Origin of the sequence: Pseudomonas turukhanskensis (assembly GCF_027922365.1) — a bacterium.
Lineage (GTDB): Bacteria > Pseudomonadota > Gammaproteobacteria > Pseudomonadales > Pseudomonadaceae > Aquipseudomonas > Aquipseudomonas turukhanskensis.
Genome location: NZ_BSFN01000005.1, coordinates 280,740 through 338,410, shown reverse-complemented (window position 1 = coordinate 338,410; position 57,671 = coordinate 280,740). Strand labels below are relative to the sequence as shown.

The following is a 57,671-nucleotide window of genomic DNA, read 5'->3' as shown; positions in this document are numbered from 1 at the left end:
CGGTTTGGCCAGGATGCGTTTGATGCCGGCGTTGCGCGCAATGATCTTGCTCGGCGCATTGCTGATGCCGGTGAGCATGATCAACAGCACGTCGTGGTTGAGGCTGGGGTCTTCCTTGATCTTGGCCGCCAGTTGCATGCCGGTCATGCCGGGCATGTCCTGATCCAGCAGCACCACATCGAAGTACTCGCGGATATTGGCCTTGGTACGCAAAAGCGCCAGCGCTTCCTTGCCCGACGGCACCGCACTGACGGTCAGGCCCCAGGCGCTGCACTGTTGCAGCAATACCTTGCGGCAGGTTTCGTTGTCGTCCACCACCAACAGGCGTGCGCCTTGCAGCGGGCCGTCAAGGTCGGCGGTGGGGTTTTCCAGGCGCTCGGCGTCCAATGGCAGGGTCAGCCACAGCGTGTTGCCGGTGTTGCCACCGCTTTGAATGCCGAAGGTGCCGCTCATCAACCGCACCAGTTGCCGCGCAATGATCAGCCCCAGGCGGGCGCCCACGCCGGTGGCGGCCAGGAAGTCTTTACTGTGCAATTCGGCATTGAGCAGAGCGTCGCGTTCGGCGCTGTCCAGCGAGCGGCCGCTGTCCTGTACGGCAATGCGCAGGCGGGGCGCGTCGCCACTGGTGTCTACCGCAACCACGAGGAGAATTTCGCCTTCGTCGGTTTGCTTGAAGGCGTTGTCCAGCAGGCTCAGCAGGGTTTGCCGCAAACGCGTCGGGTCGCCGCTCACCACCCGTGGAACCTGGGGCTGCATAAAGCTGATGAGTTCGACTTTCTGCTGCTCGGCCTTGGCGCGGAAGATATCCAGACAGTCGTCGATCAGCGCATTGAGGTCGAACTGCACGTCATCGAGTTCGATCTGCCCGGACTCCAGCTTGGAGATGTCGAGAATCTCGTTGATCAGCGTGAGCAGTTCGTTGCCCGAACTGTGAATGGTTTGCACGTAGTCGCGCTGCTTGGTGGAGAGCTGGGTGCCCAGCAGCAGTTCGGTCATGCCCAGTACGCCGTTCATGGGCGTGCGAATTTCGTGGCTGATCTTGGCCAGGAATTCGGCCTTGGCTTTGAGCTCGGCGGAACTGGCGGCCAGGTCGCGGCTGATGGCGAAGTGTTCCTGCTGCAGACGCAGTTGCCGCTCGGCCAGCGCCAGGCTTTGCAGAAAACCGCTGATGGCGGCAAAGCACAGCAGGTTGTAGGCCAGCCAGTCGGAGTCGTTGGACCAGTAGCCGAACATCGAGGGCAGGGCGCCGATAAACGCGAGGTTGAAAATCAGCTGCGCCAGGGTAAACATCCGCGCCGGTTTATAGCCATGCATCCAGTGGAACGCCGCCACCAGCAAGACGCTGAGGTTGCTGACGGCGGTCATCAGATACACCGCCCGGTTGAATTGCAGGTGGTTGGCCGCCAGCACGATTACAGCCAGCAAGGTGATGGCGCCGCATTCGGCCAGCAGCACCCGGCGCCACAGACCGCTGGGTTGTACGCGTTTGAAAAAGCTCAGGGTGAACGCCAGATTGCAGAGCATGGCGAGCAGAATCGACAGATTGCCGATTTGCGCCTGCAGCCCCGGCCAGCCCACCAGCCACGGCGAATTGATACCCAGCAGTGTGGTGCTGGTGCCAAGCAGGCTCAATTGCGCCAGTGCCAACCACAGGCTGCTGCGAATACGGGTGTAGGCAAAGCGTACCAGGTTGTAGAGCAGCAGCAGGCCAAAGGCGGCCAGCAGCATGCCGTAGAGCAGCGGGCGGCTGTCATCGGCGGCCATGGCGCCGGCGTCATCGATGGTGATGGCCGGGCGCAGTGCATGACTGCTGGACAAGCGCAGGTACAGGTCGAGCGCATCGTTGCCGACCGGCAGGGGCAGCAGCAGATCGCGGCTGGGCAGTGGCCGTTCGGCCAGCGGGGTCTGGCTGCCGGTGCGGGTGCTGGAAATCAGCTCGCCATTGCGCAGTACGTAGAGGTCGAGATGGCCCAGGTACGGGCCGAACACCCGCAGCAGCCGCTCGCGGTTCCTGCCCGGCAGACGCACGTGGAGCCACTGCGCCATATTGTGCCCGGGGGTGGCCAATTGCTGGATATCGACAGGGGTGAAGCGGGCAGCGCTGCCGCTGGCGCGCACGTCGTTCAGGCTCAGGCTGGCGTCAGGGTCCAGCAGAACAGACCATTGGCCTTGCTCCGCTGCCGAGGCTGGCAGTGGTGACAGTGCAGCCCATACCAGGCTGACAACAAGTCCTATGGCAATCCTGAGCCCGCGCACAATGAAATCCCTTCAGGTTTGAGTGGTCGGATTATAGCCAAGCTATCATCGGCGGTAATACGCAAAAGGCAGCCATTGAGGCTGCCTTTTGTGCGATTTTGCCGACCAATTGCGTAATTACGCCCTCAATCTTCGCCACGCTCGCGGGCAATGGCGCGGTAGCCGATGTCGTTACGGTAGAAGCAGCCGTCCCAATCGATCTGTTTGGCCAGCTCATACGCGTGGGTTTGCGCTGCCGAAACGGTCTCGCCCAGGGCGGTGGCGCACAGTACGCGACCACCGGCAGTGACCACCTTGCCATCGTTCAGCGCGGTGCCGGCGTGGAACACTTTGCCGTGCTCGGAGACGGCGGCGTCCAGGCCCTTGATGGCCGCACCCTTGGCGTAGTCACCCGGGTAGCCGCCAGCGGCCATAACCACGCCCAGGCTGGGGCGCGGGTCCCATTGGGCTTCGATCTTGTCCAGGGCTTCGGCCAGTGCGCCTTCAATCAACAGCACCAGGCTCGACTGCAAGCGCAGCATGATCGGCTGGGTTTCCGGGTCGCCAAAGCGGCAGTTGAACTCGATGACCTTCGGGTTACCGGCCTTGTCGATCATCAAGCCGGCGTAGAGGAAACCGGTGTACACGTTGCCTTCGGCCGCCATGCCGCGCACGGTCGGCCAGATCACCTGGTCCATGGCGCGCTGGTGGACTTCGCTGGTGACCACCGGCGCCGGGGAGTAAGCGCCCATGCCACCGGTGTTGGGGCCGGTGTCGGCATCGCCTACACGTTTATGGTCCTGGCTGGTGGCCATTGGCAGCACATTCTTGCCGTCGACCATCACGATAAAGCTGGCTTCTTCGCCGTCCAGAAACTCTTCGATTACCACGCGCGAGCCAGCGTCACCAAAGGCATTGCCAGCGAGCATGTCGCGCACGGCGTCTTCGGCTTCCTGCAGGGTCATGGCGACAATCACGCCTTTACCGGCGGCCAGGCCATCGGCCTTGATCACGATCGGTGCGCCTTTCTCGCGCAGGTAAGCCAGCGCCGGCTCCACTTCGGTGAAATTCTGGTAGTCGGCAGTCGGGATGTTGTGGCGGGCGAGGAAGTCTTTGGTGAACGCCTTCGAGCCTTCAAGTTGCGCGGCGCCGGCGGTGGGGCCGAAGCAACGCAGGTTACGGCTGCGGAACAGGTCGACCACACCTTTTACCAACGGCGCTTCCGGACCAACGATGGTCAGGCTGACATTCTTTTCAGCGAAATCGGCCAGTTGCTCCAGGGCCAATACGTCGATGGCCACGTTCTCGCACTTAGCTTCGGTCGCGGTGCCGGCGTTGCCGGGTGCAACGAATACTTTTTCAACGCGCGGGTCTTGCGCAACTTTCCACGCCAGGGCGTGTTCACGACCGCCACTGCCAATGATCAATACATTCATGGTGCAAGCCTCTGTGGGGCGCCGAAGCGCGGGGGCTAAAAAATCAGGCGACGCCTATCGAGGGTGCGATGACGTAGGTAGATGCAAGGCGGATTGGGCTTTTGCGAGCGGAGTTGCCGCCTGGCAATGAGCATCGCAAAAGTCCAATCCAACGCCGCAGATGCCTGCGTCAGCGCAGCCGTCTTAGTGTCTAAAGTGACGCATGCCGGTGAACACCATCGCGATGCCGGCTTCATCGGCCGCGGCAATCACCTCGTTATCACGCATCGAGCCGCCTGGCTGAATCACGGCGGTGATGCCGTTTTTCGCCGCGTTATCGATACCGTCACGGAACGGGAAGAACGCGTCCGATGCCATGACCGCGCCCTGCACTTGCAGGCCGGCGTGCTCGGCTTTGATGGCGGCGATACGGGCGGAGTTCACCCGGCTCATCTGGCCGGCGCCGACACCGATGGTTTGGCGATTCTTGGCGTAGATGATGGCGTTGGACTTCACGTACTTGGCCACTTTCCAGGCGAAGATCAGGTCGTGAATTTCCTGCTCGGTCGGTGCGCGTTTGGTCACCACTTTCAGGTCGTCGGCGGTGATCATGCCGATGTCGCGGCTCTGTACCAGCAGGCCGCCGTTAACGCGTTTGTAATCCCAGGCGGCGGCGCGCTCGGCGCTCCACTCACCGCAGGCCAGCAGGCGTACGTTGGCTTTGGCCGCGACCACTTCGCGGGCCTCGGCACTGACGCTGGGGGCAATGATCACTTCCACGAACTGACGGTCGACGATGGCTTTGGCGGTGGCCGCGTCCAGCTCACGGTTGAAGGCAATGATGCCGCCGAAGGCCGACTCGGTGTCGGTGGCGTAGGCCAGTTCGTAGGCCTGGCGAATGCCGCCTTCGCTGTCCAGGGCTACGGCGACGCCGCATGGGTTGGCGTGCTTGACGATTACGCAGGCCGGTTTGACGAAGCTCTTCACGCATTCCAGCGCGGCGTCGGTATCGGCCACGTTGTTGAACGACAGTTCCTTGCCTTGCAATTGGGTGGCAGTGGCCACGCTCACTTCGGCGGGCTTGGCTTCCACGTAGAACGCCGCGCTCTGGTGCGGGTTCTCGCCGTAGCGCATTTCCTGGGCCTTGATGAACTGGCTGTTGAAGGTGCGCGGGAATTCGCTGCGGCCTTCGGTGCTCAGGGTTTCAGCGGCCTGGTTAACGGTGCCCATATAGTTGGCGATCATGCCGTCGTAGGCAGCGGTGTGTTCGAAGGCCTTGAGCATCAGGTCGAAGCGCTGCGCGTAGGTCAGGCCGCCGGCCTTGAGGTTTTCCAGCACGTTGGTGTAGTCGCTGGCGTTCACCACGATGGCCACGTCTTTGTGGTTCTTGGCAGCCGAGCGAACCATGGTCGGGCCGCCGATATCGATGTTCTCGATGGCGGTCGGCAGGTCGCAGCCGGGTTTGGAGATCGTGGCTTCGAAGGGGTAAAGGTTGACCGCCACCAGGTCGATCGGCTTGATGCCGTGCTCGGCCATGATCGCGTCGTCGGTGCCGCGGCGACCGAGAATGCCACCGTGGATTTTCGGGTGCAGGGTTTTCACCCGGCCATCCATCATTTCCGCAAAGCCGGTGTAATCGGCGACTTCGACGGCGGCTACGCCATTGTCCTTGAGCAGTTTGAAGGTGCCGCCGGTGGACAGAATCTCCACGCCAATGGCGGACAGCTCACGGGCAAACTCGAGGATGCCGGTCTTGTCGGAAACGCTGATCAAGGCACGGCGAACGGGTAGGCGGGTGGTTTGGTCGGTCATCTCGGTTTCCATCTAAAGCGAAGAAATCAGCAAAAAAGGGCGGCTGTTTGATCAGTCCGCCCTTTTTCGTATGAATGCATGCTTACAGCAGGTCGTATTGCTTGAGCTTTTTACGCAGGGTTCCGCGGTTCAGGCCGAGCAGTTCGGAAGCCTTGGTCTGGTTGCCCTTGACGTAATTCATCACGGTTTCCAGCAGCGGTGCTTCGACTTCGGAAAGCACCAGGTTGTAGACATCACACACATCTTGCCCGTCGAGGTGGGCGAAGTAGTTGTGCAGCGCCTTCTCCACATTGCCGCGTAAGGTCTGGCCTTCATCGCTCGGCGTGTTGAGGTGCTGTTTCAAATTGACGTTATCGGTCACAGGTGCAATTCCACTCACTAAAGTCTCAGTCATCATCGTCATGCGGCCACCTCTTCTCCATCGTTGTGACGTTCGGCGAAGAACTGCCGAACGCTGGCGCATTGCACGTCCGTGTTTTCCAGACGATTGAATTGGGCGCGAAACTCCCTGGCGCCCGGCAGGGTGGCGAGGTACCAGCCAACGTGTTTGCGCGCTATTCGCGGGCCCATCACGTCGCCGTAGAAACTGTGCAGTTCGGCCAGATGCTCTAGCAGAATGCGTTCCACCTCATACAACGTCGGCGCCGGCAGGTGAGTGCCGGTGCGTAAAAAATGTTCGATCTCGCGAAAGATCCACGGCCGGCCCTGAGCAGCACGACCAATCAACAACCCATCGACCCCGGTGCTGTCCAGCACCTGCCGGGCCTTCTCTGGCGAGGTGATGTCGCCATTGGCGAACACCGGAATCGACACCGCCTGCTTGATCGCGGCGATGGTGTCGTACTCGGCTTCCCCGGTGTACAAATCGGCGCGGGTACGACCGTGAACGGCGAGGGCGGTAATGCCGGATTCTTCGGCAATGCGCGCAACGGTGATGCCGTTTTTATTGTCGCGGTCCCAACCGGTGCGAATTTTCAGGGTGACCGGTACATCTACCGCGGCAACCACAGCCTGCAAAATCGCACTGACCAGCGCTTCGTCCTTGAGCAGCGCAGAACCGGCTGCCTTGTTGCAGACCTTTTTGGCCGGGCAACCCATATTGATGTCGATTATCTGCGCGCCCAGATCCACGTTAGCTCGTGCAGCGTCGGCCAGCATCTGTGGATCACCACCGGCTATCTGAACCGAGCGAGGCTCGGGATCGTCGGCATGTATCAAACGCAAACTGGATTTGCGTGTGTTCCACAGACTCATGTCGCTGGTAACCATTTCCGATACCACCATGCCGGCTCCGAGACGCCGGCACAGCTGGCGAAACGGGCGATCAGTGACACCCGCCATGGGGGCGAGAATCAACGGATTGGGCAATGTATACGGGCCGATGCGTACCGCCGACATGGGGCTTCCCTGCTGAGAAAGGCGGATCTGAGAGTGCGAAAAAGGGTTGGCATGATACCCGCTCTCGATGACCGGATAAAGGTTGTTTTGGATAAATTATGAACAGTTTTAGCGAGCCGAAAAGCCGCGCAATGCAACTGCAAATGGCAAAAATGTCGTGTGAAAAATCACTCTGGGGAGTGAAAGCTCAGGCTGTAATTCACGGCTTTGTTGCCCGGATCGAGGATGTCCAGGGAGATGTGAATCGGCGTTTGCGGTGGCATTTCGGCCTGCCCTGCCAACTCGCCAGCCAGGTATTCGCTGGGCTTGAAGCGACGACTGGCAAGTAGTTGACCGTTGAGGTCGGCAAAGCGGATTTCCAGCAGCGGGAACGGCTGGGCGAAGGTGGCGCGGTTGTAGATGATGGCATCGACCACCAGTGCACCATTGAAGTCCGGGTGGCTGCGCACCACCAGGTTGCTGCTCTTGATCAGGCTGATTTCCACCTTGGAGGGCAGGCTGCAGCCGATGTTCGGGCACAGAGTTTCGAACCATGGGCGGTATTGGTCCTGGCGCGCCAGTTCGTCGAAGTGGTAAGCGACGTATTGGGTGGCCAACGCCGCGGCACCGATCAGATTCAGCAGGCCCCAGGCGATCCAGCGGCCCCAGGGTTTGCGCTGTTCTTGCCAGTCCAGTTGCAGCGGGTCGTCGGCCAGGTGGAACAGGCTGTCATCGCGCAGCGCGGGCTCGGCTCGCTCGGGCTTATTGAGGTTTTTGACCGCCGAGAAGTTGTTGCGCTCGGGGGCGTTATCGTCTGGCTCGTCGTCCATCGAACGATCGAAGCTACGGTCGGCGCTGAGCTTGAAGGCTGGCGCTAGATCATCGTCTTCATCGTCGATATGGCCGTTGCCCAAGGTCGGTTCGTCATCGACGGGCACCGGTTCGCGCGCCTCGGGAGTAGCAACCGGCCGGGCACGGAACACCGGCGGCGGTGGTACGAGGCTCGGTGCGGGTGGTTCGATACCGCCGGTGATCGCAACCGGTGCGGTTTCCTTTTTCAGCAGGGCTTCGGCCCAGCCTTCATCGTGCTGATCGTCAATGCGATCGGGCGCTTTGAGGAAATCATCTTTGGGTTTGGCCGCCGCTGGTGTCAGCGACATGAACTCCTGGGACAACTGCAGCTCTTGCTGCTCCAGCTTGGCCAGCTCTTCGTCGAGGCTGTCGAGGTCCAGGTCGTCGTGAATCCACAGGGTTTCGCTGGTGGCTTTGCCAGCGGTGGGAATGGCGGCTGCCGGCACCGGTTGGGCAGGCGTCGGGGCAGGCGTTGGCACTGGGGGCGCCGGCGGTTTCGGCGCAGCCGCCTTGGGCATGAAGGTCTGCACCGGGTGCTCGTCGAGAATCTGCTGCGCTGCGTTGAACACATGCAGGCACGCCCCGCAACGCACAGCGCCATGCGCGGCACCCAGCTGCGTACTGCTAACGCGAAAGCTGGTGCGGCAATGTGGGCATTGGGTGACGAAGCTGGCGGTCATGCAGTATTCCGGAGGGTGCGCAAATCAATCGGGGGCTAGTTTAACTCAAGGTTCGCGGCAGGCGAGATTCAGCGGCGACGACCGCTGATACGCACCCAGCCGTCTTTTTCGGCCGTTGGGTCCAGCACGAATGCATCGGCGTAGGCCGCGCGAACTTCTTCGGCTTGTTCGGCAAGGATACCCGACAGCGCCAGGCGGCCGTTGGGTTGTACCAGCGCGGTGATCGTTCCAGCGAGTTGGACCAGCGGACCGGCAAGAATGTTCGCCACGACCACTTCGGCCTGCTGCTTGGGCAAGTCTTCAGGCAGGTACAGCGGGAAACGCGCCGGGTCGATGCCATTGCGCCCGGCGTTGTCACGCGAGGCTTCCAGGGCCTGAATGTCGATATCGGTGCCGACCGCCTGTTTGGCGCCGAGCAACAAGGCGGCGATGGCGAGAATGCCCGAGCCGCAGCCGAAATCCAGTACGTCCACGCCGTTCAGTTCCTGGCCGTCCAGCCATTCCAGGCACAGGGCGGTGGTGGGGTGGGTGCCGGTGCCGAACGCCAGGCCCGGATCGAGCAGCAGGTTCACCGCCTCGGGCTCGGGTGCGGCGTGCCAGCTCGGCACAATCCACAGGCGCCGCCCAAAACGCATGGGCTGGAAGTTATCCATCCAGCTGCGTTCCCAATCCTGGTCTTCGATGCGTTCCACCTGATGGTCCGGCAGCGTGCCGCCGGTCAGCAGCGTCAGGTGTGCCAGCAGGTTGGCTTCATCCACATCGGCTTCGAACAGGGCCAGCAGATGGGTGCGCGACCACAGCGGGGTGGTGCCCAGGTCCGGCTCGTAAATCGGTTGGTCTTCGGCGTCCATAAAGGTTACCGATACCGCGCCCACCGACAGCAGGGCGTCTTCGTAGGTTTCTGCCTGTTCCGGGCTGATGGCGAGACGGACTTGTAACCACGGCATAACGAACAACCTCGAAGACGGTGCTTTAAAAAGACTGGGCTTTAACAGGGCGGCAAGCTTACTTGAGCAGCCGGCGCGGCACCAGCCGCGCGGCGCGCGGGGTCCAGCCCGCGATAGCCCAGGTGGCAGGCGCCGCCGGCGAGCAGCGCCGGAAGCAGCAAGTTAACGACAGGCACCAAGGCTAATAGCAGAATCAGCAAACCAAACGCCAGCATGGCACCGCGCTGGCCGTTGATGGCCTCGAGTTGCTCGCTGCTGGACACCAGGCTGCCGAAAGCGGCCGGGGTTAGAAAGCGCACATTCAAATACGCCAGCAGCATTACCAGCAGCACGCCATTAACCAGCGGAATCAGCAGGCACGCCAAGGTGCCCAGGGTGAAACCCAGCCAAGGGCCGAGAATGTAGCGGGCGCCGAGCAGCAGGCTGTCATCGCCGGTCGCACGCTGTTGAAGGGCCGGGTAATGGCGTAGACACCGTGCCCGCACCTTGCCCATCAGCACCCAGCGCAGTGCAACGCGAATGCTCAGCACGATGGCGCCGCTGTACAGCACCACCGCCATTACCAGGGCCAGGGCCGCCACGTACAACACCAGCATGCCCAAGGGGCCGGCCATGCCCGCCATACCGCCGCTCCCGCCGCCACCACCCAGGCCCGGCAAAAAGCCGAGCATGGCGCCGCCGTACACAATGAAAAACGACAACGCGCCGCAGCCGATGCCGATCTGCTCGTAGTAATGGAAAAACACCCAAGTCCACAGCACCGACGCCAGCACGCAAATACCGGCCGAGCGCAGCAGGATGCCGGGGCGCAGGCTGTCCCTGAATGCCAGCCCCAGACAGGCAAACGCCTCGCGAAAGGCCGCAAGAGAGGCGTCAAAAGCACGTTTTATAGCCACAGAATCCATTCTCCTCGGTGCGCACCAGCGTTCATGCGGCAAACAAAAAAGGCCGCATCAAGCGGCCTTTCTTTACAGCAATGTCGACTAGTGAATGCCGAGCTTTTTCTCGAGGTAGTGGATATTCACCCCACCTTTGCAGAAGCCCTTGTCCCGAACCAGATCACGGTGCAGCGGGATATTGGTCTTGATCCCGTCCACCACAATCTCATCCAGCGCATTACGCATCCGCGCCATAGCCTCGTCACGGGTGGCCCCGTAGGTGATCAGCTTGCCGATCAGCGAGTCATAGTTCGGCGGTACGCTGTAGCCGCTGTACAGGTGCGAATCCACGCGCACGCCGTTGCCGCCCGGGGCATGGAAGTGCTTGACCTTGCCGGGGCTCGGCATAAAGGTCGACGGGTCTTCGGCGTTGATCCGGCATTCCAGGGCATGGCCGCGGATTACCACATCTTCCTGCTTGATCGACAGCTTGTTGCCAGCGGCGATGCTGAGCATCTCCTTGACGATGTCGATGCCAGTGACCATCTCCGATACCGGGTGCTCCACCTGAACGCGGGTGTTCATCTCGATAAAGTAGAAGCGACCGTTCTCGTACAGGAACTCGAAGGTGCCGGCGCCACGGTAGCCAATGTCGATACAGGCTTTGACGCAACGGGCGAACACTTCCTGGCGCGCGGTTTCGTCGATGCCCGGAGCCGGCGCTTCTTCCAATACCTTCTGGTGGCGGCGCTGCAGCGAGCAGTCGCGGTCACCCAGGTGAATGGCGTTGCCCTGGCCGTCGGACAGTACCTGCACTTCCACGTGACGTGGGTTGGTGAGGAACTTCTCGAGGTAGACCATCGGGTTGCCGAACGCGGCACCGGCTTCGGTACGGGTCAGCTTGGCCGATTTGATCAGGTCGTCTTCGTCGTGCACCACACGCATGCCGCGACCACCGCCGCCGCCAGCGGCTTTGATGATCACCGGGTAGCCGACTTCGCGGCCAATGCGCAGGGCCGTTTCTTCGTCTTCGGGCAGCGGGCCGTCGGAACCGGGAACGGTGGGTACGCCCGCCGCGATCATGGCGTGCTTGGCCGATACCTTGTCGCCCATCAGGCGGATGGTGTCGGCTTTGGGGCCGATAAAGGCAAAACCGGATTTCTCTACCTGCTCGGCAAAGTCGGCGTTCTCGGCGAGAAAGCCATAGCCTGGGTGAATGGCGGTGGCGCCGGTCACTTCGGCCGCGGCAATGATTGCCGGAATATGCAGGTAGGATTTGTTCGCGGGGGCAGGGCCGATACACACCGTCTCGTCTGCCAGGCCCAGGTGCATCAGCTCACGGTCGGCGGTGGAGTACACCGCGACGGTCTTGATACCCAGTTCCTTGCAAGCGCGCAGGATGCGCAAGGCAATTTCGCCGCGGTTGGCGATCAGCACTTTTTCCAACATCGCAGGCTCTCCGCGGTTCAAACGATGGTGAACAGCGGTTGGTCGTACTCAACCGGCTGGCCGTTTTCCACCAAGATGGATTCGATGACGCCGCTGGTTTCAGCTTCGATGTGGTTCATCATTTTCATGGCTTCGACGATGCACAGAATGTCGCCTTTCTTCACGCTCTGGCCCACTTCAACGAAGGCTGGCGAGGTAGGCGCCGGGGTGCGGTAGAAGGTGCCTACCATCGGCGAGCGAACCACGTTGCCGTTCAGCTTGGCAGCCACTGGGGCAGCGTCGGCGACCGGTGCAGCCGGTGCGGCCGGAGCAGCAGCAGGTGCCGGGGCGGCGAATACTTGCGGGGCTGGCGCGTACTGCGGCTGTTTGCCGTGACGGCTGATGCGTACGGACTCTTCGCCCTCACGGATCTCCAGCTCATCGATGCCGGATTCTTCCAGCAGCTCGATCAATTTCTTAACTTTACGAATATCCATAAGTAGCAACTCCCAAGGAAGAGGTCAGGGGCGTTCAAGTTGTTCCAGGGCAGCCTCCAGGGCCAGCCGGTAACCGCTGGCGCCAAGGCCGCAGATCACACCTACAGCAACATCCGAAAAGTAGGAGTGATGGCGGAAAGGTTCTCTCTTGTGCACGTTAGAGAGGTGCACTTCGATGAATGGGATGCTCACCGCCAGCAACGCGTCACGTAATGCGACGCTTGTATGCGTAAAAGCTGCCGGATTGATAAGAATGAAGTCCACCGCCTCGCTGCGAGCCGCGTGAATACGCTCGATCAGCTCGTACTCGGCATTGCTCTGCAAGTACATCAGGTGGTGGCCGGCTTCGCGGGCGCGGCGTTCCAGATCGAGGTTGATCTGTTCCAGGGTGGTGGCGCCGTAGACGCCTGGTTCGCGCGTGCCCAACAAATTCAGGTTGGGACCATGCAGCACCAGCAAGGTGGCCATGAGGGTGTTTTCCTTATTGTTTTGCCATTCGACGCTGCGCCGGACTATGCCGCAGGGGGTTGGGCATGTCCAGTTCTCAGCAGTAGCTAGCACGATAGCAGCAGATTGCTGCAAATATATGCAGCTCGTCAGCGCGCGCCGGCTGTGCGCAGGCGTTCGGCGAAGGTTGCAGCATCAACCTCACCTACGACACGGATATCGGCCCATTCGTCACCATTGGGTGCAAAAAACAGAATGGCGGGCGGGCCAAACAGCTTGTAGCGGTTGAGCAGGGTGCGCTGTTCTTCGTTGCTATCGGTGATGTCGAACCGCACCAGACGATAAGGCCCCAACTGGCTGGTGACCTCGGGTGCATGCAGCACCTCACGCTCGATTACTTTGCAGCTGATGCACCAGTCGGCGTACCAATCCAGCAGCAGCGGCTGGTTGGCGGCTTTGGCAGCAGCGAAGGCGGCATCCAGTTCGGCCGGGGTTTTTACCGTCTGCCAGGTGTCGGCGACGGGCGCCGCGCCCGACGCGGCAACGCTGGCAACGTTGCGGCCAAGCGGGCGCAGCGGATCGCTTTCACCCTGCAATGCACCCACCCACGCCGCAATGCCGTAAACCAGCAACACCAGGCCAAGCAGTTGTGCCAGACGCTCACGGGGCGCCTTGTAGCTGAACTCCAGAGCGCCGAGAAACAGCGCCACGCCAACGGCCAGCAACCCCCACAACGCCAGTGCCAGGCTTGGCGGCAACACCCGCTCCAGCATCCACACCGACACTGCCAGCAGCAGTACGCCGAAGGCGTTGCGCACCGTCACCATCCAGTTGCCCCCCCTTGGCAGCAAGGTACCGCCACCCACGGCGAACAACACCAGTGGCGTGCCCATGCCCAGCCCCAGGGCAAACAACTTCAAGCCACCGCCAAAGGCATCGCCACTGGCGCTGATATAAAGGAGCGCACCGGCCAGCGGCGCCGACACACAAGGCGATACCAACAAGCTCGACACCACGCCCAACAGCGCCGCGCCCCACAACGAACCGCCCTTGGCGTTGCCTGCCATGCGGTCCAGCGGCTCGCTGATAAAACGCGGCAGGCGCAGTTCGAACACGCCGAACATCGCCAACGCAAACAGCCCAAAGAACAGTGCGAACGGCACCAGCACCCAGGCCGATTGCAGGCGTGCCTGCAGATTCAGTTCCGCGCCGAACACACCCATCAAGGCGCCGAGCAAGGCAAAGCAGGCCGCCATCGGCAGCACATAAGCCAGCGACAGGCTTAAACCGCGCAGCCCACCAATCTGCCCGCGCAACACCACGCCCGACAGAATCGGCAGCATCGGCAATACGCAAGGCGTAAAGGTCAGGCCCAACCCCGCAATAAAGAACAGCAATAATTCATGCCAGCCCCAACCGGCTACCGGGCTGGTGCTGCTGGCCGCCGGCACATTGCTCGGCGCGCCTTTGCCATCGAGCTCCAGGCGCTCGGTCTCCGGGGGATAACACAAGCCTTTGTCGGCGCAGCCCTGGTAAGTGACGAACAGGGTATAGGGCAGGTTGTAGGCGTTTTTCAGCGGCAGCTCGACATCGAGAATGCCGTGGTACACCTCGACATCGCCAAAATACTCATCGTGCTTTTTCTCGCCCGGCGGCAACTGCGCCGAGCCATTGCCGACGTCGGCCGGCTCGATGCGGAATTGAAAGCGGTGGCGATACAGGTAATAACCGTCGGTGGCGACAAAACGCAGGGTCACTTTGTCGGCGGTGTTATCCACCACGCTCAACTTGAAGGCCTCACGTACCGGCAGGAAGTCGGCGCTGTTGTTCAGCGGCGCGCCGAGGGTGGCGCTGGGGCGGTTATCCAGAAGACTGGCGCTGACAGGCAGGGCGAGCAACAGCAGAAACAGGCTGAGCAGGCGGCGCATGGAAATCTCGCTACTAGGAAAGTGCGCGCAATCATAGCGGAAAGCATTGGGGCGTGGCCTTGGTCGAAACGAGTAGGGCGAATATCCGCGCAGCGGATATCCGCCGTTGAGATCGAGACGACGGATATCACTCACGGCGATATTCGCCCTACGGTCCCATACACCCTCGCGGATTAAACCCGAAACGCCTGCACCGCCGTATGCAACTGCCCACCCAACGCCTGCAACTGTTCGCCCTGGCTGCGCCCATGGTCAATGCGCTTCAGGTTGTCGCCGCCCAACTGGTGAATGCGCTCACTGTGCCCGCGAATTTCACTCACCGCGCCACTTTGCTGGGCCGTGGCATCGGCAATCCGTTCGGCCATGCTGGCGATGGTGCGAATGGCGGTGACGATTTCATCCAGCGCACCATCGGCTGCCTGAGCCTGGCTAGCCGTCGCCTCGGCATGGCCAACCTGGGCACGCATGGCCTCCAGCGATTGCCCTGCCGCTTGTTGCAGCCGTCCAATCAACTGCTGAATTTCCCCGGTGGCGCCTGCGGTACGCTGCGCCAGGGTGCGCACTTCTTCGGCCACCACCGCAAACCCGCGGCCACTTTCCCCGGCACGCGCCGCTTCAATCGCGGCGTTCAGAGCCAGCAAGTTGGTCTGGTCAGCAATCGAGCGAATCACCGTCAGCACGCCGCCGATGGTGGCGGTTTCGGCGGCCAGGCGTTCAATGGCCTGCGCGTTGCCCTGCACTTCGCTCACCAGCGTGTGCATGCCGGTGAGGCTTTGGCCGATAACCGTTTGCCCCTGCTCCAGCGCCCGACCTGCTTCACGGCTGGCATCGGCGGCCTGGCTGGCATCGCCTGCCACTTGCTGGATGGTGGATTCGAGGTCGCCCAGGGCATCGCGAATCTGTTCGGTATCGCCCGCCTGACGTTCGGCCCCGCTGTGCAAACCGTGGCTTAGCTCGGCCAACGTGCGGCTGCTGCCGGCCACCTGCTCGGCGTGTTGGCGAATGGTGCCCACCAGGTCGACGAGGTAGGCGCGCAGGCGATTGAGCGATTCCTCTATGTCGCGCAGCTCGCGGGTATTGGAGGCCAGCACAATGCTGTCGGCAAAATTGCCCTGCGCCCAGGCCGACAGCGACGGTGCCAGGCGGCTGAGTACGGTGCTCAGGCGCCGTTGAATGCGGTCGATGACCAGCGCAATCAGCAGAATCAGGCCAATCATCGCGCCCTGCAGCGTGCGCACTTGCAGCTGAATACGGCCGTATTCGGCACGCACTGCCGGCGCCAGCTCGTCGAGGGCGTGTTGCGTGGCGTTGAGTTTGTCGCCGGTTTTGCTCGCCAGGGCGCTACGGTTTTCAATCAGATCGCGGGTGCGTGTCAGTTCGGTCGGGTAGCGTTTAATCAGGCTGGTCAGGTCGCGCTTGAGGCCAATGCCACGGTCTTCGGCCTGGCTGGCGCTGGTGTCGTTGGCAATACCCATCATGGAGGCAAAGTCGTCGGCGCCGGAGTTGCTGGCATCGGCCACGCCTAACAGCGGCAGCGCTTGCAGGGCATCAGCTTGCTGGCTGAGCACGGTAACTTCGCGCTCCACATCGCCGGCCAACTCATCACGGCCACTGCTCACCAATTTGCCGCGAGCGTGGGCCAGGCGGCTCAGGTGCACGGCAGCGTTGAACAAAGGCGCACGGTAGGCCGAGCTGCTATCGGCTGGGCCACTGTCGGCATAGGTGCTGAGTTGTTCCAGCGCGGCGGAAATTTCCCGTTCCGCTTGCAGCAGCAAACCTTGCGGATCGCCTGCCAGCTTGCCGGCGGCCAGCAACTCATTGCGGGTGAACGCCTGCAAATCGCTCAGGCTGGGACGCAAATTCGCCGCCAGTTGCGGCGGCAGTTCAACGGTGGCGTTCTGCAAACCGTCGATGGCCTGGCTCGCGGCGCTATGGCGCAGCGCATCGCCGCTGGCCAGGTAGTCCTGAATATTCTTGGCGACCTCGGCCTGGAACCGCTGCGACAGATTCAGGTACTGCTCCATCAGTTGATACGGACGCTCCAGCGCGCGCTGCGACCACCACAGTGTGGCCGCCAGAGCCAGGCAAACGGCAACCAGCAGAGCAGTGTTGAAGTTGGTGAGGTGTTTCAGGCGCATAGACAGGACTCGACCGATAACACATGGCGTCAAAACGCCATGACTGGCTATAAAGTCCTGAATTTATTGCTCTTTCATTGCGATCTGATGACAGCGTGACGGGCGTCACGTTTAGACCTGCGCCCGGCTTCGCGCATGAGCGAAAGGTTTTTAACTTTCGAAAATATCCACGCGGTTGCGGCCGCCGTGTTTGGCCACGTACAGCGCCTGGTCGGCGCGCTTGGAGAGCTCGTTGCTGTCGACGTCATCGAGCAACTGCGCGATGCCACAGCTGAAGGTGCACGACAGATCCTGCGGGCTGGCCGGGTAGTGGATTTCGGCAAACCGCTGACGAATGCCGTCCAGCACTTTCGCCGCCGTGGCTGCGTCGGTGTTGGGCAGTACCACGGCAAACTCTTCGCCACCGTAGCGGCCGATATGGTCGGTCTTGCGCAGGCGCTGCTTGAGAAACAGCGCCAGGCTCTTGATCACCCGGTCGCCCATGGGGTGGCCGTACACATCGTTCACTTTCTTGAAGTGGTCGATATCGAGCATGGCGAAGGTCACCGGCAGGTTGTCGCGGCGCGCGCGGGTGCGGGTGTCATCGAGCAGTTGCAGGATATGGGTGTGGTTATACAAACCCGTGAGGCTGTCGCGAACCATGCGCGATTTCAGGTTGCGCGCGCGCTCGGCACGGTTGCGCACGGTGGCGATCAGGTGACGCGGCTTGATCGGCTTGGTCAGGAAGTCATCGCCGCCCTCGCTCATGGCGTCGAGCTGCTTGTCCAGATCGTCTTCGGCCGACAGGTAGATGATCGGCACGCTCACATAGCGGTCGTTGTGGCGAATCACCTGAGCCAGCTCGGTGCCGCTGCACTCGGGCATATACATGTCGAGAATGATCAGGTCGGGCTGGAATTCGGCCAGCACGCTCATGGTCTTGATCGGGTCGGTAAGCGTCTGGGTAATGATGCCGGCGCTGTTCAGCACCCGCTCGGTATGGGTGGCCTGGGCGCGTGAGTCGTCGATGATCAGCACGCGGAATGGCTCGTACTGGCTCACATGGGTGAGCACTTCAATACGCTCCAGCAGGGTGGAGGCATCCAGGCTGCCGGTGAAAAACTCTTGCCCACCGGCGCGTACGGCGGCCAGGCGGGTAGGGGTGTCGGTTTCTTCCTCGCTATAAAAAAGCAGCGGCAGCTTTTGCTCGAGGTCTTGCTGAACTTCGTTGGCCAGCTCCAGGCCTTTGCCGATACCGGCGAAGTCCACTTCCATAAGGATGGCGGCCGGGTGGCGCTCGCGCATGGCGGCGCGGAAGGCGTTGGCGGTGGCGAACGACTGCGCGCTCAAGCCAAAGAATTCCAACTGCTGGGCCAGGCGTTCGGCGCGCTCGCGGTCCTGCAGGCCGACATACACTGGCTTGCGCAGCGGCGGCAGAAAGGTTTGTTCGTATTGGTCGCCATGCCGCAGACCGGTACGCGACAGGCGCTGCATCAGCTGGTTCAGTTCGGTAATCAGCGCGCTGTTAAGGCGGCCCTTGTTGGCGCCGCTGGCCTCCAGGCACTGGCCGATGCTGCGGGCCAGTTGGGCGTGCTCATCCTGGCCAAACCGCTCGGCATAGCGCAGCAAGCGCAGGTTGGCCTCGGCCAGTTCGGTGTCGTTCCATTCCCGTTCCTGCAGCCGTTGCCACACCTCCAGCACTTGCCGCGCCTGGTGAATCACGCGCTGGGCAAAGTGGTGTTTGAGGCGGTCGCTGCTGAGGTCTTCTTGCTCGGACATGGCCGGACGTCTTCTTTAGTACGCGGTTGCCGCTCGGGCGGCTCGTATGGTGGCGCTATGCTACCAATGCTTAGTCTGTACGCTAGTACCGTCGATCATTTGACGCCAGTCAAGTAGCAAATTTTTGACGGGTGGCGAAATGTATCGCTCATGTCAGCCTTGTTACATGACCGGCGGTAAGTTTGCGTTGTCGCGCTGCGCATCCGCAAGCGGTTCCCTTATAGTGCCCCGCAGGGCAGTGCCGGAATGTGGCGCCCGCCAGGGCAGTGCGACAAAGGAGCGCCAATAAGGCGGCACCCTCTGCGCAGGCTGTGGTCGAACTGCTGACTTCGATTGAAAGGACAAGGTCATGTTGAATTGGAAGAACCGCGCCAGCACCGTTCGTGATGGCGTCGGCAACTCGGTAGATGGCGCCCGCAGTTACTTCGGCGGCCTGTGGATAAGTCGCGCATTGGGCACCTTGCTGGCCCTTTATCTGATTGCCGCCGGCCTGATCGGTTGGTGGTGGAGCCAGGAACCAGGCTTGTTCCAGGTGCAGCAAAATGCGCAGCAGGCGGCTCAAGCAGCCAATCGCCAACTGGTCAGCGGCTACACCACGGTCGAAACCCTGAAAAAAGTCGTGTCCACCTTGCTGGACAAACCCGGCGGCTACCTCTCCAACGACCTCGCACCGCCGGGCCTGTGGCTGGATAACATGCCCAGCTTCGAATACGGCGCGCTGGTGCAAGTGCGCGACCTGTCGCGTGCGCTGCGCAAGGACTTCGCCCGCTCGCAAACCCAGTCCACCGAAGACCCGGACCTGGCCAAAGCCGAGCCGCGTTTCAACTTCGACAATAAAAGCTGGGCCCTGCCGGCCTCTGAAGCCGAGTACCGCGAGGGCATCAAATCCCTCGACCGTTACCTGGCCCGCCTGGCCGACCCAAACCAGCCGAGCGCGCAGTTCTACACCCGCGCCGACAACCTGAATAACTGGTTGGGCGACACCGCTACCCGTTTGGGCTCGCTGTCACAGCGCCTGTCCGCCAGCGTCGGTCAGGTGCGCCTGAACAGCGGCACCAAAGAGCCTGAACACACCGTCACCGCCGGCGACGTCCCCGCGGTGCGTGAGGAAGTCTACGAAACGCCGTGGATGCAGATCGACAACGTGTTCTACGAAGCACGTGGCCAGGCCTGGGCGCTGTCGCACATTCTGCGCGCGATCGAAGTCGACTTCGCCGATGTATTGGCGAAAAAGAACGCCACCGTCAGCGTGCGCCAGATCATTCGTGAGCTGGAGGCCTGCCAGGAACCGCTGTGGAGTCCTATGGTGTTGAACGGCAGCGGCTACGGCATTCTCGCCAACCACTCGCTAGTGATGGCCAACTATATTTCGCGCGCCAACGCCGCGATCATCGACCTGCGTCAACTCCTGAGCCAAGGCTGAGTGGTGGACGTATCCAACGCGGAGGTCGCCCACCGGGCCGCCTCCGATGCCGAGCACATTGCCTGGGTAGATGAAGCCGATGCCGAACTCGGCAGCCTGCCGCGCGCCGAGTTGCGCGAGCGCGGACTGATCGGCCGCGGCACCTTCATTCTGCTGTTCAACAGTGCCGGTGAGTTGTGCATCCACCGCCGCACCCTCAGTAAAGCGGTGTATCCCGGTTACTGGGATGTGGCCGCCGGCGGCATGGTGCAACTGGGCGAAAGCTATGCCGAGTCCGCTGCCCGTGAGCTGGAGGAGGAGCTGGGCATCGGCGGTGTGGCGTTGCAGGAACACGGTCGTTTCTTCTTCGAACAGCCGGGTAATCGCTTGTGGGGAGCGGTGTTTTCCGCCGTTTCGGACGCACCCTTGCGTCTGCAACCCGAAGAGGTACTGGAGGCGCGGTTCGTTTCCGTCGAGGCCGCCCTGGCCGCCAGCGAGAACCAGCCGTTTTGCCCCGATTCCCTGGAAGCCTTCAAGCGCTATTTACGCAGTGGCGCAGCAGGTCGCGAATTCAGCGTTTAATGGCGCAAATTGGCTATTAGCAACACGCGGATTTATCGGTACACTTCGCCGCCTTTCAAGCCTGAGCCTCCCGGCCCAGGTGCGCTGCCCCTGCCAGAGTGGGGCTTCGCGGCTGACACCTTTGTCAGCCAGTCGCTTTCAGGTCCAACCATTTCATAACGCTGCGCTGGACCCTCCTGACCGAGGAACAACCCGGTGGTCAAGAAAGCTTCGTCCTTTTCCGCCCTCGGCGGTTTGGTGTTTTCCACCGATGCAGGTCGGCATTGCCCGGACTGCAGCAAACCTGTGGACGCCTGCATCTGCAAACAGACCGCCATTCCCGATGGAGATGGCATCGCCCGTGTTCGCCGCGAAACCAAAGGTCGCGGCGGTAAAACGGTGACCACCATCACCGGCGTGCCGCTGGCCGAAGAACCGTTGAAAGAGTTGGCCAGCCAGCTCAAACGGCGCTGCGGTTGCGGCGGCTCGTTGAAAGACGGGGTCATCGAAATCCAGGGCGACCATGTGCAGCTGCTACTCGATGAACTGCTTAAACAGGGCTTCAAAGCGAAGAAATCTGGCGGCTGAAGCGTCGCCTCCTAAACTTCGCCTTTAACCCGTTTGCCATCGACGCGGCTGAACACCTCAGTAATCGTCATGTCCACTGCTTACCTTGCACGAGTCGGGGCTGCCCGGCGCTTTTGAATTCTTTTAAGAAGGGAACCTGAATGTCCGTACGACGCACACGTAAAGATGACGGCAGCCAATGGACAGTCGCGGACAGCCGCAGCGTTTATGGCATTCGCCATTGGGGCGCCGGTTATTTCGCCATCAACGAAGCCGGTCGTGTGGAAGTGCGCCCCAGCGGCCCCAACAGCGCGCCGATCGACCTCTATGAGCAAGTTGACGAGCTGCGCCAGAGCGGCCTGTCGCTGCCGTTGCTGGTGCGCTTTCCCGACATTCTGCAAGACCGCGTGCGCCAGCTGACCGGCGCCTTCGACGCCAACATCGCGCGCCTCGACTACCAGAGCAAATACACCGCCCTGTACCCGATCAAGGTGAACCAGCAGGAAGCGGTGGTGGAAAACATCATCGCCACCCAGAACGTTTCCATTGGCCTGGAAGCCGGCTCCAAGCCCGAGCTTCTGGCCGTGCTGGCGCTGGCGCCGAAGGGCGGCACCATCGTCTGCAATGGCTACAAAGACCGCGAATTCATTCGCCTGGCGCTGATGGGCCAGAAGCTCGGCCACAACGTATTTATCGTTATCGAAAAAGAATCCGAAGTGCAGTTGGTGATCGAAGAAGCCGCCGAGCTCAAGGTCGCCCCGCAGGTTGGCCTGCGCGTGCGTTTGTCGTCCCTGGCTTCGAGCAAGTGGGCCGACACCGGCGGCGAAAAATCCAAATTCGGCTTGTCTGCCGCGCAACTGCTGTCGGTGGTCGAGCGCTTCCGCGCCGCCAAACTCGACCAGGGCATTCGCCTGCTGCACTTCCACATGGGTTCGCAGATCGCCAACCTGGCCGACTACCAGCACGGCTTCAAAGAGGCCATTCGTTACTACGGCGAACTGCGCGGCCTCGGCCTGCCGGTCGACCATATCGACGTTGGCGGCGGGCTGGGTGTGGACTACGACGGCACCCATTCGCGTAACGCCAGCTCCATCAACTACGACATGGACGACTACGCCGGCGTGGTCGTGGGCATGCTCAAGGAATTCTGCGACGCCCAAGAGCTGCCGCACCCGCACATCTTCTCGGAAAGCGGCCGCTCCCTCACCGCGCACCACGCCATGCTGGTGGTGCAAGTGACCGATGTGGAAAAACACAACGACGACGTGCCGACCATCGACGACAAGGAAAGCCTGCCGGAAACCGTGCAATGGCTGGTTGACCTGCTGGGGCCGACCGACCTGGAAATGGTCACCGAAACCTACTGGCGCGCTACCCACTACATGAGCGATGTGGCCAGCCAATACGCCGACGGCAAAATCAGCCTGACCCAGAAAGCCCTGGCCGAGCAGTGCTACTTCGCCGTATGCCGTCGCCTGCACAACTCGCTCAAGGCTCGGCAGCGCTCGCACCGCCAGGTGCTGGACGAACTCAACGACAAGCTCGCCGACAAATACATCTGTAACTTCTCGGTGTTTCAGAGCCTGCCGGACACCTGGGCCATCGGCCAGGTGCTGCCGATTCTGCCACTGCACCGTCTGGGTGAGGAACCGCTGCGTCGCGCCGTGCTACAGGACTTGACCTGCGACTCCGACGGCAAGATCAAGCAATACGTCGACGAGCAAAGCATCGAGACCAGCCTGCCCGTGCATGAAGTGCGTGAAGGTGAAGACTACCTGCTGGGTATTTTCCTGGTCGGCGCCTACCAGGAAATTCTCGGCGACATGCACAACCTGTTCGGCGACACCGACTCGGTAAACATCTACCAGAACGCCGACGGCAGCGCGTACCACGCCGGTATCGAAACCCACGACACCATCGAAGACATGCTGCGCTACGTGCACCTGTCGCCCGAGGAGTTGATGACCCACTACCGCGACAAAGTCGCCAGCGCCAAGATCAGCCCACGCGAGCGTACCCAGTTCCTCGACGCGTTGCGGTTGGGGCTGACCCGTTCCTCGTACCTATCCTCCTAAGCGCGTTCGTCGCTACGGCCGCTGGCCGTAGCGACGGGCTACGAGTCAGAACGCGAGCAACTCAGCGGCGTCCCGGTCGGTGTTCACACTAAACAGCGTCCAGCCGCCCGCCGTGCGGTAGAAGTCGAACGTCCACAGCGAGGGGTAACGCCCCCGATGCTGAAGAAACTGTTCGCGCACCATGGTTTCCCCCACCCGTTTTTCGCTAATGAATTCCACCACCCCGGTCGGTTCGCCCAGGTCCGCCAGGCGTTGTGCCGCAGCGCGGGTAAAGCGCGCGGCAATGGCATCGAGGTCGGCAATCGAAAGGGGGCAATGGCCTTTGGCGGCCTCGATATGCGCTTTCAGCAATGCAAACGCTTCGGCCTCATCGGTAGCGGCCTGCCCAACCACAATGGTGATGAAAGCGCGCACTTGCTCCAAGGAATCGAGTTTTGGCGACTCGGCGCAGGCCGTGAATGTGGCGAGCAATGCATAAAGGTTTACGGCGCGGCGACTGGTGGTGGAGGGGGGAGGCATGCGTGTCAGCATAGGAACGTTTTCTCTTGTGAAAGCGCAGCCTCTGCATCGCCAGGCTGTGCGCGAACCCAGGATTAGGTTCGTGCGCTACCCTAAAAGTCCTCACCGGTTTGACTATGTAGGAACGATCCACGATTCGCGCTGCCCGATCCTCAGGTTTCCGAAAATATATCGTCGGACATGTCATCGATTTCTTCGCAAGGGCTGTTAATGCGCCGATTCTTGAATCCTCTCCTCCTCGCCGTCAGTACGCTGCTGAGCGCCTGCTCGCCCGTCAGCCTACTCAACGCCCTGACCTCAACCGACACCTATACCAAAACCCGCGCCATCGCCTACGGCTCTGACCCACGGCAGCGGCTGGATATCTATACCCCAACGGTGAAGAAAGCCGGTCCCACCCCCGTGGTGCTTTTTTTCTATGGCGGCAGTTGGAACAGCGGTGAGCGCAAAGACTACCGCTTTGTCGGTGAGGCCTTGGCCAGCCAAGGCTATGTCGCGGTAATCGCCGATTACCGGCTTTATCCACAGGTGCGCTACCCCGACTTTCTCAAAGACGGCGCCTACGCGTTTGCCTGGGTGCGCCAGCACATCAACGACTACGGTGGCGATCCCGACCACCTGTTTTTGATGGGCCACAGCGCCGGCGCCTATAACGCCGCGATGCTCGCCCTCGACCCGCGTCTGCTCGCCGAGGTCAATCTTGCGCCCAGCGCCATTCGCGGCTGGATCGGCCTAGCCGGCCCCTACGACTTTCTGCCCATCGAAAACCCTGACGTACGCCCGGTGTTCTTCTTCCCCAACAGCCCGCCGGACTCGCAGCCGATCAACCACGTTAGCGGCAATACTCCGCCAGCGCTGTTGATGGCCGCTCGCGACGACGATCTGGTCAACCCGCAACGCAACACCGGTGGTTTGGCCAAACGCCTACGTGCTGTGGGCGTGCCCGTGAGCGAGCACTACTACGACAACGTGAGCCATATATCCCTCGTCGCGGCCTTGTCCCGGCCGCTGCGCTACAAGGCGCCGGCATTGGAAGAGATTGCGCGGTTTATCGACAGTGATGGCGGGCGTACTGCAGCTTCTGCGGTGATCAAACCGTAGACACCGTCGGGTATCCCAACTCACCCATAGGCGGCGCGTTTCGCGTAGGAGCGAGCTTGCTGGCGAAGCTTTTTTCTTGTCGAAAAAACTTCGCGAGCAAGCTCGCTCCTACAAAAGCTGAGCCCGGCAGCGGGGGGAGGAGGGGCCAAGAGAAGGGGGCGCAATGCTTTACGCGAGATTCAAGGCGCGCCGAACTTGAGGGTGCCCAGCGGCAGATGCCCGAACACCGACCAGCCAATTACGCTCAACACCCCCAGCACCACATACCCCACCACAATGCCCAGGGCGATCTGCTTCCACAGCCCTGCGTGTGGGTTGGTGCTGCCGCCATTGGAGCGCACAGGGCGGTCGCGCTCGGCGCGAATATCGTCGAATTCGTCTCTCATATTTTCTCCGGGACGCCCCGAGGCGCCTCTATAAACTGTTGGTCAGCTCTACGGCGAGCCTACATTGCCGACCATTCTACGGACCGGCGCCGGGATAACCGAGCGACTACTTGCGCCGATAGCTCTTCTTGCCCGATGGCGTCATACAGAACTCCCCACCTCGCGGCCCCACGCACAGCGTGCCGCCGCCACAAGGGCAATCGCCACTGGTGCTGCCGCCCACTGCTTTCAACGGCGCCTGGCTGCCGCCATAACTGGCCGAGCAGTTCTTCTTCGAACCGCTAATCGAGCCGTCGTTGCACACGAATAACGGCCCATCACAGCGGGCGATTCCGCCTTTGGCGCCGGAGCAAGGCGTGTTGGCAACGCTGGGCTGGGCAAGGCCGAGGGCGATAAGCAGCAGGACGAGTTGAGCGAAGCGACAGGGCACGGCGAAGTCCTTTTTGCGCGTAGAAGGGCATTGAACGTGGCGAGCCGTCTGATCGTGCGCCACCGATGGCCGATTCTGCCCAGCCAATTTCTCGCCGTCACCTGTCTCCCCGTTTGGACAGCCCGCCAAGCCTGTACTAGGTTCATCACGTTGTGCTCCGACAAGGATGCGGCCCGGCGTTCGCCTGTCGCCCCATCGTTCTCTCCAGGAGCTTCTGCGTTCAACTGCCCATTTTGCCCCCTGCGCTGGTAAACGCAGGCGGTGAGGTGTGCTCGTCGACCTGATCGAGGACGTTGCAGATATGGATACGGGGAGCATTTCGCTATGGCTGTCGCTGGCCTTTATCGGTATTTCCATAGCCGGCCTGGTGGTCATCTTTCTGATCATCAAGAACAAAACCATCGAAAACGAAAACATCGACAAGATCATCGAACTGGGCAAGTGGTTCGTGGCCTCGGTGGCCATCACCCTGTCGGCGTCGATCATCAACGACGGTTTCCGTGAGCGCGACCAGGACATCAAGGAAATGGAGGTCTTCGACAAGTACGTCAGCACCGTGCTGGAAGCCGATAGCCTGGAAAAACGCAAACTGCTCTCCGAGTACTTCGTGGCCGTTTCACCCAATGGCGAAATTCGCCGGGCCTGGAGCAACTACGAGCAGATCGTTGATAAACATATCAAGGAAAACGAAGAAGACCTGGCCAAAGTCGCACAGTTGGAATCCAAAGAGCAGAACGGTAACGCGTCACCCGAGGAAGTGAGCTTGAAGGCCAACCTCGCCGAGAAAATCAGCATTCGCAACGAAAGCCTGATGGTGCAAACCAGCCTGCCCAAACCCCAAACCGCTCGGGTCTTTATTCACATCAACGACGAAGAACAGCGCTCAGTCATGAAAACGCTGCAAAACAACCTGTCGGGCCTCGGGTTTGCCGTTCCCGGCATCGAAAACATAACCGGCAAGGCGCAGATTCCAGAAAACCCCAATGTCCGCTACTTCAACGACCAGGACGCCAATCAGGCAGCGCTCGTCGTCGAGCAACTCAAAGCCCTGGGTTTTACCAACGCCTACCCCTACCGGGTCAGGGCCATCAGCGCGCCGGTCGGCTCGCTCGAAGTGTGGCTGGGCAAACCATAATCTGAGGAAATTACCCATAACGAGGAGGCTTATATGCTTGCCTGGGGCCAGAAAGTATCCAAACCCTTTCGCGACCGTGTGATAGGTATGTCTACCACGCTGGGCGTCGATCCCAACTTCCTGATGGCCTGCATGGCCTTTGAATCAGGCGAAACCTTCAGCCCCTCCATCAAGAACGCCGCCGGCAGCGGCGCGGTCGGGCTCATTCAATTTATGCCCAGCACCGCCCAGGCGCTCGGCACCACTTCACAGCAACTGGCTGCCATGAGCGCCGTGAAGCAACTCGACTTCGTCGAAAAATACTTCCTGCCTCGGGCCGGGAAATTGAAGTCGCTGGAGGATGTATACATGGCCATCCTCTGGCCCGTCGCCATCGGCAAGCCGCTGGACTTTGTATTGTTCGACAAGAGCGACCCCCAGCACCCCAAACGCTATATCCAGAATGCCGGGCTGGACTTTAACCGGGATGGGAAGATCACCAAGGCGGAGACGGCGGCGAAGGTGAGGGCGAAGTTGGAGAAGGGACTGCAAGCCGAAAATGCATCGGTGTAGAACATGCGCAGAGCACGCCTTACCGTTTTCTTCGTCGGTCTGTTGCTCCCTTATGCGGCACGGCTGCCGGGAGGAGTGGTCTGGCTAACGGCATACACAAATGCAGGTGTTGGTGGATGGCTGTTGTTAAATGCCTTCAACGCGATTGCCTGGGGCAGCATTCTGGCGATCAGTTTTTTATACCGTCGGCCGGCTTACCTTCTCGCACCGTCGCTGCCGGGTTTTGGCTATTTGGCCTGGGCGCATTACACCCTCGACCTTGCTGCGGATGCTCAGGCTTCTCTAGGCATCATCTTTATTCCCATCCACGCGCTGCTGCCCATTCTGGTGGGTGGCGGCGTTGGGTATGTGCTGGATAGACGGCTAAGGTAAGCCGTTGGAGACGACGTTGGCTTGGCGGGGTGCATGCATTAAGTGGCTGGTAGGCAGTCTGTAGTCACTACCCCAGAAACAACAAAGGCCTACCCGAAGGTAAGCCTTTGTTTTGTTTGGTGGCTACACAGGGACTTGAACCCCGGACCCCAGCATTATGAATGCTATGCTCTAACCAACTGAGCTATGTAGCCAAGTGGCGCGCATTATTCTTGGCTCGGGCTTGGCTGTCAAGCTGAAATTTCTTCCTTTTTTCACGCACGATCAATCGCTTAGCGTCAGTGGGTATCGCCCACGGCGACGCGGCGCGGCTGCATCAGCGGGTTTTGTGTGAGCTGTTCCAGAGCCAGCGGTTTGGCGAAGTAGTAGCCCTGGGCCTGGCCGGCGCCTATCTCCCGCAGCAACTGCAACGTGGCTTCGTCTTCCACCCCTTCGGCTACTACCGACAACCCCAACGACTCGGCCATGCGCACAATGGCGCGCACGATGGCGCGGCTGCGCGAGCTGGTGGTGAGTTCGAAGATGAAGGATTTGTCGATCTTCAACCCGCTGAATTGGTACTGGTGCACGTAGCTCAGGGATGAAAACCCGGAGCCGAAATCGTCGAGCACCACGCTCATGCCTTTTTCGGAAAGTTGCTGCATGGTCCGCTGCGCTTGCGCCGGTTCGGCCACCAGCGCGCCTTCGGTGAGTTCCAGGCAGATGCGCGCCGGGGCAATGTTGTGGCGGGCGAGCAGGGCCAGCACTTCTTCGGCGAACTCCGGGCGCGTGATGCTGTAGCTGGAGCAGTTCACGTGCACCGGCGGCCAGTTGGCGTGCTCGGGTTTGGCGAGAATTTCGGCCACGCTGTTGAGCATATAAAGGTCGAGGCGACCGATCAGCCGCAGACCTTCCAGCGCTGGTAGGAAATACCCGGGTGCTAGCACGCTACCGTCCGGTTGTTGCCAGCGAATCAAGGCCTCCAGCGATATCAGCTCGCCCGTGCGTACGTTGACGATGGGCTGAAAGTAGGGGATCAGTTCGTCAGTGCGCTTGAGTGCGTTGCGCAGGGCGCCTTCGCGCTCCATCTGGTCGGACACTTCGCGGCGCAGTTCCTGGTTGAACACGGCGAAGCTGTCGCGGCCGGCGTTTTTTACCCGGTACATGGCCGTATCGGCGTCGCGCAGCAGGTCTGCCGGCTCTTGGTGGAATTGCTGGTCGGCACTGACGATGCCAATGCTGCAAGAGGAAAACAGGGTATGGCCGTCGATGGCGAAGGGCACATCGAATTCGGTGAGGATGCGCTCGGCAATGCCGATGGCCACTTCCAGCGGAGCGCCGGGGGCCAGCACGGCAAATTCGTCACCGCCCAGGCGTGCCAGCAGGTCGCTACCGCGCAGGCATGCGCGCAGGCGCGCGGCGGCTTCGGTAAGGAGGAGGTCGCCGAAGTGGTGCCCAAGGCTGTCGTTGATCAGCTTGAAGCGGTCGAGGTCGATAAACATCACCACCAGCTGTTTGCCGTGCTGGTGAAAGTCGTGCCAGGCCAGGTTGAGGCGGTGCTGCAGATGGCTGCGGTTGGGCAAGCCGGTCAGCGAGTCGTGGGTGTTTTCGTGCTGCAGTTTGGCGTTGGCGTAGTCCAGTTCCCGGGTGCGGCTCTGTACTCTTTCTTCCAGTTGCAGGTTGGCAGCTTGTACGGCTTCGGCGGCGTTGCGTCGGGAGAACGCGGTGTCGATATGCCGCGACACGAAGGTCAGCAGTTCCTGGTCGCGCAGGGTGTAGCGCACGTTGGGTTCGTAGCTTTGCACCACCAGTACGCCGCGTACGTCGTTGTCGGCAAACAGCGGAATGCCCAGCCAGGATTGCGAGCGCACCGGTTCTTTCGTGCGTTCGATTTCGCCGATGTCCATCAGCCGCGAGGCTTCGTCGTAGTCGATCAGGCAGGGGCGGCGCTGGCGAATGACGTATTCCGTCAGGCCGCGGCGGCCTCGGCGCGACGGCGGTGGATCGCTGCGCTGTTCATCGACGAAGTAGGGAAAACTCACTTCGTCGAGTAGCCGGTCGAACTGGGCGATATAAAAGTTGAGGGCGAACAGCAGCTCCCCAACGATGCTGTGCAAACCGCGAAACAGGTCAACCATTTCTCCAGGCTGGCTGGACAGTTCGGTGATCTGGAACAGCGCGCTTTGCAGGTGTTCTGCGCGTTCGCGGTCGGCCACTTCCTGGCGCAGGGTGTGGTTCAGTTCGGACAATTGCAGGGTGCGGCGCGATACGGTTTCTTCGAGGTCGGCGCGGTGCAGAATGCGGTCCAGCGCCATGGCCACGTGGCGCACCACGACCAGAAACAAAGCTCGGTCCTCAGAGCTGTAGACCCGCGACTTTTCATACACCTGCATGGCCAGCATGCCGAAGACTTCGTCAGACGCATTCTTCAACGGCGCGCCCATCCAGAATTCTGGCTTATGCCCTACGCAAAAAAATCGCCCCTGCGCTTCGGCCGCGTAAATGCCGGCCGCATCAATCAACAGGGGTTGGCCGCTGGTGAGCACCATCCCGGTAAGGGACAGGTGCTCGGGGTCGAGGTACTCGTAGGTCTCGGCTTCCAGCGCCTCGGTGTCGATGATGTCGACGTAATAGGGGTAGGTAATCTTGCGGGTGTCGCAGTCGTACAGCGACAGGTAGAAATTCTCCGCATCGATCAGGCTGGCCAACTGCTGGTGAACCCCCGTCAGAAACTCGGAGCGTTCACGGGTGGACGTGGCCAGATAGGTGATTTCGTATAACACGCGCTGAGTCAGTTGGGCGCGGGCCAGGGTAATGGCCTGAGTGTGCAAGGCCAGTTGTTGTGCCAACTCGGTGAGGGCCGTGATGTCTTCTGCGCTGGAGGTGTGTGGTGCCAGCAGCCAACCCAGCACGCTCTCACCACTGCCGGTTGCCCAGCGTTGGAGTTGGCGGCTGGCACAGAAACTGTCCAGTTGCTCGGGGGAAAGGCTGTCCGGCCATTCGGCGTCGGCACTGCCTTGGCCACTGAGGTGCAGGTGGTCGTTCACCCGGTACCACGCCCAGGCGTGCGTGTGCGACCACTGGCTGGCCGCCGCGAGCAAGGTGCTAATGGCGCTGGCAAAGGCGGCTGCGTGAGGCGAGCCGTGGGGCAGGGTGGACGAATTCATTGGCGCTCCAAGCCAGAAACTGACTGGGGCCCATATTCGGGCCTATCTGCCAGTGCTGGCAAGCGAGGGCGTGGGAAATGACTGAATGGGTGGAGGATTAATAGCTTTGAATCTGCAGATTATTACTTCATGGCGCTTGTTTTAGTGGTAGTGGTGGCGAGGTTAAACGTTGAATTGGCAGCGTTGAGCGCTGCTGCAAGTCGCTGGTTGATTAATGTGTTTGATATATGCAGTAAGTTATTTCCGTGAAATAAAGAGTGGGTCAGATGTGTTGAGTTTGTCAGGTTGCAAAAAATCATATAAAGGAAATACAGGCAAGTGCAAAGTTTAATCCCATTGATTTGTAGGGTTCGTCCTTGTCTGCGTATTGCACTGGAAAAAACGTTAAAAGTTCGGCAAGGTTTAAAGGTGTTCAACGTGGCGTGCGATTGCAGTGTTTGTGCATTGGAATAGCGCCCCTGGCAAATAAGTCAAATAGGTAAAGGGAGAGACCATGAGTAGCTTTCAGAATGAAGTTCCCAAAGCACGGGTGAATATCAGGCTGGACCTTCATACCGGTGGCGCCAGCAAAAAAGTCGAACTTCCCCTCAAGCTCATGCTGCTTGGCGACTACAGCAATGGTCGCGAGCAGCGCCCCCTTTCGGCCAGGGGCAAGGTCAATATCAACAAGAACAACTTCGACAGTGTAATGGCCGAGTTCTCGCCGAAGCTGAAACTGGCGGTGACCAATACGTTGGTCGCCGACGGGACACAGGCCACCATCCAACTTGCTTTTCAGCAGATGAAAGACTTTGAACCGGAGCAGGTGGCGCGACAGATTCCGCAATTACGGGCCTTGCTGGCAATGCGTAATCTGTTACGCGATCTGAAGTCTAATTTGCTGGATAACGCGACCTTTCGTTATGAGCTTGAGCAGATTCTTAGGAACGACTCGCTACGGGGTGAGTTGCAAGTTGAATTAGCGGCGCTGAACAACGGCCATCAATAAGCCTGTCTCCCGTCATATGTAGGAAAACAACCAATGCCAGACAAAAAAATGCCTGCTTCTGCGCAGGACGCTGAAGTTTTGCCCGAAGAAAATAAAAGTGTGTATGCCGCGCTGTTCGGAAAAATAAATCTCAATACGGTGCCGTCCCTGGGTGCGATTGAGGCGTTCCAGAACAATGATGTGCTGTCCGAAGTGTCTGCCGACGAGCGTGTGACGGCAGCGGTCAGCGTGTTTCTGAGCCTGCTCGAACAGGCGGCACAGAAAGTTGAGCGGTTGGATAAGGCCCTTTTGGACGATCATATTGCGATGCTCGACCAGCAGATCAGCCTTCAGCTCGACGCCGTTATGCACCATCCCGAGTTTCAGCGCGTGGAGTCGGCGTGGCGGGGTGTGAAGTCGTTGGTTGATCAGACCGATTTTCGTCAGAACGTGCGCATCGAATTGCTCGATGTCAGCAAACAACACCTGGTGCAAGACTTCGAAGATGCACCGGAAGTGGCGCAAAGTGGCCTGTACCTGCACACCTATACCCTGGAGTACGACACCCCCGGTGGCGAGCCTATCGCGGCGGCCATCTCCAATTACGAGTTCGACCGCAGCCCGCAAGATATTGCCCTGCTACGCAATATTTCCAAAGTTTCGGCCGCGGCCCATATGCCGTTCGTGGGTGCGGTGGGCCCGGCCTTTTTTGGAAAAAGCTCAATGGAAGAAGTGGCTGCCATCAAAGATATCGGCAACTACTTCGACCGTGCCGAATACATCAAGTGGAAGTCGTTTCGCGAAAGTGACGACGCCCGTTACATCGGCCTGACCATGCCGCGCGTGCTCGGCCGTTTGCCCTATGGGCCTGATACCGTGCCGGTGCGCAGCTTCAACTACGTCGAACGCGTAAAAGGGCCGGACCATAACAAGTACCTGTGGACCAATGCCTCGTTTTCCTTTGCCGCCAACATGGTGAAGAGCTTTATCAACAACGGCTGGTGCGTGCAGATCCGCGGCCCTCAATCGGGCGGCGCAGTCTGCGATTTACCCATTCACCTGTACGATCTGGGTACGGGCAATCAGGTAAAAATTCCTTCTGAAATCATGATTCCGGAAACCCGCGAATTCGAATTCGCCAACCTGGGTTTTATTCCGCTCTCGTATTACAAAAACCGTGACTACGCCTGCTTTTTCTCCGCTAACTCCACCCAGAAGCCTGCCCTGTATGACACCGCCGATGCCTCTGCCAACAGCCGCATCAATGCGCGCTTGCCGTACATTTTTTTACTGTCACGCATTGCCCATTATTTGAAGCTGATTCAGCGCGAAAACATTGGCACTACCAAAGACCGCCGGTTGCTTGAGCTGGAGCTGAACAAGTGGGTCGGCGGGCTGGTCACCGAAATGACCGATCCTGGCGACGACCTTCAGGCGTCCCATCCCTTGCGCGATGCCAAGGTCACGGTTGAAGACATCGACGACAACCCAGGCTTCTTTCGCGTGAAGCTGTACGCCGTGCCGCACTTTCAAGTAGAGGGCATGGACGTCAACCTCTCGCTCGTTTCGCAGATGCCCAAGGCCAAGGCCTGAAGGGCGGTGCGGAGTAGATCGCGATGAGAATTGACCGACCACTGTGGGCCACCGGCGTGTTGCTATCGGCGCAACAGTTCCAGCAGCAAGCGCGCTGGGAGGCCTGGAGCAATGCCGGCCTGGCGCATCTGGCGCTGGTGCATCCCTGGGGCGTACAGGCGCTGGCGTTCGATCTGGATGCCTTGCGCCTGGGCAAACTAAAGGCCACCCGGCTCAGCGTGCGCATGCCCGATGGCACGCCAATCGATACCCAGTTGGCTGACCCGTTGCCGCCCGCCATCACGCTTTCTGCGGTGCTAACCGACGCCTGTCAGCGCGCCACCGTGGTGCTGGCGCTGCCCCTTGAACAGGGTAATGGCGGTAACTGTGTACTCGATGGCGAGCGAATGGATCGTCCGACGCGTTACCGCCAGGTGTGGCGAGAAGTGCAGGATCAGTACGGTGAGGAAGCCGTTTCTATCGGCGTGATGGAGCATCAACTCAGCCTGCGCCTGGAAACCGATGACAACAGTGACTTCCTGACCTGTCCGCTGGTTCGGCTGCAGCATGACGAGTTCGGTGCCTGGGCCATCGATGCGGAGTATGTGCCGCCGCTATTAAGTTTCAGCGCCCATGCCGGGCTGCTGGCGCAGCTGGACAATGTACTGACCCAGCTCTCCACCAAACGCCAGCGTCTGATGGCCATGCGTCGGGAGAGCAATCAGCGCATGGCCGACTTTGCTGTGGCCGATGTATCGCTGTTCTGGTTGCTCAACGCGTTGAATACCTATCAACCGGTGCTGGCTGAGTTGAAGGCCCATCCGCAGCGGCCGCCGGAGCTGGTGTATCTGGAGTTGGCCAAGTTGGCCGGCAGCTTGCTGACGTTCTCCCTGGAACACGACATCGACAAGATTCCGGCGTACCGGCATGACGACCTGCAAGCGGTGTTTGCGCCGCTGATGCGCACGTTGTCCTCCCTGCTCGAAGCCAGTCTGCCGTCTCGGGTTATCGCACTGACGCTGGAAGAAAACGGCGCCAATCGCTGGCAGGTGAGTTTTCACGATGCGCGCCTGTGCGAGCCTGGTGGTGCCGATTTCTACCTGTCAGTGCGCTGTCAATTGCCCGCCGTGCAGGTGCAGGCGCAGTTCCCTCGTCTGTGCAAGGCCGGCACGCCCGACGATATCGATCGTCTGGTGAATGCGGCCCTCGATGGTGTTCCGCTACGTCCTCTGGGTCATGTTCCGGCAGCCATTCCATTGCGGCTGGAAAACCAATATTTCGCCCTCGATATGCAGCACGCAAAAGGCCAGCTCGTATTGGCCCAGGGTGTCTGCGCGTTCTACGTACCCGCCACCCTGCAGGATGTGAAGCTGGAACTGTTTGCGGTGCTGCGCTCATGACGCCTGTACGGTCCATCGATATTGACGCGTGCCTGCAAGCCAGTTACCTGGTGGTGGTGCAGTTGCGCCACGGTGTATCGGCCAGGGAAAGCACAACCCTCAAGAGTGAGTGTGCCAATCAGGTGGCGCAGGTTCGTCAGGCGCTTAAGGATGCCGGCATCAGTCCGCGCAACATCGACTTCATCAGCTACGCCCAGTGCGCGTTGCTCGATGACTCCGTGCTGCGGCTCTCGACCGGGCTTGCGCACTGCCAATGGGCTGAGGAGTCGCTGCAAGCGCGCTTTTTTCAGCAGCATGAGGGTGGAGAAAGGCTCTACGAAAATATTGCCGAGGTATTAAGTGAGCCAAACCCGGAGCCACTGGTACTGACCGTCTTTCAGCGGGTATTGATGCTGGGATTTCTTGGCCGGTACCGCTACGAGAACGACCCCCAGCGCGAGCAACTCCTGCAGGCACTGAACGCTCGAGTCGAGCCGCTGGATATCTCGCTGGCAAGAGCCGGAGCAGTGGTCGCTGACCATTCAACGCGCGGGGCACCCTGGTTGCACTCCCCCCTGATTCATTTGTTCAGTGCCGCTGTGGTGCTCGCGACGCTTTGGTTTGGATTTGACCATTTGCTGGATACCGCGATCGACGCCGTGCTCGCGGGGCGGGCGTTCAAATGACGCTCCGGCTGATGCGCGCGCTGTGGTTATGGGCCGGTTTTCTGGCTTTCATGCTGCTGATTATCTTGCCGGTCAGCGGTTGGGTCGCGGTGGGGACTGGAGTGGCCGCCGCGCTACTCGTCAGCGTGGGGTGGCACTGGTCTCAGCGTCGAATAAAAGATCAACGCCAAGCGCTGGTATTGATGGGTGATGCCTCGTTACCCTCGGCTTCTTATCGACGCCCTATCGCCCTGGTGTGTGGCAGCGGCGCGCGTGCATTGTTTGGTGCGGAGTGCGCCGATGGCATTGCGGTGCGTCTCACGGATGCGGCGTGTTACCTGTCGGTTTCCCGGGCGCAGCGTCTACCAACCATCGTGGACAGCTTGCTGGCGCTGCGTCCGCACTGGGCCAACCAGTTGTGTGTGGTGGCGGTGGTCAACCCGAGTGAGCAGGCCGAAAGCTCGGCATTGACCGCAGACCTCCAGGCGTTGCGCCACCAACTGGCATGCGCTCGCCGCCGTGGTATCGCCTTGCCGTTGCTGGTGGCCAATTACCTGCCAACCGGGGCGGACAACAGTGCCTGGTTTGGCTGGTACCCAGGCACCGGTAATTTGCGTGTGCTGGAGCAGGAGAGCCAATGGCATCTTGGCGCCTGGCAACAACAGGCGCCTAGTCTGTTGGCCGGCGCGGGCCGATTGCGCAGCGTGGTGCAGTGCAACGCCGCGATAGCCTGGCTGGCAGAGCAAATGATCGCGCCGTTGACCGACGGCGGGGCCTACGATCCGCCCTGTACGGCTACCGCCTGCGGCGTTTTTCTGTCGCCGCAACACGCCCCTGGGGTCGCGAATAATTTGTGGCAGCGCTGGCTGGGCGACTTTACGGGCTTGTATGAGCAAGCGGTACCGCACCGTGTGGCTGCAACCTCCTTGCCCCTGCCAGACCCGTTACTGGGCATGTTGGCGTTACGGCCGCAATCGGCACCTGTGCATCGAGCGGGTGCCATTGCCCTGTGGTTGTTCGTGGCGGCCTGCGGTATCGCCTGGGCCAGCTCGGCCTGGCAGAACACCCTGTTGGTACGCCAGGTCAGTGACGACCTGCGCCGTTACCAAACCGCCGCTCATGATCATCCCGCCAGCGCCATGACCCAGGAAGCATTGGCGGTGTTGCGCCGGCACGCCAGCGTACTGGATGACTATTACCGCTATGGCGAGCCGCTGGCACTGGGCCTTGGCCTTTACCGTGGCGAACCTCTGCGCGCTCGCGTGTCGCAAGCCGTAGCAGCAGTTCGCCCAGCCATGGCCGACGAGCTCGCTGACCAGACCATCCACCTGGACAGCCTTTCTCTGTTTGCAGTCGGTAGCGCCACGCTGAAACCCGATGCCACGCCCGTGTTGATCGGTGCCATGAGTCGTATCCAGGCACGCCCGGGCTGGCTGATTCTGGTCACCGGCCATACCGATGCCGCTGGCCTGGCGCAAAAAAACCAGCACCTATCACTTGCCCGCGCCAACGCCGTGCGCGATTGGATGCAACACATGGGCAGCATCCCTGCCCACTGCATTGCCGTTCGCGGTCTGGGGGCCAGCCAGCCTATTGCCAGCAATGAAACCGAACACGGCCGGGCGGCTAATCGCCGCGTCGATATTCGTCTGGTGCCGGAACCGGGGAGCTGCATGCCTGCGTTGTCGGCACCTGATCTGCAACCGCCGCGGTCCGCGGCGTTATCCCTCTGAAACAAGGAGCTTCATATGGCCATCCCCATTTATTTACAGCTGCAGGACGACGGCGGCGCCGCCATAAAGGGATCGGTAGATGTGCAAAAGCGTGAAGGCAGCATCGAAGTGCTGGCCCTGGAACATAGCGTGTACATCCCCACCGACGACAACACCGGCAAATTGACCGGTGCACGGGTGCACACCGCCTTGCTGATCCAGAAGGAGGTCGATGCATCCAGCCCTTATCTGTTCAAGGCCGTCACCAGTGGCCAAACCCTGAAAAGCGCGGAGTTCAAGTGGTATCGCATTGATGACGCCGGGCAGGAGGTGGAGTACTTCAACACCCTCCTGGAGAACGTCAAGGTAGTGAAAGTGGCGCCCAAGATGCACGACATCAAAGACCCCACCAAAGAAAAGCATAACCACTTGGAGTTGGTTGAACTTCGCTACGAAAAGATCACCTGGACCTACAAGGACGGCAACATCATCCACTCCGACGCCTGGACCGAGCGCCAAAGCGCTTGAGCCAATCCAGCGGTCGGTTCGCCGGCCGCTGCCTCCGTTTTCCTGAGGTGTGAATATGGCCCGTCAGCCTGCCGTCCCCTTCTTCGACCACAGCCGTCACCGGCTGCTGGTTCGCACCGTCGATATAGCCTTCGACGTACTGGCTTTTCGCGGCGAAGAAGGGCTGAGCAAACCGTTCGCCTATCACATCGAGTTCACCTCCACCGTGTGCGATATCGCTGCCGATGAGATGCTCGGGCAGGAAGCCAGTTTCAGCCTCCACGCCCGCGCGGCTCACCCGCCATCGCACGTAACCAATGTGGAAGCGGCCAAGCCACTGCGCACGATTTATGGCGTGATTACCCGCTTCAAACGCGTGGCCGGTTCCAACGACCAGGCCTGCTACGAAGTGCTGCTTGAGCCTCGGTTGGCGCTGCTGCAGCGTGGCCAGCAATACCGCATTTATCAGCAGAAATCGGTGCCGCAGATTGTCGAAAGTATTCTGCGCAGCCGCCATGGGTTTCGTGGGCAAGACCTGCTTTTCGCCCTGCACCGTGAATATCCAAAACGTGAACAGGTGATGCAGTACGGCGAAAGCGATCTCACATTTATCGCTCGGCTACTGGCCGAAGTCGGCATCTGGTACCGCTTCACCAGCGATGATCGTCTGGGCATCGAGGTGGTCGAGTTTCACGATGATCAGCGTGCCTACCAGTTCGGTATCGAGTTGCCGTATCGACCCCCATCGGGCACCTCCAGCAGCGGCCAAGACGGCGTTTGGCACTTGCAATCCAGCCATGCCGTCATAGAGCGCCAGGTCCTTGTGCGCAGCTACACGCCGCGTGACGCCACTGCCCATCTCGACGGCGAAATGGTCGCTCGCTCTAGCGCCTCAACCACCTACGGTGAAGACTGCCGATTTGGCGAGCCGTACGTCGCGATGGGGGACGCGCTGGCTGAGCGCGAAGACCTGGAAAGTGAAAGTGGCTACTTCTTCGCGCGTTTGCACCAGGAGCAGTTTCTCAACCGCCAGACTCATCTCAGCGGCATCAGCAGCAGCGCCAGCCTGGCGCCCGGCCAGGTGCTCAGCATCAGCGGCGGCGCGCCGCACGCATTCGCCAGCGGCGCGCTGCTGACCGAGCTGACAACCACTGCCGCGCGGGACCGCAGCCTCACGGTGGAATTCAAAGCCATCCCGTTCTCCCAGCAGTACTGCTTCCGGCCACAACCACTGGCCAAACCGCAAATCGCCGGCACGGTGCCGGCGCGTATCACCAGCACCCAGACCAACCACCCGTACGGCCATATCAACCTCGAAGGGCGCTACAAGGTCAGCTTCCTGTTCGATCGCGACACCTGGGCGTCTGGTGCCGAAAGCCTGTGGCTACGCCTGGCGCGTCCCTACGCGGGCGCCACCCACGGCCTGCACCTGCCGTTGCTAGCCGGCACCGAGGTGGCGATTGCTTTCGAAGAGGGCGACCCCGACCGACCTTATATCGCCCATGCCCTGCACGACAGCAAACACGCCGACCCCGTCACCCTGCGCAACTACAAACGCAACGTGCTACGCACCCCCGCCAACAACAAGCTGCGCCTGGACGACAGCCGTGGCCAGGAACACATAAAGCTCAGCACCGAGCACAGCGGCAAAAGCCAACTCAACCTGGGTCACCTGGTGGATGGCGACCGGAAAAAACGCGGCGAAGGCTTCGAACTGCGCACCGATGGCTGGGGCGCGATTCGGGCCGGCAAGGGGCTGTTTATTAGCGCCGAAGAGCAACGTGGCGCAGGCGGCGAGGTGCTCGCCATGAACGCGGCCACTGCCATGGTGGAAGGGGCCAGACAGCAAACCATTCAGTGCCAGGAAGTTGCCCTGGCCCATAACAGCCGGCAACCGTCACTCGACGGATTGCAGCATCTGCAGAGCGACACCAAGGGCCTGCAAGGGGCGGCCATTTTGCTCAGCGCGCCGCAGGGCATCAGCGCTGTAACACCGGCCAGCCTGTTGCTTCGAAGTGGTGGTGCGCTGCACCTGCAAAGCCAGAGCGAAATCAACATGGCCGCTGCCGAGCGCCTGAGCATTCAGGCCAGTCAGACGATCACCCTGGTGGCCCGGCAAGAGGGACTGCGCCTGGTGTCCGGCAACGGCCCGTTGGAAGTCGAATCCCACGGCAGCTTGCTCAACCTGATTGCCAAGCACGACATCACCGTGCAGACCGCCGAGGGCCATATGCAGCTCACGGCGAAGAACGGCATCACCTTGGCCAGCGGTGGCGGCTTTATCCGCATAACCCCGCAGGGCGAGGTGCATGTGCACAGCACCGGGGCGCTGCTGTTGAAGGGGCAGCACCGTTTTATCGTGCCCGAAAGCAAACAGTTTCCGCTTCCCCAATTACCCAATTTCGCGTGCGCCAGCTGCCTGTTGGCAGCCGTTCTGGGCCCGGTGGCAGCACTACCAAGGGAGGGCCAGGCATGACGTCCGCTCCACTTTTTTCCTGGCTGGATATGTTGCAGAGCGACTGCACGCACACGCCCGGTTTGCGTCTGAATTTCATCGTCGACCAGTGCGGCAGCGGCCTGCAATTGCTGCCGGGCATCGTCAGTGTGTTTTCCCCAGAGGTTGTTCATTCACTGTTCACCGATTTGCCCGAGGCGCACCTGATCGACTTGGCGCCCCTGCTGATTCAGGTGGACTTCAACGAGCCCCTGCAGCGGCAATGGTTTGCCCATCTGCTGAAGGTGATCAACCCCAGCGTGCACGTATTGGCGCTGCACTCGCTATGGCCATTTGCCGACCTGGCCGACTACCTCGGGCGCTGCCTTAACGCGAGCAATGGTGGGGTTTCACACCTGTTCCGCTTTTACGACCCGCGGCTGTTCCCGTTGTTGGTCGGCCACGTATTGGACGCGGCGCAACGGCAGCAATTGCTGCGTCCCGTCTTGAGCTGGAATTGGCTTGATCGCGATGGTGTGTCCCAGCGTTTGACCGGGCATGCCGAGTCGCCAGAGTTGGCGCAGAGCGTAAGCCCCTTCGAGCTGACGGATGCGCAGATGGAAACGTTGGGGTGTGTCTGCGATGCCACAGCAGCTGTACGCAACCTTTATGCAGCGTTGCCCGCTGGGTGGGGCGCCGAGCGACGGTTCCAGGAGTGCTACACCGCCATGCGCAAGGCTACGGAGGCGGGTTTGTTGGTGCCCGATCAACGGGAGCAGTTCGTTTTCGACAGCCTCTGTTCGGTGAACCAACCATGAAAGTAATCAGCAACGTCTCGGCTCAAAACGCTACTCCCAAACACGTGGTGATACTGCTGGGTGCGCTAACCGCGGCGCTCATTGCCAACGCGTCATATGCCGGCGCGCTCTACGGCATCAACCATACGCACTGGGCGATCAATCGCTTTAGCGTTGATGGCAACCCCGCTATCGACGTCGTCGGCCCGTATCAACGGGGAGGTGGCGGCTGGGGCTACACCGCGCCTGAGCGCTGGACGCCAGGGACGACGGTGCGAGTGGATTGGGAAACCGGAGTGGCTTACTCCAAGGATTTCCCTGGGTTTGGCGATTGGCCCAAGTACCTGGAGTGGACGGAAAGAGTCGATGCCCAGAAACGTAAGCACAGCAAGTTGATCGCTGTGCCGGATTACACCGGTCAAGACGTTTGCGGCATGACCGTACATTTTCTGCCGTGCGAGGAACTCCAGGTCACCACGTCATGTTTTGCCTATGGCAACCCAAATTACCCAATCAAAACCCAGCTGCAGTTGCCGGAGCCGACGTCATGCCCGCAGTGACCTATCCGCCACAGTTTCCGGAGCAAAGTCGCTTGCCTAATCGACCTGAGCTGATCTCCCGGAATTCATTTCGACCGAGATCGATGCCGTTTGCATTGAGGCTCTTGTGTCTGGTGTTGCTCACCCTGTCAGCCCAGATGGTTTCGGCCGGCGCACTCTACGGCATCAACCATACGCACTGGGCGATCAATCGCTTTAGCGTGGATGGCAACCCTGCTATCGACGTTGTCGGCCCGTATCAACGGGGAGGTGGCGGCTGGGGCTACACCGCGCCTGAGCGCTGGACGCCGGGGATGACGGTGCGAGTGGATTGGGAAACCGGAGTGGCTTACTCCAAGGATTTCCCTGGATTTCGCGATTGGCTCAAGTATTTGGAGTGGGAGGAAAGAGTCGACGCCCAAACGCGTAAGCACAGCAAGTTGATCGCTGTGCCGGATTACACCGGTCAAGACGTTTGCGGCATGACCGTGCATTTTCTGCCGTGCGAGGAACTCCAGGTCACCACGTCCTGTTTTGCCTACGGCAACCCGCATTACCCAATAAAAACCCCGCTGGAACTGCCGGAGCCGACGTCATGCCCACAGTGACCCATGCGCCCATTTGGTATCCGCCGCAATTTCCTGAGCAGGGCCGCTTGCCCAGTCGCCCCGAACAGGTTTATCGAAACATGTCGCTCCAGAGGCGGATGGAGCGTGACTATCACGGGGCGCTTTCTGTTGCAGCCGGACGGGTTGTGACACCACCTTGCTGCAACACCTTGCACATCAGCCTGTTTTTCGACGGTACCGGCAACAACCTGTTTGACGATCTTTACCGTTCCCAGATTCCACACCCCACTAATATTGCGCGTCTCTTCCGCGCCACAGTAGGCACTGGCTATGCGGGTGGGGCAGCTAGCGCTGAGGGGTTGACTGACCCACCAGGCACCGGCATGGGCCAGTATTTCAAGTATTACATGCCCGGTGTCGGAACGCCTTTTCCAGAAGTCGGAGACCTCGATTACTCCGACATGGGCCTGGCCTTTGCCTACTACGGCGAAGAGCGCATCAACTGGGGTCTGCTTATGATCATTGATGCCCTGCGCCAATATCTGGATATGCCGAGGATGGGCGATGCCAGCCTCTATGCATCCGTCAAAGCCATGGGGGCAGTAATGAATGCCGGGGGGCGCGGCAGACGGCAAACTGAGTTCAGCAAGCAGTTTCGCGCACTCGAAGCGCCATTACGCATTGCGCTTGTGCAGCCCTCCCAGGGCAGGCCAAAGTTGGTCGGCGTCAAACTCTATGTGTACGGTTTTTCTCGTGGCGCGGCAGCTGCTCGCGCCTTTGTTAATTGGCTTAACGAACTGCTTGGCCACGAGGTGCCGGCCCAGCCAGCGCTGGTGCTGGGTAAGTTGCGTCTTCCAGTCGAAGTGCAATACCTGGGGCTGCTGGATACGGTGGCATCGGTGGGTATCGCCGCCATTGCACCCGGCGCCAGAGGGCAAATGGGCTGGGCCGATGAATCTCAGCAACTGCCGGGCGGGAATGCCCTGGTTAAACGTTGTCTGCATCTGGTCTCGGCGCATGAGCAGCGTTTGTGTTTTCCGTTGGACTCTATCCGCCGGGAGACGGGGGGCTATCCGGTAAATAGCCAGGAAGTAATTTATCCGGGGGTGCATTCAGATATTGGTGGAGGGTATCCGCCAGGTGACCAAGGCAAAGCGAAGGGGAATGACGGTCTTTTAATGTCCCAGATCGTATTACACGATCTATATGCGGACGCTTTTTTTCATGGCGCTCCGTTAAAAGTTTCAATAGACACTCTGCCTGATGAGTTGAGCCACGAGACCTGGCGAGCGATGAGGTTTGAAGTAGCCGATGAGTTTCGTGTTACGTCGATGCTGATTGCTAGGTTCAACGCATGGTGCAAGCTAACTCAAGAGGTTTCTTATAACGCTCCAAAGTTGGCTTCATCCAAAAACGAAATAGACCTATACCAGCCTCTACCCGCCACCGACACTTTAGAAAAGGCGTCGCGTACTCAGCTCGGCTGGCTCACCGCCTGGCGTATTGATCGCTACGCGTTCGCCAGCCTTAAAAATACTGCCTTCTACCGTCACGCAACCGATACCCATAGAGACCCCCCTCAACTCGCCCGCGCTAGAGCCGAGCGCGCCGCCGCACAGGTGAAAGTTACCGAGAGGCGCAAGGCTTACCAGCGGTCAGTAAAGAACGGCAATGCAGAGCAAAAGGCTCTGGAACCGGGCATCAAGCCTATCGATCCGGACCTGGCCCAAACCCAGCTTCGTGAAGCCGCGCAGGAGTTTGCTGGGGCCTTCCGTGACCCCAACCACCTCAGGCTTGCAGTACATCGACTTATTCCCGCACGCGCGCCCTCCCTTATCGTCTACGAAGTCATCCATGTCGACGCCGGTGCCGAATGCCTGCAACTGAAGGCGGCGGGTCGGGCTCGGCTCGGTCAGTTGTTTCCGCCGCCGGCCGGGTACTACAACCACCTTGACGACAATCACCGTGGTCAGGTGGACGAAAGCCTCAATGCCCATAAACCCGAAGGCATGCTTCGCGCCTTGTTCGACGATCACGTACATGACTCGCGCGCCTGGTTCGTCTACGCCTTGGGCCGCGAGCCCATGGGCAGCTTTTTCCGTGAGCGGATGGTGTTTTTCGGCAACGCCAGCAGGCGCGAACTGGCGCTCAACGATCAACAGGACAACACCTTGTTAGCCGCGCACATAGTGCCGGCGCCAGCGCCTGAAATGACGCCCGAGCGGTTGGCGCAAGTTCAACGCGAAGGTGAGGAGCGACACCGTGCCTATCAGGCGTCGCTGGAGAGGGTGCGCCATGAGGCTACTTGATTCGGCATCCTGGTCGGGTGCTCACACATCGCTGTTAAAACGCGTACAGGTCTCATTGCGCGGCTCTCTTACTTTAACGTTGGCTTTGTCCGCTCACACTGTTTCCGCCGGCAACATATACGGCATCAACCATACGCATTGGGCTATCAATCGTTTTAGCGTGGATGGCCGAGCCTCAATCGACGGAATAGACCCTTTTCAAAGGGGCGGTGGTGGGAATGGTTATTCCGTTCCTGCGCGCTGGAAGTCCGGTTTTACAGTGCGTGTGGACTGGGAAACGGGAATCGCTTTTCCAAAGGGTTTTCCGGGATTTGCTGACGATGAAAGGTACGACGCTTGGGCTAGGGAAGTTCGTAGCCAAAGTCGCCAACTTTCCAAAAACGTCCCTGTACCGGATTACACCGGCCAGGAAGTATGCGGCCTGACCGTCCATTTCCTCCCCTGCGACGACATCCAGGTCACCACCTCCTGCTTCGCCTACCGGCACCCCGAGTACCCGATCAAAACCCCGCTGCAATTACCGGAGCCTGCCTCATGCCCCCGGTAAACCTGCTCGCCTGCCAAAAGGGGAAACCATGAAAGCGTTCCCGCAGTTCCTCCCTTATCCATTGAATCCGCGACCGGCGTATTTGCGTTGGTTGACGACGGGCGCGGTAATGCTCTGTCTTGTGGCGGTGACGGGGATGCAGGTGAGTTCGTTTGTAGAGCCACGCTTGGCGCTGTCGGCCGGCGTGCTGGTGATGATGGGCTGGCTGCTGGCCTTGATCTTGCGGATGCTTTACCACCATGCCAATCGAGCCAACGCCAAGCGCTACGCCTGGGGAAACGCTCAGGTTCACCAATGTTGGTGGCAGGCGCACCGTCAGCATGTGTCGATGATAGAAAGCGTGATGATTGGCGCCGCCTGCAGCCCGGCCGAGTCGGTGCCGGAGTTGTTTGCAAGCACCCACCTGCCAGGGTTTGACGCGCGCCCCGACAAGTCGCTGCTTCGCTCGACCCTGGTGTACCAACGGACGCGAGTCGCACGTGAGGCAGAGCTGGCGCGTTGGCTCGCGTGGCAGTGGCAGGAGGAGTACCCGGCGTCCGCCGCCGTGCAGCCGCTCCAGTGTTATTGGTTGGGCTCGCCCGAGGCCTGGCAGGCATTTACTGCCCGTGTAGCAGAGTTGATGCCACTGGCGCGTTTGCCTCAGCAGCCCCAGCCCTGGCAAGGGATTGAAACCCTCGATGGCATTATCGACAGCCTGCAAGGCGCAGCGGCGCCGGCGCGCGTGCTGTGCGCAGGCTGTCTGTCCCTGGATGACGTTGCCCAAGCGGGCGAGGCAGCTGTGCTCTGGTTGCTGGGCCCGCAAGGAGGGCCGCATGTTCTGCGCGGGGAGTGGGTTGGCACTGATGCCGACGCGTTGCCCGCTGCGGCGCAGCGCGCCCTCAAGCAGGCTGGGCTCGATAAACCTGCGCAAGCCTGTATGTCGTTCAGTCAGCCAGCGTCGCTGGAGGTCGGGAAAATCGGTTGGGACATCGCCGAGCATTTGCAGGACGCGCAGTTCGGCGCGCTTGGCGAATTGGCGCCCATGGTCACGCTCACCCTTGCTTGCGAGTATGCGCGGAGCCAGCTGCAGCCCTGCGCCTGGCTGGCCAGCGACCCGCAGCATACGTTGGCCCTTGGTGTGGTGCTGCCGGATGTATAACGCCGAGTCGTCACCTCCCAGCACCTGGCCCGCGTTGCTGTTGGTGGCAGCGGCGGCTGCGGTTGTCGTCTTGCTGATTTTTGCCTGGGCGCTGCCCGGTGATGCCCCGTCCTTCGAATGGGGGACGTGGCCAGGCTGGTGGCGCAACGCATTGGCTGTGTGGGCGCTATTGACCGTGTTTGGGTGTGTGACATGGTCCGTTGTCCACGGAGGCGTCGCCCAACTGCAAGGCCACGAACGGCTGCCGCTCTGGGGCAGATGGCGCCAGTGGCGGGAAGCGCAATGCGAAGGGCCTTGCGCGGATATCGCGGCGACCATGCGCGAGCAGCTGGGTACTTTCTGGCGTCACCAGGCGCGCATTTTGCTGGTTACCGGCGAGCTGGAGGAGATCGAGTTGCTGGCGCCCGGCCTGACCCACAGAGGCTGGCTACACGACCAACACACCGTGCTGTTGTGGGTCGGTGTTTCTCAGGCAAAACCTGATCTGGACCTGCTTAAGCAATGGCGTTCATTGCGGCCTTGGCGTCCGTTGGATGGCATCGTTTGGGTGCTGAACAAAGCTCAGCGAGACAACCCTGCCGCCATGGCGGCGGGTGCCGGGTTCCTGCAGGGCGTCGTGCAGGCATTGCGTTGGCGGGCGCCGCTGCACCTGTGGCAGCTCTGCGCCAGTGAGTGGCCGCAGCCGGCGCGGCCGGAACAGGCGGTGGGTTGCGTACTACCGGCTGTGGTCGATGCCACGCAGTTTCAGGTGTTCCTGCAAGCGCTTCTACAGCCCTTGTTTCGACAGGGGCTGGCGCAGTTGCAGGCCAATACCTCGCACGATTTTCTCTGGCGTCTGGGCCGCGATTTGCAAGCCGAGGGAATCGCTCGCTGGGGCCAGGCGCTGGCCTCGTTATTGGAGCGGCCCAGCCGCCATGTGCGGCTTCGTGGCGTGTGGTTCAGTCTGCTGCCGCCAAGCTCTGGCGAGGGCAGGGCGCAGCCGGCATGGCGTCTGTCGCCCGCTTGGGCGGGAGTCGTCGAAGACCGCGCGCGGGGACGACGGCTGGGCTGGGCAGGCCCCCGCGTTTTGTATGCAGCATTGCTGGTGGTCGTCGGGCTAGCGGCGGTGGGGCTGGTGCTGTCATTCGTGAGTAACCAGATGCTGATCGGGCAGACGCAGCACCGGCTGGCCGCGCTTGAGCAGGCGGGCGGGAGCGATGAACAGGTGCTGGCCCTGCATGAACTGGTGCATGAAGTGGCACGTCTGGAGCACCGTGAGCGCGCTGGTGTGCCGTGGTTTCAGCGCTGGGGCCTGAGCCGCAACGAAGCGTTGCTGGCGGCGTTGTGGCCGCGCTACGGGGAGGCCAATAACCAGTTGTTGCGCGATCCGCTGGCGGCCGGTTTGCACGCGCAGTTATCGGCGCTGGTAGCGTTGCCGGCGCAAAGTCCACAGCGTGCTCAGCGTGCTGTCGAGGCCTACGACTTGCTCAAGGCCTATTTGATGATGGCCCGCCCCGAACGCAGTGACCGGGTGTTTCTGGCGTCTGCACTTGCGGCTGTGGCGCCACTGCCAAACAGTCCAAGCGACGGGGTGACGCCTTCGCGCTGGCAGGCACTGTCCCCGGGACTGGCAGAGTTTTATACCGTGCACCTGGCGGCGCATCCGCACTGGAAGATTCGCGCCGACATGCCGTTGGTGGCTCGAGTGCGCCAGGTGTTGCTCAGCGAGTTGGGGCAGCGCAATGCTGAGGCCAGCCTGTACCAGCAGGTGCTGGATGCTGCCGCGATCAACTATCCGGCGCTGGGGCTCGATCAGTTGGTGGGTGAGACTGATGCCCAGGCGTTGTTTGCCACCACGGCATCGGTACCGGGCATGTATACCCGTCAGGCCTGGGAGGGCCAGGTGCGTCAGGCCATCGATGAGATTGCCGAAGCGCATCGGGAGAAAATTGACTGGGTGCTCAGTGATGCGCCTGCCGAGCTTGGCAGTGCGCTGTCGCCGGAGCAGCTCAAGCAACGTCTGGTGGCGCGCTATTTTCAGGATTACAGCAACGCCTGGCTGCGGTTTCTCACTAGCCTAAGGTGGCAAAAAGCGGCCAGCCTGGCGCAGGTGATCGACCAACTGACGGTGATGAGCGATGTGCGCCAGTCACCGTTGATTGCCCTGCTCAATACCCTGGCGTACCAAGGGCAGGCGGGCAGCCGTAAACCCGCATTGACCGACACGTTGCTGGACTCGGCGCAACGGCTGCTCGCCACCACACCGGTGGCCATGATCGACCAGCGCGCACAGAGCCCTGACGGGCCGCTGACCGCCACCTTTGCGCCACTGCTGGCGCTGCTCGGCAAAGGCGAGGAGGGCAGTGACGAGCCGCACTTGAGCGTGCAGGCCTTGCTTACCCGAGTAACGCGCGTGCGCCTGACCTTGCAGCAGGTGAGCAGCGCCCAGGACCCGCAACACATGACCCAGGCGTTGGCGCAAACCGTGTTCCAGGGCAAAGGCGTTGACCTGACGGATACCCGCGCCTACGGCCGCCTGCTCGCCGCCAGCCTCGGCGCCGAGTGGGGGGGCATTGGTCAGACCTTGTTTGTGCAACCTCTGGAGCAGGCTTGGGAGCGGGTGTTACAGCCCTCGGCCGCGGCGCTCAATCGGCACTGGCAGCGGACCATCGTTGGTCCTTGGGAGCAGGCATTTACCGGACGCTATCCCTTTGCCGCCACCACCAGCTCAGCGTCTTTGCCGATGTTGGGGCAGATGATTCGTGCCGACTCCGGCCGCATCGAGCAGTTTTTGCAGCGAGAGCTTGCCGGGGTGTTGCGAAAGGAAGGCTCGCATTGGGTGGCCGATCCCAGTCATAGCCAGGGGCTGCGGTTCAATCCGGCGTTTCTGACGGCTATCGGCCAACTCAGTCAGCTCGCCGACGTGCTGTTTACCGACGGTGGCATGGGGCTGGGTTTCGAGTTGCAGGCCAAGCCTGTGCAGGGTGTCGTGCAAACCACGCTCATTCTGGATGGGCAGCGCTTGCATTATTTCAACCAGATGGAACGGTGGCAGCGCTTCATCTGGCCGGGTGTTGGCGACCATCCGGGAGCCAGCCTGACCTGGACCAGTCTGCGTGGCGGCGAGCGTCTGTTCGGTGATTTTGCCGGGCCCTGGGGGCTGATTCGGTTGCTGGAGCTGGCGCAGGTAAGCGCGCTGGACGACAGCGACAGCCGTTACCGGCTGCAGCTGAAAACCGCAGACAACCTGCTACTTACCTGGCACCTGCGCACCGAGTTGGACGCCGGGCCGCTGGCGTTGTTGCGGCTGCGCGGCTTTCGCTTGCCGACTCAGATCTTTCTCGATGAGCCGCGTGGGTCTGCACGCGCGGAGGAGCGCCTATGACGTTGCAAACGTTGATCGAAAGCTGTCTGGAACAGACCGATGGGCTGGCCCTGGCACGGCAGCAGGCGGTGGTCTGGGAACCCTGGTTGCAAGTGCTGGAACAGCATCCGCCAGTGGGTGTGGACCCCGGTTACCACGATGATTTTCAGCAGATGCGCGAAGAGCTCGACAAATTGTCCGGTGTAAATGCCGCGCGGGTGGGCAACCTGGCGCAGACGCTGTTGACCGATCACTGCAAGGACCTGCGCGTGGCCACCTATTACGTATGGGCCCGCTTGCATCAGCACGGTGAGGCGGGGCTGGCCGATGGGTTGATGCTGGTGGCCGCGCTGGTCGATCGCTTTGGCTGTCAGTTGCTGCCCGCGCGTGCCCATGGGCGCAAGGCGGCGCTGGAGTGGTTGGCTGGGAGCAAGGTGCTGGCGAGTTTGTCGTTGTACCCGGAAGTGGCCAAGGCGGATGCGCAGCGCACGGCGGCGGCGTTGGTGTGGCTCAACCACAGCCTGGCTGCCTGGCCAACGGCTCAGCAGCCCGACTTGGCGCCGTTGCACGCTGCCTTGGCGCAACGTGTTGCCCAGGCCGGTGGCGTGAACGCGCTCGTGCCGCAAACCAGCGCCAGCGGTGACGCCAGTTCGCCACCGCTGGCGGCTATTCAATCGGGTCGTGACTTGCTGGAGCAGGGCCGGGTGCTGGCGATCTACCTGCGTGAGCAGCCGCTGGGGTGGCTGGCGGCCCATCGGCTGATGAAAACCCTGCGTTGGGACACCCTGCAGAAACTCCCTCCCTTGGGAGCCCAGGGCCATACGCGGTTGGCGCCTCCCCGCCCGGATTACCGTGCGCAGCTGCGGCGTCTGTACCTGCAACAGGCCTGGAGCGAGCTGCTGGAGCTGGCTGAGCGGGTGTTTGCCGAGGGCGTCAATCATTTCTGGCTGGACCTGCAGTGGTACCTGTTTCAGGCACTGAGCAAACAACCCGAACCGCAGGCAGGTTGGGCCGCTGTGGTTGCAGGTGATCTGGGGCTGTTTCTGCAGCGCTTGTCGGGGCTTGAGGCGCTGTGCTGGAGCGATGGCACACCATTGGCCGATGCCAGCACTCGCGAGTGGATCGCCCACCAGGTTTGCCCGGCCCCACGCCAGTGGCTGCCCGCGGCCGCGCCGATAGCGGCAGCCGCAGATGACATCCTGGCGCTGGAAGGCGAAGCCCTGGCGCAGGCTGACAGCGACGGCGTGGAGGCCGCACTGGCTTGGTTGGCCGCGCGTCCGGATATCCATAGCGGGCGCCAGCGGTGGCTGCTGCGTTTGCTGATGGCGCGGGTAGCTGAGCAGTGCGGCAGGAGCGAGTTGGCCATTCATTTGCTCGAGGAGCTGGACCAGCGTGCCGAACAGTTGGCACTGCTGGCGTGGGAGCCGGAGCTGGGCTTCGAGGTCAAGGTACGGCTGCTCAAATTGCTGCGCAGCAAAAGCGTCCCATATAACGGCGACAAGAGCCTGCACAGCACGCGTATGCATGCGCTGCTGGCGGCGCTGGTGGCCATCGACCCACTGCGTGCCGCCGTGTTGTGTGGCTGAGCCTTTTGCGTGAGTAGTACGAGCGACCATGGATAACCTGACGCTGCATTATTTCGAAGCCGAAATGCGATACCTGCGCGAGGCAGGCAAGGAATTCGCCGAGGCGTTTCCCGACCGCGCCGCGCAGCTGAATCTGGATAAATCGGGCGCCCGTGATCCGTATGTCGAGCGGCTGTTCGAAGGCTTTGCGTTTCTAATGGGTCGTTTGCGGGAAAAAATAGACGATGACCTGCCGGAGCTGACCGAAGGCTTGGTCAGCCTGTTGTGGCCGCATTACCTGCGCACCATCCCTTCGCTGTCGGTCGTCGAACTGGCGCCGGAACTGGCGCAGATGGACAGCTGTGAGCACGTTGCGCAGGGCTTTGAGGTGGTATCGCGACCTATTGGGCCGCAGCAGACGCGTTGCCGTTACAGTACTACCGAGCCCATTACCTTGCGGCCTATGGCGCTGGAGTCGCTGCGCCTGGCGCAGGAGACCGATGGGCGTTCGGTGCTGCGTCTGCGGTTCAGCCGTGGGCCGCTGGTCGACTGGCAGATGGTAGACAGAAGCCGCCTGTCGCTGTACCTCAACGCCGATGCGCCGCTGGCGTGTGCATTACACCAGGCACTGACGTTGCAGGCCCAGACGGTGTACGTGCAGTTGGCCGGCGAGGTTGAGCGCACCGCGGTAGAGGCCTGTTTCATGCCCAAGGGATTTGCGCCGCAGGAGCGCCTGTGGCCAAAGGGCCAGGCTTCATTCAGCGGTTATCAGCTGTTGTTGGAATACTTCAGCTTCCGCGAAAAATTCATGTTCGTGAACCTGTGTGGGCTGGAGCATCTGGAACTTGAGGCTTCTGTGCCCTGGTTCGAGCTCGATGTGGTGTTGAGCGAGCCATGGCCTGAAGCGTTCGCGCTCAGCGCGCAGCACCTGCGCCTGCATTGCGTGCCGGTGATCAATCTGTTTGCGCTGGAAGCGGACCCGCTGACGCTGGCGCCTTTGCAGACCGACTACCTGCTGCGGCCCATGCGCTTGCAGGATGGCCATATCGAAATTTATTCGGTGGACGAGGTGAGTTCATCCCGTAAGGCCGAACGCTACCCGTATGTGCCCTTCACCAGCTTTCGACACAAGGGCGGCATGTTGCGTGACGATGCTCCCGAGCGGTATTTCCATACGCGGCTCAAGCGCGCGGGCAATGGCTTGCTCGATACCTGGCTGATTCTGGGCGGTGAGGGGTATGAGCAGGATTGCCTGGGCACGCAGCAAAGTCTGTCGTTGCGCCTGACCGGTACCAACGGCCAACTGCCGCGCAAGGCACTGCAAAGCACCTTGCTCGATACCATGGCGCAGGCCACGCAAACAGCCATTCGGGTGCGCAATCTGTGTGCGCCTACCCAGCCCTGCTACCCGCCGAACCGCGACCGTTTTCATTGGCGTGTGTTAAGCCACCTGGGCTCCAACTTCTTGTCGATGCTCGACAGTGCCGAGGTATTGCGCGGAACCCTGGCGCTTTATGACTGGACGCACAGCGAACTGAACCGTCGGCGTCTGGAGGCAATTATCGATGTGCGCCATCACCTGATTCAGCGCTTCGAGCGCGGCTTTGTGCTGCGAGGGGTGGATATTGAAGTGACGCTGGATGCCCAGGGCTTTTGCGGGGAGGGCGATATCCACTTGTTCGGCGAATTGCTCAGCCGGTTTTTTGCGGCGTATGCCGATGTTCATCTGTTCAACCAGCTCACGCTGATTCTGCAACCCACGGGTAAATGTCTGCGATGGAACGAGAACCACAGTCTGCGTATTCCCGGTTGAAGCACAGCGGTTTGCTGGCAACGCTTGAGGGGAGAGTTTCCGAGGCCAGCGTGTACCGCTTTTGCCAACTGCTGGAGCTCGCGATGCCGGGCGATCCGCCATTGGGCAGCACCGCGAATCCGGCGCACGACCCGGTGCGTTTTCGCCCCGACCCGGGCATGGGGTTTCCAGCCGGTGAATTGAAAAGTATCGAACTCGATAGCGCCGGGCCCTTGCGGCCCGCCACAGTTCGCACCTGTTTGTTGGGCCTGTATGGCGTCGATTCGCCGTTGCCTGCGGCGTACCTGGACGACATCAGCCAACGCCGCGAAGGGCATGAAGCCCTCGAGGCCTTTCTGGATATCTTCAATCACCGGATTTTCACCCAGTTCTACCGCATCTGGCGCAAGTACTCCTACCCGGCAACGTTTGAGGCCGGGGGCGTGGATGCCACCTCCCAGTGTTTGCTCGGGTTGGTGGGCCTGGGCATCCCGGGTACTGCCTCGCACATCGGCACGCCGGTTTCGCGCTTTCTCGCCTTGCTCGGGGTGATGGGGCTGCCGACCCGCAGTGCCGAGGGTATTGCCGCAGTGGTCCAGGTGCTGGCTCCGGCCACACGCGTGGCGGTGACGCCACACAGCCCCCGTCGGGTAACGATGGCGCCACTCCCAGGCCTCTTCCCACGGTGCCCGCCGGTACTGGGGCAAGGGTGGCCGCTGGGCGGCAGCGGGCAAGATGTGAACAGCGAGGTGCGCGTGTTGTTGCTCGTCGACGATCTGCAGCAGGCCGGCTGTTGGCTCCCCGGCGGGCAGCTGTTGCCGGATCTGCTGGTGCTGCTGCGGGTGTATCTGGGCTGGCGTTGCACGGCCAACCTGCAGCTGTCGATTCCCGTGCGCTGCCTGCCGGAACCGGTCTTGGGCAGTGCGTCGGTGTTGCTGGGCATGACGGCCCGCCTGAATGCCGACACCGCCAGTCAGCATCGCATTACTGTCAATCTGGGCCGCTATCAAGGCCTGCGCCGCAATCCTTGCCAGCGAGAGAGTCAGCATGTCGCTTACCGTTTTTAACGCTGCGTTGTGGCTGCTGGTCTGCTTGCAACTGACAGCCTGCGGGCTCGCACAGACCGTCGGCGATGCCAGCGCCGCGACGGCAAAAGCGCTGTTCTACAAACAAGTGAACACCCTGCACCTGGATTTCACTGGCCGCGCTGCGCTCAACACCTATATGACGGACATGAATGCCTTGTCGGTGACCACCCTGGTGCGGGTTTACCAGCTACGCGACAGTCAGCTCATGCAGCGCGCAGCCTATGAAAGCCTCCTGGACGATGGCAGCACGGTCCTGGCTGCTGACCTGCTGGGTGAACATGCGGTGGTGATCAAGCCCGGGGAGGGCGCTCGGTTGGACGTCCCCCTGGCAGAGGACGCGCGTTTCGTGGCTGTGGTGGCACTGTTTCGCCAACCCGATTTACGGGCTCACTCCTGGCGCCTGATTGTGCCGCGCGAGGCGTTGCATCCGGACCGAGCGCGGGTGGTCGAGCTGGCCGACAACCGTCTTGTTTTGCGCCGGCTGGCCGAGGACTGAACCATGCACGAGCAAGGCCCTTCGCTGTACGAACTGCTGCTGCAGAATTTTGCCGGCGAACTGCCGTTGGACCAGGTGCACGAGCAAGACCAGGTTGTGCTGTCTGTGCTCGACAACCTGCAGCGCTTGCTTAACAGCCGCCAGGGTGCGCTCAGCCATTTGCCGGATTACGGCATTGAAAATCTGGAGCTGGTTCTACATGGAGTATCCGGCAAGGCCCACCTGCTGGTGGACAGCATGCAGGCGATGCTGCTGCGGTATGAGCCGCGTCTGGCTCAGGTAACGGCGCGTCTGTTGCCGACCACGCAGGCTGGTCGACTGGACTTGGCCCTTGATGTGCGACTGAAAAGCGGCGAACGGGCTCGCTTCGGTACGGCTGTGGCGCCTGAGGGCAACGTGCTGCTGCGCCATCTGAAACAGCATTTCCAGGGGCTGCAATGAGCGCTGCCGAAGACTCGTTTCTGGTTCTGCCCAGCACCTCCTGGCGGCTGGGTGGCGACCCACGTGTGCGCCTCGAATTCAAAGCGCTGCAGGATGAACTGAGAAAGTTGAATCACCCTGCGCGCCCTGACCTGGATTGGCACGAGGTCGAGCGTTTGTGCCTGGTAGTGCTGCAGCGCAATGGTGTGGATATCCAGACGCTGGCCTGTCTGGCATTGGCGCGCAGCAATCGTTTTGGCGTTGCCGGTACACTGGAGGGCGTCGAGTTGGTGGACGACCTGCTACGGGTGCACAGCCCGCGCGCCTGGCCAACAGGCGCTGAGCAGCGGATGGAAATTTTCGCGTGGTTGTCTTCCCACGAGCAGATACAGCTACGTGCTGCCGGTTTGGCGATGCACGACCTGCCCATGCTGGTGGAGTTGGACAGCGCCCTGGCGCGGTTGCATGCGCGCCTGGATCGTCTTCTCCAATTGCCGGTAATGCCACTCCACGGTTTGCGCCAATTGGTGGGCTCGGTCATCCAACGATTGCAGCGACAAACACCGGCATTTTCTGCACCGGCTTCGCCAACCGTAATGCCGCGGCCGCGAAGGGGCGCGGGGCCAGCCCTGTGGCTGTGGGTTGCCTTGGGCGTTGTAGGCTGCCTTGGCTTGCTAGGGTGGGGCAGCGCGCTGTTTGGGCCGAGCAAAAGCCTAGAGCGCACCAGGTTTTCGCCCAGTAATCTGGCCGCGGTCGAGGAGGGGGCACTTGTCGCGACGCTCGCGGTTTTTCGCCCTGGTAGTGCCGAACTAAGCTCCGAGTCGACCCACACCTTGATGGCCGCGCTGGCCGGCATCAAGGCGCAAGCGGGCCGCCTGATCGTGATTACCGGTCATACCGATGGTTCGGGCGACGTCGCGGCTAACTTGCGTCTGTCGCGGGCGCGGGCCGCCACCGTGCGGGATTGGATACAGCGGATGACGGGGATTGCCGACAACTGCTTTGCCATTCGGGGCGTAGGTGCCAGTCAGGCATTTGCCAGCAACGACACGGCGGTTGGGCGAACGGCCAACCGCCGTGTGGACATTAGGTGGGTGCCGCAAGAGGGCGCTTGTCTGACCAATAACGGCAGCGAGGCACTGTAGGAGATGCTCGCCGCCCGTTTGCGAATTGCAGATTTTACGCGGTTGGCGGCGTATGGGTTGAACACTGGGTTATGCCTGCGACGTCTGCTCGCCTGTGCACTGGTGAACAGATGACGACAGTGAATCAGCAGGCCGGTTGGTCGCAGGAGGGACGCATGAGCATTACCGACGCGAGCAAAGCAATACGGATGACGCTGCTATCTAATCGGGGATTTCGTCCGCTTTTATTGGCTGGCAGCGTGTTGGTTTTGTCAGGGTTCATGCTTTGGTTGCTGGTCCTGCAGCAGCCTTGCGGTCAGGGTCCAACGGGCGTTGGGTTGGCATGGCATCGGCATGAACTGATATTCGGCTTTGCATGCGCAATCATCGTAGGTTTTCTGCTGGCTGCGGTGCAGGCATGGACAGGTCGCCCGAGTCTCTCGGGAGTGCCGTTGGCGGTTCTGGTAGCCGTCTGGCTGGTGGCCCGATTGAGTTGGTGGTTTGCGCAGCCGTTGCTGTGGTTGGCAGCAGTTTGTTGGTGCGCGTTACTGGCGCTGTATGTGTATCACTATGGACCCATGTTGTGGAGCCGAAGCGCTAATGGGCCTGTTGGGTAAGGGGGGCAAAGCATTTTTGTTGTTTAAGTTTGTCCACCTCGCTGCCGCCGCGCTTTTTAGCGGTGGGGTATTTTTTTGAGGTGATTATCTTGAGCCGCGCCACAGGCGTGCTGCATCGGGGCGCGCGAACTACTCTCCAGGTCGTTGCGCCTGCAGGCGCCCCTGTTCATGCATTGGGTAGTTCTGGCCTTGTATGGCGCCGGCCTGGCGTTAGCCTGGCGCTACCGCGCGGCGCTGGTCGATCCATTGGCCAGCCGTTTCGGCACGTTACTGGCGCTGAAGATTTGCCTGGGTTTAAGCGTGCTCGCGCACTTTGTTGACGTGGTGTTGCTGATACGCAGCGGTCGGATGACAGCAAGGCGCTCGCACTTGATTCATGCAACGTGTTGGTGCAGATGCTTGGTGTCCTGTTTTTGGCCAAGGCGATGGTTCTTTGAATTGAAAGGCAACGGCACTCTGCTGGTACGAATCGACCAGCATGAAAAAGCCCTCACAAGGAGGGCTTTTTTTAGCGACTGCGGGCTTCAGACGTTGAAGCGGAAGTGCATCACGTCGCCATCTTTGACCACGTAATCTTTACCTTCCAGGCGCCACTTACCGGCTTCCTTGGCACCAGCCTCACCCTTGAACTGGATGAAGTCGTCGTAGGCAATCACTTCGGCGCGGATAAAGCCTTTTTCGAAGTCGGTGTGAATAACGCCAGCCGCTTGCGGCGCAGTGGCGCCGACGCGCACGGTCCAGGCGCGAACTTCTTCGACGCCAGCGGTGAAGTAGGTTTGCAGGTGGAGCATTTCGTAGCCCGCGCGAATCACGCGGTTCAGGCCAGGCTCTTCGAGGCCCAGAGCCTCGAGGAACATGTCCTTTTCTTCGCCGTCATCGAGCTCGGCGATTTCCGCTTCGATTTTGTTGCACACCGGCACCACGATCGCGCCTTCTTCGTCGGCAATGGCTTTCACCACGTCAAGCAGCGGGTTGTTCTCGAAGCCGTCTTCGGCCACGTTGGCGATGTACATCACTGGCTTGGTGGTCAGCAGGTGGAAGCCGCGAATGATCAGCTTCTCGTCCGCACCCATGTTCTTCATCAGGCTACGCGCGGGCTTGCCTTCGGTGAAGTGGTTGATCAGTTGTTCCAGCAACGCTTTCTGGGCAACGGCGTCTTTGTCACCGCCCTTGGCGTTGCGGGTCACCTTTTGCAGTTGTTTTTCGCAGCTGTCCAAGTCGGCGAAGATCAGTTCGAGGTCGATGATCTCGATGTCGCGCTTGGGGTCGACGCTGTTGGAAACGTGGATCACGTTTTCGTCTTCGAAGCAGCGCACCACATGGGCGATGGCGTCGGTTTCGCGAATGTTGGCCAGAAACTTGTTGCCCAGGCCTTCACCTTTGGACGCGCCGGCTACCAGGCCTGCGATGTCGACGAATTCCATGGTGGTCGGCAGGATACGTTTGGGATTGA

General features: G+C 61.0%; 48 protein-coding genes and 1 tRNA gene (2 of these 49 cut by a window edge). 29 read left to right on the top strand and 20 right to left on the bottom strand.

Going from position 1 to position 57,671, the window contains the following annotated elements; genetic code table 11:
* The 14 genes from PKE98_RS11945 to PKE98_RS11880 form a co-directional block, all read right to left on the bottom strand.
* Window positions 1–2,256, bottom strand: the 5' portion of a protein-coding gene (locus tag PKE98_RS11945; protein WP_271195499.1) for a hybrid sensor histidine kinase/response regulator family protein. The gene continues 531 nt to the left of window position 1, outside the view; the window shows 2,256 of its 2,787 coding nt (coding positions 1–2,256); the start codon lies at window positions 2,254–2,256; its stop codon lies beyond the left edge, outside the window.
* Window positions 2,257–2,381: 125 nt separating this feature from the next.
* Window positions 2,382–3,671 carry a phosphoribosylamine--glycine ligase gene (gene purD / locus PKE98_RS11940; protein ID WP_271195498.1) on the bottom strand — a complete coding sequence of 430 codons (1,290 nt, stop codon included), beginning with the start codon at window positions 3,669–3,671 and terminating at the stop codon, window positions 2,382–2,384.
* A gap of 183 nt (window positions 3,672–3,854) precedes the next feature.
* Entirely contained in the window at window positions 3,855–5,462 is a 1,608-nt protein-coding gene (gene purH / locus PKE98_RS11935) for a bifunctional phosphoribosylaminoimidazolecarboxamide formyltransferase/IMP cyclohydrolase (protein ID WP_271195497.1), read from the bottom strand.
* Window positions 5,463–5,544: 82 nt separating this feature from the next.
* On the bottom strand, window positions 5,545–5,865 hold the full coding sequence (gene fis / locus PKE98_RS11930; protein WP_108098422.1) for a DNA-binding transcriptional regulator Fis: 321 nt from the start codon (window positions 5,863–5,865) through the stop codon (window positions 5,545–5,547).
* The gene (gene dusB / locus PKE98_RS11925) at window positions 5,862–6,860 is read right to left on the bottom strand and encodes a tRNA dihydrouridine synthase DusB (protein ID WP_271195496.1); all 999 of its coding nucleotides are present in this window, start codon (window positions 6,858–6,860) and stop codon (window positions 5,862–5,864) included. The genes fis and dusB overlap by 4 nt, the downstream gene beginning before the upstream one ends.
* Window positions 6,861–7,027: 167 nt before the next feature.
* On the bottom strand, window positions 7,028–8,371 hold the full coding sequence (locus PKE98_RS11920; RefSeq protein ID WP_271195495.1) for a DUF3426 domain-containing protein: 1,344 nt from the start codon (window positions 8,369–8,371) through the stop codon (window positions 7,028–7,030).
* A 68-nt stretch (window positions 8,372–8,439) separates the two neighbouring features.
* Complete coding sequence (gene prmA / locus PKE98_RS11915) at window positions 8,440–9,318, bottom strand: 50S ribosomal protein L11 methyltransferase (protein WP_271195494.1); 879 nt, start codon at window positions 9,316–9,318, stop codon at window positions 8,440–8,442.
* Window positions 9,319–9,359: 41 nt separating this feature from the next.
* Window positions 9,360–10,214, bottom strand: coding sequence for an EI24 domain-containing protein (locus tag PKE98_RS11910; protein ID WP_271195493.1), 855 nt, complete (start codon window positions 10,212–10,214; stop codon window positions 9,360–9,362).
* An 87-nt stretch (window positions 10,215–10,301) separates the two neighbouring features.
* On the bottom strand, window positions 10,302–11,645 hold the full coding sequence (gene accC, locus PKE98_RS11905) for an acetyl-CoA carboxylase biotin carboxylase subunit (protein WP_271195492.1): 1,344 nt from the start codon (window positions 11,643–11,645) through the stop codon (window positions 10,302–10,304).
* A gap of 17 nt (window positions 11,646–11,662) precedes the next feature.
* Window positions 11,663–12,121, bottom strand: coding sequence for an acetyl-CoA carboxylase biotin carboxyl carrier protein (gene accB, locus PKE98_RS11900; RefSeq protein ID WP_271195491.1), 459 nt, complete (start codon window positions 12,119–12,121; stop codon window positions 11,663–11,665).
* A gap of 24 nt (window positions 12,122–12,145) precedes the next feature.
* Window positions 12,146–12,589, bottom strand: a complete 444-nt coding sequence (aroQ, locus tag PKE98_RS11895) for a type II 3-dehydroquinate dehydratase (protein WP_108098429.1) — start codon at window positions 12,587–12,589, stop codon at window positions 12,146–12,148.
* Between the two features lie 128 nt (window positions 12,590–12,717).
* Window positions 12,718–14,496 (bottom strand): protein-disulfide reductase DsbD, encoded by a 1,779-nt coding sequence (locus tag PKE98_RS11890; protein WP_271195490.1) that lies wholly within the window; start codon window positions 14,494–14,496, stop codon window positions 12,718–12,720.
* Window positions 14,497–14,669: 173 nt separating this feature from the next.
* Complete coding sequence (locus PKE98_RS27315) at window positions 14,670–16,634, bottom strand: methyl-accepting chemotaxis protein (RefSeq protein WP_271195489.1); 1,965 nt, start codon at window positions 16,632–16,634, stop codon at window positions 14,670–14,672.
* 150 nt (window positions 16,635–16,784) lie between these two features.
* The gene (locus PKE98_RS11880; RefSeq protein ID WP_271195488.1) at window positions 16,785–18,392 is read right to left on the bottom strand and encodes a response regulator; all 1,608 of its coding nucleotides are present in this window, start codon (window positions 18,390–18,392) and stop codon (window positions 16,785–16,787) included.
* A 349-nt stretch (window positions 18,393–18,741) separates the two neighbouring features.
* On the opposite strand from PKE98_RS11880, the gene PKE98_RS11875 reads away from it, so the two are divergent.
* From PKE98_RS11875 to speA, 4 genes are all read left to right on the top strand, one after another.
* Window positions 18,742–19,815, top strand: coding sequence for a DUF2333 family protein (locus tag PKE98_RS11875; RefSeq protein WP_271195486.1), 1,074 nt, complete (start codon window positions 18,742–18,744; stop codon window positions 19,813–19,815).
* 3 nt (window positions 19,816–19,818) lie between these two features.
* The gene (locus PKE98_RS11870) at window positions 19,819–20,376 is read left to right on the top strand and encodes an NUDIX hydrolase (RefSeq protein ID WP_271195485.1); all 558 of its coding nucleotides are present in this window, start codon (window positions 19,819–19,821) and stop codon (window positions 20,374–20,376) included.
* Window positions 20,377–20,571: 195 nt separating this feature from the next.
* On the top strand, window positions 20,572–20,943 hold the full coding sequence (locus tag PKE98_RS11865; protein WP_271195484.1) for a translation initiation factor Sui1: 372 nt from the start codon (window positions 20,572–20,574) through the stop codon (window positions 20,941–20,943).
* Window positions 20,944–21,083: 140 nt separating this feature from the next.
* Window positions 21,084–22,997 (top strand): arginine decarboxylase, encoded by a 1,914-nt coding sequence (speA, locus tag PKE98_RS11860; RefSeq protein ID WP_271195483.1) that lies wholly within the window; start codon window positions 21,084–21,086, stop codon window positions 22,995–22,997.
* A 45-nt stretch (window positions 22,998–23,042) separates the two neighbouring features.
* Here the strand turns inward: speA and PKE98_RS11855 are convergent, their stop codons facing one another.
* Window positions 23,043–23,516: a hypothetical protein gene (locus tag PKE98_RS11855; protein ID WP_271195482.1), complete on the bottom strand. Its 474-nt coding sequence runs from the start codon at window positions 23,514–23,516 to the stop codon at window positions 23,043–23,045.
* 210 nt (window positions 23,517–23,726) lie between these two features.
* Between PKE98_RS11855 and PKE98_RS11850 the strand changes: the two genes are divergently transcribed.
* Complete coding sequence (locus tag PKE98_RS11850) at window positions 23,727–24,617, top strand: alpha/beta hydrolase (protein WP_271195481.1); 891 nt, start codon at window positions 23,727–23,729, stop codon at window positions 24,615–24,617.
* A gap of 179 nt (window positions 24,618–24,796) precedes the next feature.
* Here PKE98_RS11850 and PKE98_RS11845 read toward each other — a convergent pair whose 3' ends face one another.
* Both PKE98_RS11845 and PKE98_RS11840 read right to left on the bottom strand, forming a co-directional pair.
* Complete coding sequence (locus PKE98_RS11845; protein ID WP_271195480.1) at window positions 24,797–25,003, bottom strand: hypothetical protein; 207 nt, start codon at window positions 25,001–25,003, stop codon at window positions 24,797–24,799.
* A gap of 106 nt (window positions 25,004–25,109) precedes the next feature.
* The gene (locus PKE98_RS11840) at window positions 25,110–25,433 is read right to left on the bottom strand and encodes a YdcA family protein (RefSeq protein WP_373877846.1); all 324 of its coding nucleotides are present in this window, start codon (window positions 25,431–25,433) and stop codon (window positions 25,110–25,112) included.
* A 268-nt stretch (window positions 25,434–25,701) separates the two neighbouring features.
* Here PKE98_RS11840 and PKE98_RS11835 point away from each other — a divergent pair, with 268 nt between their 5' ends.
* From PKE98_RS11835 to PKE98_RS11825, 3 genes are read left to right on the top strand one after another with little or no spacing between them, the layout of a single operon-like run.
* The gene (locus PKE98_RS11835; RefSeq protein ID WP_271195479.1) at window positions 25,702–26,568 is read left to right on the top strand and encodes a hypothetical protein; all 867 of its coding nucleotides are present in this window, start codon (window positions 25,702–25,704) and stop codon (window positions 26,566–26,568) included.
* Window positions 26,569–26,601: 33 nt separating this feature from the next.
* Window positions 26,602–27,120: a transglycosylase SLT domain-containing protein gene (locus tag PKE98_RS11830; RefSeq protein WP_271195478.1), complete on the top strand. Its 519-nt coding sequence runs from the start codon at window positions 26,602–26,604 to the stop codon at window positions 27,118–27,120.
* A 3-nt stretch (window positions 27,121–27,123) separates the two neighbouring features.
* Window positions 27,124–27,492, top strand: a complete 369-nt coding sequence (locus PKE98_RS11825) for a hypothetical protein (RefSeq protein WP_271195477.1) — start codon at window positions 27,124–27,126, stop codon at window positions 27,490–27,492.
* A 117-nt stretch (window positions 27,493–27,609) separates the two neighbouring features.
* Here PKE98_RS11825 and PKE98_RS11820 read toward each other — a convergent pair.
* Both PKE98_RS11820 and PKE98_RS11815 read right to left on the bottom strand, forming a co-directional pair.
* Window positions 27,610–27,686: transfer RNA gene (locus PKE98_RS11820), tRNA-Met, on the bottom strand.
* 84 nt (window positions 27,687–27,770) lie between these two features.
* Entirely contained in the window at window positions 27,771–30,638 is a 2,868-nt protein-coding gene (locus PKE98_RS11815; RefSeq protein WP_271195476.1) for a bifunctional diguanylate cyclase/phosphodiesterase, read from the bottom strand.
* Between the two features lie 493 nt (window positions 30,639–31,131).
* Between PKE98_RS11815 and tssB the strand changes: the two genes are divergently transcribed.
* The 21 genes from tssB to PKE98_RS11710 all read left to right on the top strand — a co-directional run bounded on the left by tssB (window position 31,132) and on the right by PKE98_RS11710 (window position 56,218).
* Window positions 31,132–31,626, top strand: a complete 495-nt coding sequence (tssB, locus tag PKE98_RS11810) for a type VI secretion system contractile sheath small subunit (RefSeq protein ID WP_271195475.1) — start codon at window positions 31,132–31,134, stop codon at window positions 31,624–31,626.
* A gap of 33 nt (window positions 31,627–31,659) precedes the next feature.
* The gene (gene tssC, locus PKE98_RS11805; protein WP_271195474.1) at window positions 31,660–33,198 is read left to right on the top strand and encodes a type VI secretion system contractile sheath large subunit; all 1,539 of its coding nucleotides are present in this window, start codon (window positions 31,660–31,662) and stop codon (window positions 33,196–33,198) included.
* Window positions 33,199–33,221: 23 nt separating this feature from the next.
* Window positions 33,222–34,577, top strand: a complete 1,356-nt coding sequence (tssK, locus tag PKE98_RS11800; RefSeq protein ID WP_271195473.1) for a type VI secretion system baseplate subunit TssK — start codon at window positions 33,222–33,224, stop codon at window positions 34,575–34,577.
* Window positions 34,574–35,242: a type VI secretion system protein TssL, short form gene (gene tssL / locus PKE98_RS11795; RefSeq protein WP_271195472.1), complete on the top strand. Its 669-nt coding sequence runs from the start codon at window positions 34,574–34,576 to the stop codon at window positions 35,240–35,242. The genes tssK and tssL overlap by 4 nt, the downstream gene beginning before the upstream one ends.
* Window positions 35,239–36,954, top strand: a complete 1,716-nt coding sequence (locus tag PKE98_RS11790; RefSeq protein WP_271195471.1) for an OmpA family protein — start codon at window positions 35,239–35,241, stop codon at window positions 36,952–36,954. Before tssL ends, PKE98_RS11790 begins: the two co-directional genes overlap by 4 nt.
* Window positions 36,955–36,969: 15 nt before the next feature.
* Window positions 36,970–37,461, top strand: a complete 492-nt coding sequence (locus PKE98_RS11785) for an Hcp family type VI secretion system effector (RefSeq protein ID WP_271195470.1) — start codon at window positions 36,970–36,972, stop codon at window positions 37,459–37,461.
* A gap of 55 nt (window positions 37,462–37,516) precedes the next feature.
* Window positions 37,517–39,916: a type VI secretion system Vgr family protein gene (locus tag PKE98_RS11780; RefSeq protein WP_271195469.1), complete on the top strand. Its 2,400-nt coding sequence runs from the start codon at window positions 37,517–37,519 to the stop codon at window positions 39,914–39,916.
* The gene (gene tla1, locus PKE98_RS11775) at window positions 39,913–40,692 is read left to right on the top strand and encodes a toxin Tle1 chaperone Tla1 (protein ID WP_271195468.1); all 780 of its coding nucleotides are present in this window, start codon (window positions 39,913–39,915) and stop codon (window positions 40,690–40,692) included. Before PKE98_RS11780 ends, tla1 begins: the two co-directional genes overlap by 4 nt.
* Window positions 40,689–41,231: a Tli1a family immunity protein gene (gene tli1a / locus PKE98_RS11770; RefSeq protein ID WP_271195467.1), complete on the top strand. Its 543-nt coding sequence runs from the start codon at window positions 40,689–40,691 to the stop codon at window positions 41,229–41,231. Before tla1 ends, tli1a (PKE98_RS11770) begins: the two co-directional genes overlap by 4 nt.
* Before the next feature lie 83 nt (window positions 41,232–41,314).
* The gene (tli1a, locus tag PKE98_RS11765; protein WP_373877849.1) at window positions 41,315–41,818 is read left to right on the top strand and encodes a Tli1a family immunity protein; all 504 of its coding nucleotides are present in this window, start codon (window positions 41,315–41,317) and stop codon (window positions 41,816–41,818) included.
* A complete protein-coding gene (locus PKE98_RS11760; RefSeq protein WP_271195466.1) occupies window positions 41,806–44,088 on the top strand; it encodes a T6SS phospholipase effector Tle1-like catalytic domain-containing protein in 2,283 nt (760 codons plus the stop codon). The genes tli1a (PKE98_RS11765) and PKE98_RS11760 overlap by 13 nt, the downstream gene beginning before the upstream one ends.
* Complete coding sequence (gene tli1a, locus PKE98_RS11755; RefSeq protein WP_271195465.1) at window positions 44,075–44,635, top strand: Tli1a family immunity protein; 561 nt, start codon at window positions 44,075–44,077, stop codon at window positions 44,633–44,635. The genes PKE98_RS11760 and tli1a (PKE98_RS11755) overlap by 14 nt, the downstream gene beginning before the upstream one ends.
* A 28-nt stretch (window positions 44,636–44,663) precedes the next feature.
* Window positions 44,664–45,773: a KPHS_23130 family T6SS system protein gene (locus tag PKE98_RS11750; protein WP_271195464.1), complete on the top strand. Its 1,110-nt coding sequence runs from the start codon at window positions 44,664–44,666 to the stop codon at window positions 45,771–45,773.
* A 316-nt stretch (window positions 45,774–46,089) separates the two neighbouring features.
* Window positions 46,090–49,137, top strand: coding sequence for an ImcF-related family protein (locus PKE98_RS11745; RefSeq protein ID WP_373877845.1), 3,048 nt, complete (start codon window positions 46,090–46,092; stop codon window positions 49,135–49,137).
* The gene (tssA, locus tag PKE98_RS11740; protein ID WP_271195463.1) at window positions 49,134–50,702 is read left to right on the top strand and encodes a type VI secretion system protein TssA; all 1,569 of its coding nucleotides are present in this window, start codon (window positions 49,134–49,136) and stop codon (window positions 50,700–50,702) included. Before PKE98_RS11745 ends, tssA begins: the two co-directional genes overlap by 4 nt.
* A 28-nt stretch (window positions 50,703–50,730) precedes the next feature.
* Window positions 50,731–52,494: a type VI secretion system baseplate subunit TssF gene (gene tssF / locus PKE98_RS11735; protein WP_271195462.1), complete on the top strand. Its 1,764-nt coding sequence runs from the start codon at window positions 50,731–50,733 to the stop codon at window positions 52,492–52,494.
* Complete coding sequence (gene tssG, locus PKE98_RS11730; RefSeq protein ID WP_271195461.1) at window positions 52,458–53,540, top strand: type VI secretion system baseplate subunit TssG; 1,083 nt, start codon at window positions 52,458–52,460, stop codon at window positions 53,538–53,540. The genes tssF and tssG overlap by 37 nt, the downstream gene beginning before the upstream one ends.
* Window positions 53,521–54,057, top strand: a complete 537-nt coding sequence (tssJ, locus tag PKE98_RS11725; protein WP_271195460.1) for a type VI secretion system lipoprotein TssJ — start codon at window positions 53,521–53,523, stop codon at window positions 54,055–54,057. The genes tssG and tssJ overlap by 20 nt, the downstream gene beginning before the upstream one ends.
* 3 nt (window positions 54,058–54,060) lie before the next feature.
* Window positions 54,061–54,498 (top strand): type VI secretion system baseplate subunit TssE, encoded by a 438-nt coding sequence (gene tssE, locus PKE98_RS11720; protein ID WP_271195459.1) that lies wholly within the window; start codon window positions 54,061–54,063, stop codon window positions 54,496–54,498.
* Window positions 54,495–55,622, top strand: a complete 1,128-nt coding sequence (locus tag PKE98_RS11715) for a type VI secretion system ImpA family N-terminal domain-containing protein (RefSeq protein ID WP_271195458.1) — start codon at window positions 54,495–54,497, stop codon at window positions 55,620–55,622. Before tssE ends, PKE98_RS11715 begins: the two co-directional genes overlap by 4 nt.
* Window positions 55,623–55,777: 155 nt before the next feature.
* Window positions 55,778–56,218 (top strand): NnrS family protein, encoded by a 441-nt coding sequence (locus PKE98_RS11710; protein ID WP_271195457.1) that lies wholly within the window; start codon window positions 55,778–55,780, stop codon window positions 56,216–56,218.
* Window positions 56,219–56,742: 524 nt separating this feature from the next.
* Here the strand turns inward: PKE98_RS11710 and ychF are convergent.
* Window positions 56,743–57,671 carry the 3' portion of a redox-regulated ATPase YchF gene (ychF, locus tag PKE98_RS11705; RefSeq protein WP_271195456.1) on the bottom strand. 172 nt of this gene lie beyond the right edge of the window, so only the last 929 of its 1,101 coding nucleotides appear in the window; its start codon lies beyond the right edge, outside the window; it ends in the stop codon at window positions 56,743–56,745.

Coding starts and splice junctions, on each gene's coding strand:
- purD (WP_271195498.1), bottom strand. CDS start 3,671: ATGAATGTATTGATCATTGGCAGTGGCGGTCGTGAACACGCCCTGGCG.
- purH (WP_271195497.1), bottom strand. CDS start 5,462: ATGACCGACCAAACCACCCGCCTACCCGTTCGCCGTGCCTTGATCAGC.
- fis (WP_108098422.1), bottom strand. CDS start 5,865: ATGACGATGATGACTGAGACTTTAGTGAGTGGAATTGCACCTGTGACC.
- dusB (WP_271195496.1), bottom strand. CDS start 6,860: ATGTCGGCGGTACGCATCGGCCCGTATACATTGCCCAATCCGTTGATT.
- PKE98_RS11920 (WP_271195495.1), bottom strand. CDS start 8,371: ATGACCGCCAGCTTCGTCACCCAATGCCCACATTGCCGCACCAGCTTT.
- prmA (WP_271195494.1), bottom strand. CDS start 9,318: ATGCCGTGGTTACAAGTCCGTCTCGCCATCAGCCCGGAACAGGCAGAA.
- accC (WP_271195492.1), bottom strand. CDS start 11,645: ATGTTGGAAAAAGTGCTGATCGCCAACCGCGGCGAAATTGCCTTGCGC.
- accB (WP_271195491.1), bottom strand. CDS start 12,121: ATGGATATTCGTAAAGTTAAGAAATTGATCGAGCTGCTGGAAGAATCC.
- aroQ (WP_108098429.1), bottom strand. CDS start 12,589: ATGGCCACCTTGCTGGTGCTGCATGGTCCCAACCTGAATTTGTTGGGC.
- PKE98_RS11890 (WP_271195490.1), bottom strand. CDS start 14,496: ATGCGCCGCCTGCTCAGCCTGTTTCTGCTGTTGCTCGCCCTGCCTGTC.
- PKE98_RS27315 (WP_271195489.1), bottom strand. CDS start 16,634: ATGCGCCTGAAACACCTCACCAACTTCAACACTGCTCTGCTGGTTGCC.
- PKE98_RS11880 (WP_271195488.1), bottom strand. CDS start 18,392: ATGTCCGAGCAAGAAGACCTCAGCAGCGACCGCCTCAAACACCACTTT.
- PKE98_RS11875 (WP_271195486.1), top strand. CDS start 18,742: ATGTTGAATTGGAAGAACCGCGCCAGCACCGTTCGTGATGGCGTCGGC.
- speA (WP_271195483.1), top strand. CDS start 21,084: ATGTCCGTACGACGCACACGTAAAGATGACGGCAGCCAATGGACAGTC.
- PKE98_RS11855 (WP_271195482.1), bottom strand. CDS start 23,516: ATGCCTCCCCCCTCCACCACCAGTCGCCGCGCCGTAAACCTTTATGCA.
- PKE98_RS11850 (WP_271195481.1), top strand. CDS start 23,727: ATGCGCCGATTCTTGAATCCTCTCCTCCTCGCCGTCAGTACGCTGCTG.
- PKE98_RS11845 (WP_271195480.1), bottom strand. CDS start 25,003: ATGAGAGACGAATTCGACGATATTCGCGCCGAGCGCGACCGCCCTGTG.
- PKE98_RS11830 (WP_271195478.1), top strand. CDS start 26,602: ATGCTTGCCTGGGGCCAGAAAGTATCCAAACCCTTTCGCGACCGTGTG.
- PKE98_RS11825 (WP_271195477.1), top strand. CDS start 27,124: ATGCGCAGAGCACGCCTTACCGTTTTCTTCGTCGGTCTGTTGCTCCCT.
- PKE98_RS11815 (WP_271195476.1), bottom strand. CDS start 30,638: ATGAATTCGTCCACCCTGCCCCACGGCTCGCCTCACGCAGCCGCCTTT.
- tssB (WP_271195475.1), top strand. CDS start 31,132: ATGAGTAGCTTTCAGAATGAAGTTCCCAAAGCACGGGTGAATATCAGG.
- tssC (WP_271195474.1), top strand. CDS start 31,660: ATGCCAGACAAAAAAATGCCTGCTTCTGCGCAGGACGCTGAAGTTTTG.
- tssK (WP_271195473.1), top strand. CDS start 33,222: ATGAGAATTGACCGACCACTGTGGGCCACCGGCGTGTTGCTATCGGCG.
- tssL (WP_271195472.1), top strand. CDS start 34,574: ATGACGCCTGTACGGTCCATCGATATTGACGCGTGCCTGCAAGCCAGT.
- PKE98_RS11790 (WP_271195471.1), top strand. CDS start 35,239: ATGACGCTCCGGCTGATGCGCGCGCTGTGGTTATGGGCCGGTTTTCTG.
- PKE98_RS11785 (WP_271195470.1), top strand. CDS start 36,970: ATGGCCATCCCCATTTATTTACAGCTGCAGGACGACGGCGGCGCCGCC.
- PKE98_RS11780 (WP_271195469.1), top strand. CDS start 37,517: ATGGCCCGTCAGCCTGCCGTCCCCTTCTTCGACCACAGCCGTCACCGG.
- tla1 (WP_271195468.1), top strand. CDS start 39,913: ATGACGTCCGCTCCACTTTTTTCCTGGCTGGATATGTTGCAGAGCGAC.
- tli1a (WP_271195467.1), top strand. CDS start 40,689: ATGAAAGTAATCAGCAACGTCTCGGCTCAAAACGCTACTCCCAAACAC.
- tli1a (WP_373877849.1), top strand. CDS start 41,315: ATGCCGTTTGCATTGAGGCTCTTGTGTCTGGTGTTGCTCACCCTGTCA.
- PKE98_RS11760 (WP_271195466.1), top strand. CDS start 41,806: ATGCCCACAGTGACCCATGCGCCCATTTGGTATCCGCCGCAATTTCCT.
- tli1a (WP_271195465.1), top strand. CDS start 44,075: ATGAGGCTACTTGATTCGGCATCCTGGTCGGGTGCTCACACATCGCTG.
- PKE98_RS11750 (WP_271195464.1), top strand. CDS start 44,664: ATGAAAGCGTTCCCGCAGTTCCTCCCTTATCCATTGAATCCGCGACCG.
- PKE98_RS11745 (WP_373877845.1), top strand. CDS start 46,090: ATGCGCGAGCAGCTGGGTACTTTCTGGCGTCACCAGGCGCGCATTTTG.
- tssA (WP_271195463.1), top strand. CDS start 49,134: ATGACGTTGCAAACGTTGATCGAAAGCTGTCTGGAACAGACCGATGGG.
- tssF (WP_271195462.1), top strand. CDS start 50,731: ATGGATAACCTGACGCTGCATTATTTCGAAGCCGAAATGCGATACCTG.
- tssG (WP_271195461.1), top strand. CDS start 52,458: ATGGAACGAGAACCACAGTCTGCGTATTCCCGGTTGAAGCACAGCGGT.
- tssJ (WP_271195460.1), top strand. CDS start 53,521: ATGTCGCTTACCGTTTTTAACGCTGCGTTGTGGCTGCTGGTCTGCTTG.
- tssE (WP_271195459.1), top strand. CDS start 54,061: ATGCACGAGCAAGGCCCTTCGCTGTACGAACTGCTGCTGCAGAATTTT.
- PKE98_RS11715 (WP_271195458.1), top strand. CDS start 54,495: ATGAGCGCTGCCGAAGACTCGTTTCTGGTTCTGCCCAGCACCTCCTGG.
- PKE98_RS11710 (WP_271195457.1), top strand. CDS start 55,778: ATGAGCATTACCGACGCGAGCAAAGCAATACGGATGACGCTGCTATCT.